Source organism: Micromonospora sp. DT48 (assembly GCF_049844495.1).
GTDB lineage: Bacteria > Actinomycetota > Actinomycetes > Mycobacteriales > Micromonosporaceae > Micromonospora.
The window spans coordinates 1-57,671 of sequence record NZ_JBNCLE010000008.1 but is presented as its reverse complement, the minus strand read 5'-3'; the positions used below and the strand labels follow the sequence as shown (position 1 = coordinate 57,671).

Below are 57,671 nucleotides of genomic sequence, written 5' to 3'. Positions count from 1 at the left end.
ACGACCAGCTCTTCGGGGCCCTGGAGGCCGGTGCCAGCGCCTTCGTGCCGAAGACCGCGCCGGCCGACGAGGTCGTCGCGGCCGCCCGGCACGCCGCCTCGTCCCCCAGCGCGTTCACCGCCGCCGACCTGGCCGAGGCGATGAAGCGTCGCCTCGCGCCGTCCGGCCCGCAGCTGTCCCCGCGGGAGGGTCAGGTGCTGCGGCTGCTGGCCGACGGAATGAGCGTCGCGGGCATCGCCAAGCAACTGTTCGTCAGCGAGTCGACCGCCAAGACCCACATTTCGAAGCTCTACGAGAAGCTCGGCGCGGCCAACCGGGCGCAGGCCCTGATGACCGCGCTGCGACTCGGCCTACTCGAAGCACCGGACGCGCCGAAGTTCTGACAGTGCCGACGCGGATCCGCGTCCCGCCACGGCGGGGCGCGGATCCGCTCATTGATCGCTCTTCCACCCGGACCGGCTATGGCCTCCCATGTGAAAGCGGGGCAGAATACCCGCCGGGGCGCTGCGCCGCCCCGAGGGCGCGCGAAGGGGTTGGTGTCATGCAGCGGCCGGACTGGGCACCCGAAACGATCGACGTCGAACGTCCCAGCGTCGCCCGCATGTACGACTACTATCTCGGCGGCTCGCACAATTTCGCGGTGGATCGGGCCGCGGCCGGCGCGATGATGGCGGCGGTGCCGCAGGCCCCGCTGATGGCCCAGGCCAACCGCGCCTTCCTGCGCCGGGCCGTGCAGTTCCTCACCGACGCCGGCATCCGGCAGTTCCTGGACATCGGCTCCGGCATCCCCACCGTGGGCAACGTGCACGAGATCGCACAGCGGCACGCCCCCGAGTCGCGGGTGGTCTACGTCGACATCGACCCGGTCGCCGTGGCACACAGCCGGGAGATCCTCGCCGGTGACGACCGCACCGCGGTGGTCCAGGAGGACCTGCGCAACCCCGACCGGATCCTGGCCAACCCGGACGTACGTGCGCTGCTCGACTTCGATCAGCCGATCGCCGTGCTGGTGGTGGCGGTGCTGCACTTCGTCGCCGACGACGACCGACCGGACGAGGTGCTGCGCACCCTGCGCTCGGCCCTCGCCCCCGGCAGCTACCTGGTCCTGTCGCAGGCCAGCGACGACGGCCGGGACGAGACCGAGCGAGCCGAGGCCGAGGAGGTCTACCGGCGCACCGACAGCCCCCTGTGGGTACGCAGCCGGGCCGAGCTGACCGGCTTCTTCGACGGCTTCGAGCTGGTCGAACCCGGCGTGGTGTGGGTGCCGCAGTGGCGTCCGGAGACTCCGGAGAGCGCTGAGGACGCCGAACAGGCGGTGTTCCTCGGCGGGGTCGGACGCCTCGGTGGGTGAGCCGCCGAACGGCCAGCCCTACATCGGCGTCTTCGCCCGCGCCTGGGCGAAGGCGGTGGCGGGCACCAGCTACCTGCCGATGACCCACGCCCAGTTGGAGGCGTTGCTCCAGCGGCTCACCGACCTGCTGGCCAAGGCGCTGCGGGCGGAGCCACTCGACCTGCGGGTGGGGCACCGGGTCGCCCAGGAACTGGTCGCCGCGCACATCGCCTCCGCCGAGGCGCTGGGGCGGACCGTGGAGGTGATCCAGCTTCGGCTGGTCCGCGACCTCGACCTGGTCGCCGACGACATCGAGGACCGGATGGCCCGCCTGCTGGGCGCGGTGGCCACCGGCTACGCCCGGGCACTGCGCGACCGGACCCTCGACGAGCAGGAGTCCATCCGGCGGGCCGCGATGACCGCCCGCGCCGAGGCGGAGCAGGCCCTGCGGGCCAGCGAGGCGCGTTTCCGGCACCAGGCCACCCACGACCCGTTGACCGACCTGCCGAACCGTACGCTCTTCGCCGAGCGGCTCGCCGCCGCCGTCGACGCCGGTAACGGTCGCCGGGTCGGGCTGTGTTTCGTGGACCTGGACCGGTTCAAGCGGATCAACGACTCGTTCGGGCACCAGATCGGCGACCGGGCGCTGGTCGAGGCGGCGCGGCGACTGCGGCGGTCGGTGGAGCCCCATCTGGTCGCGCGGCTCGGCGGGGACGCCTTCGTCGTCCTCGTCGAACGTTCCACCGGCACCGGAGACGTGGTGGCCGTCGCCGAGGCGGCGCTGGCCGCGCTCTCCGAGCCGGTGGTGGTCGACGGGCATGACGTGACGGTCACGGCGAGCGTGGGCATCGTGGAACGGCGGACCGCCGGGACCTCACCGGACGACCTGATGCGGGCCGCAGGCAGCACCCTGAACTGGGCCAAGACCGCCGGTGGTGCGCGCTGGGCGCTGTACGACGCGGAGCGCGACGGCCAGGAACAGGCTCGCCAGGAACTGAGCGCGGCGATCCCGGTGGGCCTGGAACGGGGTGAGTTCTTCCTCGACTACCAGCCGTTGACCTCGCTGCACGACGGCTCACTGCTGGGTGTCGAGGCGCTGGTCCGGTGGCGGCACCCCCAGCTGGGTGTGCTGCGTCCGGACAGCTTCATCGGCCTGGCCGAGGAGACCGGGCTGATCGTGCCGCTCGGTGGCTGGGTGCTCGCCGAGGCGTGCCGTGAGGCGGTCGGCTGGGCGTCCGCCTCGGGCCGACCCCCGTACGTCAGTGTCAACCTGGCGGTCCGTCAGGTCCGTCGGCCCGGTCTGGTGCAGGAGGTGCGGGCCCTGCTGCGCCGTACCGGGCTGCCGCCGGACCGGCTCCAGCTGGAGATCACCGAGAGCACGATGATGAGCAGCTCCGAGGAGCCGGTACGCGCCCTCCGCGCGCTCGCCGAGCTGGGCATCCGGATCGCCATCGACGACTTCGGCACCGGCTACAGCAACCTGGCCTACCTGCGCGACCTGCCGGTGACCGAGTTGAAGGTGGCCGGGGAGTTCGTCCGTGGTCTGCGCACCCCCGAGGCCCGTGCCGACGAGCGGATCCTCGCCTCGTTGGTCTCCCTGGCCCACGCGTTGGACCTGACCGTGACCGCCGAGGGGGTGGAGACCGGCGGGCAGGCCGAACGGCTACGGGCGATCGGGTGCGACGCCGGTCAGGGCTGGCACTTCGGCCGCCCCGCTCCCCCCGACCACATCCTCGCCCGCATCCGCTGAGCGGTAAGGAAGGGCACCTTGTTAACGCCTGGTGTATAGGAAGGGACCCTTCCTTACATCCAACGGCAGGCGGCGCGGGCGCGCGACGGGCCGTGGCTCAGCCGGTGAGCAGGGTGGTCAGGCGTTGCGCCTGGGTCTCCCAACGCCACTCCCGCTCCACCCATGCCCGGCCGGCGGCGCCGAACTGCCGGGCGAGGTCCCGGTCGGCCAGCAGGGTGGCCACCCGGTCGGCGAGGTCCGCGAGGTCCCGACCGTCCACCACGTAGCCGGTCTCGCCGTGACGCACCGCGTCCGGGGCCCCACCGGAGTCACCGGCCACCACCGGCAGGCCGGTCGCCGACGCCTCCAGGTAGACGATGCCGAGCCCTTCGACGTCCAGCCCGCCGTTGCGGGTGCGGCAGGGCATCGCGTACACGTCACCCGCCGCGTAGTGGGCGGGCAGTTCGGCCGACGGCACCGAGCCGGTGAAGACCACGTCCCGCTCCACCCCGGACTGGCGGGCCAGCCGGGCCAGCGTGGTCCGGTACGGTCCACCACCGACCACCAGCAGCGCGGCGTCGGGCACCCGACGCCGGATCAGCGGCAGCGCCCGGATCAGCATGTCCTGCCCCTTGCGGGGGACCAACCGGGACACGCAGACCACCACCGGCCGGTCGGACAGGCCGAGCCGGTGCCGCACCGCGCCACCGTCGACGGACGGGTGGTAGACGTCGGTGTCCACGCCCGGCGCGAGCCGTCGCAACTCGGTCAGCCCGTCCAACGCCCGAGCCAGCCGGGTGCGGGTGTACTCCCCCAGGTAGGTGACCACGTCGGTGTCCCGGCCGATGCGCCGCAACGCGGTCCGGGCCAGCGGCAGCGCCGCCCAACCGACCTCGTGGCCGTGGGTCAGGGCGACCACCCGGCGGATGTCGGCCCGCCGACGCAGCCCGGCGGCGAGCAGGCCGAGTGGAGCCGCCGCGCCGAACCACACCGAGTCGCAGTCGTACGACTTGGCCAGCCGGGCGGCCCGGCGGGCCACCAGCGGGGTGGGCAGCAGCACCTCGGTGCGCTCCCGCACCACCTCGAACGGCTGGTCGGCGTCGAACTTGTCCGCCCCGGCCCAGCGTGACGCGTACACCACCACCGATCCGGCCGGTTGACGCACCGCGAGGTTGTGCACGAACGACTGGATACCGCCGGGGCGGGGCGGGAAATCATTCGTGATCAGCAGCGTGCGGCTCACCGGCCGACCTCTCTGGCGTACGCGCGAGCGGCAGCGATCCGCTCCACGGTTGACGGGTGGGACGCCGAGTACAGGTACTCCCAGCGGGGCGGATCGGGGTCGGAGAGGTTGATCGCGGACAGGCGTCGCTGCATCGACTCGAACGCGACCGGGTCGGCGGTCAACGCCAACGCGTGTGCGTCGGCGCGGGCCTCGACCCGCCGTGACATCAGTGCCTGCACCGGGGCGAAGACCAGACCGGCCACCGTGACCAGGGCCAGCAGCAACGGGAACGCCCGGGGTTGCGCCACTGAGTCGACGCCGGCCAGGCGCAACAGCGGCGGCCAGGAGCCGATCAGGTAGAGCGCCACCACGGCGACGGCCGCGCCGAGCGCGCCGGTGAGCGTGGCGACCGGTACGTCCCGATCCCGGGCGTGACCCAACTCGTGCGCCACCACCGCGGTCACCTCGGCCGGTGTCGCCTCCCGCAGCAGGTTGTCGTAGACCACCACCCGACGGGTCGGCCCGAACCCCGAGACGTACGCGTTGACCGCCCGGGTACGCCGGGACGCGTCGGCCACGAGCACGTCGCGCACCGGCACCCCGTCGCGTTCGGCCAACTGGATGAGTTCACTGCGCAGCGGTGACGGCTCCATCGGGCTGAACCGGTTGAAGACCGGCTCGACCAGCACCGGCAGCACGAAGGAGAGCAGCACCACCAGGGTGGCGGCACCGGCCGCGGCGAACGCCCACCACCAGCGGGGGGCGAGTCGCACCACGGTGTAGAAGCCGAGCAGCGCCACCGCGCCGATGACGGCGCTGATCGCGTACGACTTGAGCAGGTCGACCGCCCAGCCACCCCAGCCGTTGGTGGCCAGCCCGTAGCGGCTGAGCACGCTGTGCCGCCAGGCCGAGAACGGCAGCGTCACCAGGTCGGCGACGAACACCACGGCCAGCCCACCGAGGACGGCCTGGGCGGTCCAGTGGCCGCCGAAGGGACGCCCGGCCAGCTCGACCAGGCGGCTGCCCAGCGGGGTCAGACCGAGTGCCAGCGCCACCAGCAGCCCGACCCCGAGCGCGGCCCAGCCGCCGGGGCGCAACGCGGACCGGAACTGTCGGGCCCGCTCCACCTGCTCGCCCGGCAGGTCCCGCAGCGCGGCGAGCTGGTCGGCCCGAGGGGCCGGCGGGCGCTGCCACGGGATCAGCACCAGCGCCGCCACGAGCAGGGCGACGCCCAGTCCGGCCAGGGTCAGCAGCGCCCATCCGCGCGGGCTCACCGGGCCGCTCCGTTCGACGCCGACGAGCCGCCGCGAACCGACCCGTGGTCCGCCGTGCGCCTCATACCGCCGCTCCTGTCGCCATGGGCGCCCATCCTATGTCCCGGGCCTCGTCCGTCCCCCTACCACCAGGCGTGGCCGGGGGCGCGACGACGGCTCAGGACCGCGACAGCCGGCGCAGCAGCGAGTCGGCCCCCAGCGGGTATGCCCCGTGCCGACGCACCCCGTCGGCGACCTCACGATCGGAGGAGACCACCACCACCGGACGCCCCGGGGGTTCGGCCCGGACCAGCCGGCGGATCAGCTCGTCGGCGGTCTCGCCCTTACGGGAGAACAACACCCGCACCCCACGCGGAGTGGGCGGCAGGCCGTGCACCCGCTCGGCCCCGTCGAAGACGACAGTGACCTCGTCACCGGTCTGCGCGGCGATCCCGCCGAGGCCGGTGACCAGTCGCTTGCGCTGCTGTTCCAGGGACATCTCCCCGAAGCCGCGCTTGGTCACGTTGTAGCCGTCGACCACCAGGTGCGCCCGGGGCAGGGCCAGCAGTTGGTCCAGCCGGGCCGGGTCGTCGGTGTCCCGGGCGCGTACGGCGGCCGTGGGGGCGGCGGGAGAGTCGGTGAACGAGTCGGCCACGAAGTCGGCGGGCAGTTTCTCGACCGGGTCCAGCGCCAGTTCCCGGCGCAGCCCGACGGCGGCCTGACTGATCGTCTCCAACAGCAGCCACAGGCGTGCGTCGTCGACCGAGCGGGCTTCCTTGGCGCTGCTGCGGGCCACCCCTGCCGCCGCCTCGGCTTCGGCCAGCCGGGCCCGGGTCCGCCGCAGTTCGGCGTCCGCGTCGGCGGCGGCGCGTGCGGCCCGGCCCCGCTCGGTGGCCAGCATCTCGTTCGCCTTGCGCTCCCGGGCCTGGCTCTCCCGCAGCGAACGGGCCAACTGCCGGGTCTCCTCGCGCAACTGGCCCAGTTCCTCGCGTACCCGGGCCAGTTCGTCGCGGAGCTTGTCGGCCTCGACCCGGGCCACCGCCCGATCGTGCTCGGCCCGGGTGGCCCGCTGCTCCGCCTGTCGGACCAGCTCGGCCACGACCGCGGTGTCCGCCTCGGCGCGGACCGCCGCCCCACTGGCGTCGATCAACTCCCGCCAGCCGCGCGGGCGGGCCAGGTAGGCCAGGGCGGCCACCTCGACCGGGTCGGCGGCGGCGGGGGCGGTGCCCTCCACCACGGCGGCACCCAGGTCACCGACGTCGGCCAGGACCCGGGCGGAGACGCGCTGCCGGAACAGCGGGTCGGCGGCGAGTTGCGCGGCGATCACCGGCGCACCGAGTCGGGCCCGCCGGTTCGGGGCGAACTTGGCGACCCGGCGCAGTGGGACGGGCACCTCGTCGGCCGGCAGGCTGGGCAGCACGGCGGCGGTGAGCGAGACGATCCGCTGCCGTACCGGCTCGGGCAGGCTCGGCTCCGGCTCCGGCTGCCCCGTCTCGGTCGTCTCCGCGTCGGCCACCGAGTCGTCGGCCGGGACGTCACCAGCCGCTGGCACCGCGACGACCTGCTCCTCCTGCGGGAGGTTGTCGTCGTGCGGCTCGGTGAGGGGCATGTGGCAAGTCTCCCACCGCGACCGGGCCCACCGCCCGGTGGTGAGCCGATCTCTCATCCTAGACCGGTGGTGACCCGTGGGGCCGGTGGGGCGCGAGTGTCGGACCGGAACGTTACGGTGCCGCGGATGGCAGCACAGGAGTTCCTCCAACCGGCGCTGGCCGGGCTCGACCCGACCGTCGACGGAGTCGACCCGACGCTGCCGCTCTACGCGACGACCTTCGTGGTGGTCGACCTGGAGACGACCGGCGGGGCCCCCGACGGCGGCGGCATCACCGAGATCGGCGCGGTCAAGGTGCGCGGCGGCGAGGAGCTGGGCGTGCTGGCCACCCTGGTCAATCCGGGGGTGCCGGTCCCACCCTTCATCACCGTGCTGACCGGCATCACCCAGGCGATGCTGCTGCCCGCACCGCCGATCGAACAGGTGCTGCCGAGTTTCCTGGAGTTCGTCTCCGACGCCGTGCTGGTCGCCCACAACGCGCCCTACGACGTCGGTTTCCTCAAGGCGGCCTGTGCGAAGCACGGCTACCGTTGGCCGAACCCACGGGTGCTGGACACGGCGGCCCTGGCCCGGCGGGTGCTGCTGCGGGACGAGGTACCCAACCGCAAGCTCGGCACCCTCGCCGCGTACTTCCGGGCCGCCACGCAGCCGACCCACCGGGCCCTGGACGACGCCCGGGCGACCGTCGACGTCCTGCACGGGCTCATCGGCCGCCTCGGCGGGCACCGGGTCGACACCATCGGCGACGCCATCGAGTTCGCCCGCGCGATCTCCCCGACCCAGCGCCGCAAGCGGCACCTGGCCGACGGGTTGCCCCGTTCCCCCGGCGTCTACATCTTCCGGGCCGCCGACGACCGGCCGCTCTACGTCGGCACCTCCCGGGACATCGCCACCCGGGTACGCAGCTACTTCACCGCCGCCGAGAAACGCGCCCGAATTTCGGAGATGCTGGCCGCCGCCGAACGGGTGGAGGCGGTGGAGTGCGCGCACTCGCTGGAGGCCGAGGTGCGTGAGCTGCGGTTGATCGCGGCGCACGCGCCGCCGTACAACCGACGGTCGAAGTACCCGGAGCGGGTGGTGTGGCTGAAGTTGACCGACGGCCCGTACCCCCGGTTGTCGGTGGTCCGGGAGATCTCCCCGGGTGACCGCGCCTACCTCGGCCCGTTCACCTCGCGGCGGGCCGCCGAGTTGGCCGCCGCCGGTTTCCACGACGCGGTGCCCCTGCGCCAGTGCACCCACCGGTTGTCGCTGCGCACGGTCACGCCGGCCTGCGCGCTGGCCGAGCTGGGTCGCTGCCCGGCCCCCTGCGAGCACCGGATCTCCCCCGAGGAGTACGACGCCCGCGCGGTCACGCCGTTCGCCACCGCCACCACCGGTGATCCACAGCCGGTGGTCGACGCCCTGCTGGCCCGGATCGAGGCGCTCTCGGCGGGCCAGCGTTACGAGGAGGCGGCGACGTTGCGCTCCCGGCTGGCGGCGGTGCTGCGGGCCGCCGTACGCATGCAGCGGCTCGCCGCGTTGACCGGGCTCGCCGAGGTGGCCGCCGCCCACCCGGCGACCGGCGGCGGGTGGGAGCTGGCGCTGGTGCGGCACGGCCGACTCGCCGGGGCCGGGGTGTCCCCACCCGGGGTCCATCCTCGACCGACGCTGGCCGTCATCCGGGCCACCGCCGAGACGGTGTCGCCGGGCCATGGCCCGGTCCCGGCCGCCAGTGCCGAGGAGTCGGAGCGAATCCTGTCCTGGTTGGAGCGACCGGAGACCAGGTTGGTCGAGATGTCGGCCGGCTGGGCCTCCCCGGTGGCCGGCGCGGCACGGTTCCGCGACCTGTTGACGAAGGCGGAGAGCGCGGCGTCCCCACAACTCTGGTCCGAACGCTCATGAGCAACTGTCCGATCGGACGACGTCGACTCACTTACTCTGTTAAGGAAGTGCAGTCCTGCCCGTTTCGAGGGTCTGCTCCCGCTTGCCGGATTCCGGTGGTGGTGGCTCAGCAGGCGTGAGGGGGTGTCCCAGGTGGACGTCAACGCCGGACACGGCGGTGCCCTGGGCGGTGCACTCCCGACACAGCCCGGCGAGTTACCCCTGACCAAGCGACTCCGATCGCTGCTCAGTTGGCCGAGCGCCGAGACCGAACCGGTCGGTCAACTGGTCCGCACCCACCGCAGCATCCACGCCGGCGCCGACCCCAGCGTGCTGCGCCGCGCCTACACCATCGCGGACAACATGCACCGTGGTCAGTTCCGCAAGAGCGGGGAGCCGTACATCACCCACCCGCTCGCGGTGGCCCAGATCTGCGCGGAACTCGGCATGGACACCACCACCCTGGTCGCAGCGCTGCTGCACGACACGGTGGAGGACACCCGCTACACCCTCCAGGCCCTCGCCGAGGACTTCGACCACGAGGTCGCCCACCTGGTCGACGGGGTGACCAAATTCGACAAGGCGTTCTACGGGCAGGCCGCCGAGGCGGAGACCATCCGCAAGATGATCATCGCGGCCGGCAAGGACGTCCGGGTGCTCATCATCAAGCTCGCCGACCGACTGCACAACATGCGCACCCTGGGCGTACGATCGGCCGCCTCCCGCGAACGCATCGCCCGCAAGACCCTTGAGGTGCTCGTTCCGCTCTGCGACCGGCTGGGCATCCAGACGCTCAAGCGGGAGTTGGACGACGTGGTGCTGCTGCACCTCGAACCGGAGGAGCACGCCCGCATCGCGCGGCACGTACACGACCGGCCCGGCTGGGACAGCTACCTCGCCGAGGTCGTCGCGCGCGCCAAGGTGGCGCTGCGGCGCAGCCGGGTCGACGCGGAGGTCGCGCCGCGCCCCCGGCACCTGTACTCGATCTGGAAGGACACCGTGGCCGGCGGCCACACCGTCCCGTTCGACCTGCCCCGCATCACCATCGTGGTCGACGGCCCGGCGACCGACTGCTATGCGGCACTCGGCGCGGTGCACGGGCTGTGGCGGCCGGTGCCGGGCCGGTTCAAGGACTTCATCGCCTCGCCGAAGAACAACCTCTACCGCTCCCTGCACACCACCGTCTGCGGGCCGAGGGACCGCACCGTCGAGGTGCTGATCCGCACGGAGGAGATGCACCGTGCGGCCGAGTACGGGGTGGCCGCCGACTTCCGCTTCCCCCGCTCGGGCGGCGGCAAGACCAACTCCGGGCAACTCGACTGGCTGCGCCGGGTGCTGGACTGGGAGCAGGACGCGGCCGACCCGGCCCAGTTCCTCCACTCGCTGCGCTGCGACCTGGCCGAGGCGCAGATCCAGGTGGTCGCCGAGGGGCGGCAGATCGTGCTGCCGGCCGGTGCCACCCCGGTCGACCTGGCGTACGAGTTGGGCACCGACCGGGGTGAACGATGTCTGGCGGCACGGGTCAACGGACGACTGGTCCCGCTCTCCTCCGAGCTCGAGGAGGGTGACGTGGTGGAGATCTTCACCGAGACCGACGAGGAGTGCAGCCTCGACGCCGAGGTGGCCCCACGCGGGCCGCGGCGGGAGTGGCTGGGCTTCGTCAAGTCGCCGCACGCGCAGATGCAGATCAACCGGTGGTTCGCCGAGCACAGCGAGCCGGGCATCACGATCAGCGACAAGGTACGCCTGGGCCGGGCCACCATCGGGCTGGCCCTGCGTCAGCACAACCGAGGGCTGGCCAGCGACCTGCCGCTGCTGCGCCTGTCGGAGGAACTCGGCTACCCGGATCTGGAGACGCTGCTGGTCGCGGTCTTCGACCGGGTCATCGAGCCGGACGCCGTGGTGCGCCAACTCATCGACCTGGTCGACCACCGCCAGTGACAGCGGTGACCCGCGCCCTACCCGGCGTGGTCCTCATGGCGCGAACGTGCCTCGCGGCCACTAGCCTGTAGCCATGATCCCCCGTAGCCGCCGCACCGGGCGCGCCGTCGCGTACCAGGTCTTCTATCGGCTCCCCCTGCCGGTACGACGTCGGCTGGTGCGGTTGGCGGTGCCCAAGTACATCGTCGGCGCCGTCACCCTGCTGCGGGACAGCGAGGCGACCGGGGCGGGACGGTTGCTGCTGCTGCGGCAGCCACCGGGGCGAGGATGGACCCTGCCTGCGGGGCTGCTGCAACGCCACGAACACCCGGCGGTCGGTGCCGCCCGGGAACTGTTCGAGGAGACCGGTGTCCGGCTCTCCCCCACCCGGCTCACCCCGGCGGTGCCCAACGCCGTCGTCCACGCCAAGGGGTGGGTGGACGTGGTGTTCACCGCCGAGGTACCGGCGTCGAGCACCGAGCTGACCGTCGACGGCGCCGAGGTCTTCGAGGCGGCCTGGCACCCGCTGGACGACCTGCCGAAGCTGACCTGGCCGACCGCCCGCCTGCTCGGCTACTACGACATCGGTCCGCTGGCCGGGCAGTTCCCCCCGCCGCTGCCCGACACGACGCCATGACCCGACCCGAGAGCGTCCGGCCGACCGGCGACCGGCCTGCTGACGCGCCCGAGGCAGCCGTGGCACCCGTCGACGGCATCTGCGCGGTGGTGCTCGCCGCCGGTGAGGGCACCCGGCTGCGCCCGCTGACCGAGCGGGTGCCCAAGGCGCTCTGCCCGGTGGGCAACGTGCCGCTGCTGGACCGGGCGCTGGCCCGGCTCGACGGCCTCGGCCTGAGCGGCCCGACGAGGGTCGCGGTCAACGCCTGCTATCTGGGCGACCAGGTGGTGGAGCGGGTGGGTTCCCGCGCGCACCTCTCGGTGGAGCCGGGCAGCCCGCTCGGCACCGCGGGTGGTGTGGGACGGCTGCGGGACTGGATCGACGGCCGGGGCGTCCTGGTGGGCAACGCCGACGCCTACCTGTCCGACCCGGCGGCACCGCCCGGCCCGGACATCGCCGCGCTGCTGGACGGCTGGGACGGCGACTCGGTACGCCTGCTCGGCCAGCCGGCCAGCGACCCGACGGCACCGGGCACCTTCGACGGGCACGTCTTCACCGGCTTCTCCCTGTTGCCGTGGCGGCTGGTCCGGGAGCTGCCCGCCACCTTCGGCGACCTGGTCCGCGCGGTGTGGCGTCCGGCCGAGGCCGCCGGCAGGCTCGACGTGGTGCCGTTCCGGGGAACCTTCATCGACACCGGCACCCCCGCCGACTACCTCACCGCGAACCTGCACGCCGCCGGTGGTGACAGCCTGATCGACCCGACCGCCAGGGTCACCGGCCGCTGTCACCGGTCCGTCGTCGGCGCGGGTGCCACCGTCCGGGGCACGGTCAGCCGCAGCGTGATCTGGCCGAACGCCACCGTCGACACCGGAGAGAATCTGCGGGACGTGATCCGGGTCGACGCCGACCTGACCGTCCCAGCCGCCTGACCCACCGCTGCGACCTCGCCGTCCGGACCCGCCGCTGGCACCGCGTCGTCACCGTCGGAGGCCGGAGCATCGCCGCCGCCGCGGCCATCACCCCGTCTCCCCATTGAGGACCCGCCGTCACTCTTCGTGCCGCCGGATCCACCACCACCTTGACCACACACCCCCTTTGCTCTGCTTCACCATACGCAACAGTTACTCTCCGCATCACCAACGACAGCGACCGCAACAGAGACCGTCGTGACATCTCCGCAGCTCATCCGCCAGTTGCGTGGGTTGAAGCAGAGCAAAGCGTGTCAGTGGGCAACTGGTCGTGGGCGAGGGACGCGGCTCAACCGTCACCCTCCGTATCGGATACGGAGAGTTTCCTTCTCTGCTAGGGGGCGGCGGTTCTCACAGCGCACCGCAGCGGCGGTGCGGTCGGCATGTTCGGTCGGGCGTCGCCCGGGGCGGGGCGAGACGAGGTGCGGCATTCAGGGAACCGGTCGTCAGCCGGGCCGGGCCGGGCCCGGCTGACGACCGGCGGTGCTCCTGGTGCGGCACTAGCATGGGCTGCGACGCCGAACGAACGGAGAACCCTTCAGTGATCACCGCGATCGTGCTGATCGACTGCGCCACCGACTCGATTCCCGAGGTGGCCGAGGCGCTTGCGAACCTGCCCGGAGTGAGCGAGGTGTACTCGGTGGCCGGGCACGTGGACCTGATCGCCATGGTCCGGGTCCGCGAGTTCGACGAGATCGCGCAGATCATCGCGGGCAGCATCTCGAAGGTGCCGGGGGTGCTCAACACCGAGTCGCACATCGCCTTCCGCGCGTACTCCCGGCATGACCTGGAGGAAGCCTTCGCCATCGGGCTGGGCAACGCCGACTGACCGCGAGCCGGCCCACCCAGGCTGGGTGGGCCGGCTCGTCACGTACCGCCGGATCAGCTCTCCTGCGGCACCGGGACCTCCTCGGTGCCACCCGGAACCGGGGCCTCCTCGGTGACGGTGCCGCCCGGGGCCGGCTCGGTGGTGATACCCGGAGTCGGCGTGGTCACCCCCGGAGCCGGGGCGGTGCCACCCGGGCTGGGCGTGCCGCTCGGGCTGGTCTCCGGGACCGGGATGCCGAGTTCCTCGGCCAGCGCGACCAGGGCGTCGTAGTGCGCCTGCAGGACCGGCAGCGCGGTCTGGGCCAGCTGGACCACCTGCTGTTCGGTGCCCTGCGAGATCTCGGTCTGGGTCGCCTGGATGGCCTGGGTGTGGCCGGCCAGCCCCTGGGTCACCCAGAGCCGGTCGAACTCTTCACCACTGGCGTTGTTCAGCTGGTCGAGCGCCGTCTGCTGGTCGGTGGTGGGCTCGCCGGGCAATTCCACGTCGAGTTGTCCGGCCAGGTCCTGCACCGACTGGTCCAGCTCGGTGTGATCCGTGACGAACTGCTGCCCCAGCTCCTTGACCTGCTGGTTCTGGCCCTTCTCCTGAGCCAGCTCACCGGCGGCGATCTCGTACAGGTTGGTCTGGTGGATCGCCTGCAGGTACTGGGTGTCCTGTTCCGACGGCTGCGCCGCCGCCTGTGCCGCTGCGGCGGGTGCGACACCCACCAGCACCAGCGCGGCCAGCAGGCCGAGGCGTTTGATACCCAACATGCTTCCTCCCCGTTGAGACGTTGGACCGCACGGATACCCGGCTGACCGGGGTTATTCCTGCGATCCGGCGTCGACGGATCGCGGCGGCGACGTCCGGAAGAGGCGAAACGAGCGTGGCGCCCGCCGGAAGACCCCGGCGGGCGCCACGTCACGTTGCGGCGGATCTCAGCTGCGGGTCTCCCCGCTGGTGATCTCCTCCCGGTCCTCGCGCGACTCGACCGGGGGGTGCCCCGGTGAGACCGGCGCTTCAACCGGTCGCTCGATCGGGTAGAAGAAGCCCCGGATGGCCGGGCCGAGGGCACCGAGCCGGTTCATCTTCTTCGGCACCACCCAACCGACGTAGTCCAGCTCACCGTGCTCGCCCGCGCTGAGCGGCTGGTGCACCTCGACGAACCGGCCGTCCGGCAGACGCCGGATGATGCCGGTCTCCACGCCGTGGGCGAGGACCTCCCGGTCGTGCTGCTGCAAGCCGAGGCAGATCCGGTACGTGACGTAGTACGCCAACGGCGGAAGGAGCAGCAGACCGATCCGACCGGCCCAGGTCATCGCGTTCAGGCTGATGTGGAACTTGTCGGCGATGACGTCGTTCGCGCCGGAGAGGGTCAGGATCACGTAGAACGTGATGGCCATGACGCCCAGGCCGGTGCGGAACGGAACGTCGCGGGGACGCTGGAGCAGGTTGTGGCTGCGGTAGTCCTTCAGGTGGCGCGCTTCCATGAACGGATAGAGCAGGGAGATCCCCACCAGGATGCCGGGTAGCACCACCGTCGGCCAGAACAGCGGTGGAATCACGTACCCGTCACCGATGGGAATCGTGATCTCCCAGTCCGGCATCAACCGCGTCGAGCCGTCGAGGAACATCACGTACCAGTCAGGCTGGCTGGCAGCCGACACCACCCACGCCTCGTACGGGCCGAACAACCAGACCGGGTTGATCTGGAACAGACCGCCCATCAGCGCGATCACGCCGAAGACGACCATGAAGAAGCCGCCCTGCTTGATCGCGTAACGGGGGAACATCCGCTCGCCGACCACGTTGCCGTTCGTCCGGCCGGGCCCGGGCCACTGGGTGTGCTTCTGCTTGAACACCAGCCCCAGGTGCACGGTGATCAACGCGACCAGCAGTGCCGGGATGAGCAGCACGTGGGCGATGAAGAACCGGCTGATGATGATCGTGCCGGGGAACTCGCCGTTGAAGACCGCCGCGGTCACCCAGGACCCGATCACCGGGATGGACAGCATGATCGCCGAGGCGATCCGCAGACCGGTGCCGGAGAGGCCGTCGTCCGGCAGCGAGTAGCCGGTGAAGCCGGCGAGGAAGCCGACCCAGAACAGCAGCGAACCGATGATCCAGTTGGCCTCACGCGGCTTGCGGAACGCGCCGGTGAAGAAGATCCGCAGCATGTGCACCACGATCGCGGCCATGAACAGCAGCGCCGACCAGTGGTGCATCTGGCGCATGATCAGGCCGCCGCGGACGTCGAAGGAGATGTCCAGCGTCGAGGCGTACGCGGCCGACATCGGCGTGCCCCGCAGCGGGGCGTAACTGCCGTTGTAGATGACCTCGGTCATCGTCGGCTCGAAGAAGAAGGTCAGGAAGACACCGGTCAGCAGCAGGACGATGAACGAGAAGAGCGCGATCTCGCCGAGCAGGAAGGACCAGTGGTCCGGGAAGACCTTGTTGAGCAGTCGGCGCAGCGGAGTCGCCACCTGGAAACGGTCGTCGACCGCCCGGGCGGTGTTGCCGGGCACGGCTGCTACGTCAAACTTTCGCCGCTTCACGGCCGCTCCCAGAAGTCGGGCCCGACGGGTTCGGTGTAGTCGGACGAAGCCACGAAGTAGCCCTCGGCGTCCACCTCGATCGGCAGCTGCGGCAGCCGCCGGCTGGCCGGACCGAATACGGGCTTGGCATTGTCGGTGATGAGGAACTGCGACTGGTGGCACGGGCAGAGCAACCGGTTGGTCTGCTGCTCGTACAGGCTCGCCGGGCAGCCGGCGTGGGTGCAGATCTTCGAGTACGCGGCGTAGTTGCCCCACATGAAGCCGCCGTGACCCTCGCGCTCGTTGTTGCGTCGCGACGCCTCGGCGTCGGCGTCCCGCAGGTGGATCAGCAGGGTGGGCGAGTCGGCGTACCCGGTTGCTCACCCCGTGCTCCACGCCCGGGAAGACGGTGATCTGACCACCGGCGCTGATGTCAGCCGGCCGGATGGGCCGCCCGTCCTCGCGTACCAGCCGGATCTTCCGGCCGTCGCGGGGGGCGAACCCGGTGGTCATCATCTGGTTGTCCTTGTGCGGGTTGGAGATCAGCCCGCCGACCAGCGGCGCCGCGGCGACAGCGCCGACCGGCAGCAGACCGGCCAGCAGCGAGACGCCGAGCAGCGGCCGGCGCTTGACCCCCAACTCGTCGGCCATGTACGCCATGGTCTCGCCGGTGATCCGCTGGTCCTCCGCGGGCACGGCGCCCTCGTGCCGATCCTGGATCGACACCTCCTTGGGCAGCAGCTTCTTGCCCCAGGTGAGGATGCCGAAACCGACGGCGAGCAGAGCGATGCCGAGGGTCGTGCCGAGCAGCGGGGTGTAGAGCTTGTCTCCGCCGCGACCCGGCTCGTACTCCCAGGGCCACCAGATGTAGATCACCAGGAAGGCGGTCGCCGCCAGGCCGGTCAGCAGGAAGAACGCCGCCACGGTGCGGACCAGCCGGCGCTCGGCCTTACTACCCGAGACCACCTGCGGCTCGTAGTGGACGATCTCGATGTCGTCCCGCCGGGCACCCTCCCGGACGATGTCGAACCGACTCAGCCGGGGGTCGTTCACATCGAGCGGCTCCCCGCCCGACAGGGTCGGCTGCCCGGTCTGGCTGCTCATGGTCCCCCCGCTCACGACTTACCCGCGATCCACAGGCTGGCGAAGACCAGCGCGACGATGCCGACGAGGAAGATCGCAATCCCCTCGGTGGAGGGTCCGTACCGGCCGAGGTTGAAGAAGCCGCCCGGGTCGGCGTCGTCCCTCAGCGTCTGCTGGATGTAGGCGATGATGTCGGCCTTCTGCTCCGGCGTGATCTGGTTGTCGCCGAAGACCGGCATGTTCTGCGGGCCGCTGAGCATCGCCGCGTAGATCTGCCGGTCGGTGGCCGGCCGCAGGCTCGGCGCGTACTTGCCGGAGGAGAGGGCGCCGCCGCCACCGCTGAACGCGTGGCACTGCGAGCAGTTGATCCGGTACAGCTCGCCACCGATCGCGACGTTGCCGTCGGCGTGCAGGTTGTCGCCGGCCGGCACGACCGGGCCGCCGCCGAGTTCCTGGACGTACGCGGCCAGCTGGTCGATCTCGTCACGGGTGAACACCGCCGGCTTGCGGGCCGCCTGCGCCTCCTGCCGGGCCATCGGCATCCGGCCGGTGCTCACCTGGAACTCCACGGAGGCGGCACCGACGCCGATGAGGCTCGGCCCGCGCCCCTCGACCCCCTGCGCGTTGCGACCGTGACAGGTCACACAGCTCACGTCGAACAGCGCCTTGCCGTCGGCGGCAGCGCTGCTCAGCGGCGGATTCTCCTGCGCGGCGGCGCCAGGGGCGAGGACGGTGTAGGCGCCGCCGGCCAGCATCAGCGCGGCGACCAGCCGGACCGCAGCACCCAGCCGGCGGCGGCCCCTGCTGGGTGCCCCGGGCCGCCCGCGCAGCCGCGCGAGCAGACCGCGTCGGCGGTCGTTGTCAGAAGTCATGACCTGTGTCCTTAACCGGTTGGACCTTGTCTTGCGGGGGTGGAGCAGCGGCAAGGCGTCGGGCGCCGCGCCAAGATCACTGAAGCCAGTAGATCATGGCGTACAGCGCGATCCACACGACGTCGACGAAGTGCCAGTAGTACGACACCACGATCGCCGCGGTGGCCTGAGCCGGCGTGAACCGACCCATGGTGGTGCGGATCATGAAGATCACGAAGGCGATCAGACCGCCGGTGACGTGCAGGCCGTGGAAGCCGGTGGTCAGGTAGAACATCGACCCGTAGCCGTCACCGTTGATCTTGATGCCGTGGGAGACCAGCTCGCGGTACTCGTTGAGCTGGCCGAGCACGAAGATCAGGCCCATCACGAAGGTGATCGTGAACCAGCGCCGCAGCGCGTGGACGTCACCACGCTCGGCAGCGAACACGCCGATCTGGCAGGTCACCGAGGACAGCACCAGGATCGTCGTGAACGCCGTCGCGTACGGGATGTTGAGCACCGGAGTGTGCTCCGCCCACTGCTCCGGCGCCGCCGCGCGGATGGAGAAGTACATCGCGAACAGCGCCGCGAAGAACATGAGCTCGCTGGAGAGCCAGACGATCGTCCCGACGCTGACCATGTTGGGCCGCGTCAGAGAGTGGATCCGGCTCTTGTCAATGGCTGGGGCCGCAGTCACGCGGTCATTATGGCCGCTCACCATGGCCGCCGATCAGCGGGGGGTGAAACCCGTGCCCAGCATGGCCCGATCGGTACCGTCCGGTTCGCCTGACCTAGGCTGATTGGCGTGCTGCACGTCGATCCGATCTCCATGACCGCACCGGGCGCGTCGCTGCTCAACGCGGCTGCGACCGGCTCGGCGGCGACCGAGGTGACGGCCAACGTCGCGACGTTGGCGGCCGAGGTCACTCCACCGCCGTTCTCCGTCACCGCCGTGGTCACCGAGGCCCGGCTGGACAGCTGGCTCGCCCTCGGTCTGGTCCTCGCCGCCGGCCTCTACCTCTACGGGGTGTACCGGCTGCGGCTGCGCGGCGACCGCTGGCCCGTCGCCCGGACGGTCTTCTTCCTCGGCCCCGGACTCGGCGGCATCGCCGCGGTGACGGTCAGCGGGCTGCACGCGTACGACACCACGCTGCTGTCGGTGCACATGGTGCAGCACATGGTGCTGTCCATGGTTTCGCCGATCTTCCTGGCGTTGGGCGCGCCGGTGACACTCGCCCTGCGTACGCTGCCGATCGGTCCGCGCAAGCGGCTGCTGGCGGTGGTGCACAGTCGGATCGCCCGGGTCTACACCTTCCCGTTGGTGGCGTTCGCCATCTTCGTGGTGAACCCGTTCGCGCTGTACTTCACCGACCTGTACCGCTACACGCTGGAACACGCCTGGGCGCACGAGGTGGTGCACGCGCACTTCATCATGACCGGCTGCGTCTTCTTCTGGCCGCTGCTCGGGCTGGATCCGCTGCCGGGGCGCTGGCCGTACCCGGGGCGGGCGCTGCTGATGCTGCTGTCGGTGCCGTTCCACACCGTGCTCGGGCTGACCATCATGCAGAGCACCACCCTCTTCGGCGGCGACTGGTACCCCTCGCTCGGCCTGACCTGGGCCGACCCCTGGGACGACCAGGTGCTCGCCGGGGGCATCCTGTGGGCCGGCGGCGAGTTCGTCAGCGTGACGATGCTCGCAGTTCTGGTGGTGCAGTGGATGCGCCAGGCCGAGCGCGAGGCCCGCCGGATCGACCGCGAACTGGACCGCCAGGAAGCCCGGCAACGAGCGGCGGAATCCACCGCCTGAGATACCTCGGAGATCGGGCGGGGCGGCGTGTCACGCTCGCCACACCGACCGGTACGATCAGCCACGCAGCTACGAAGTGGGAGCCGTTGGAAGCCATGAGCGATCGTCAGTGCACCGTCCTGCTCTACAGCGACGACCCGCAGGTGCGGGACCGGATGCGGCTCGCCGTCGGCACCCGACCCGCGCCCGACCTGCGAATCGAGTTCGTCGAGGCGTCCACCTACGACGAGTGCATCCGGCTGGTCGACGACTACGAGATCGACCTGATGCTGCTCGACGGGGAGGCCAGCCCCGGTGGCGGCATCGGCATCGCGCGGCAGATCAAGGACGATCGCCACGACGCTCCCCCGACCTGTGTGGTGATCGCCCGCGCCGCCGACCGCTGGTTGGCGTCCTTCGCCGAGGTCGACGCCACTCTGGTACACCCGCTCGACCCGGTGACCACGGCCGCCACCGTGACCGACCTGCTGCGCGCTGACGCACCCGCCTGACGTTCCACACCGGCACCGCCACGGCGCCGGGCGAGCCGGCGCCGGTCCCGTCCCACCCGTAACCGTCTGCTCGGGAGGCCCACGATGGGCGAACGGACCTGGCCGCACCTGCTCACCGCGCTGCTGCGGGGCGAGGAACTCTCCGCCTCCGACACCGCCTGGGCGATGGGCGAAATCATCAGCGGGTCGGCCGAGCCGACCCAGATCGCCGGCTTCGCCGTGGCGCTGAGAGCCAAGGGCGAGACACCGGCCGAGGTGGGCGGGATGGTGGAGGCGATGCTCCGCCAGGCCGTGCCGGTCGAGCTGCCCGAGGAGGTACGCGCCGAGGCGCTCGACGTGGTGGGCACCGGTGGCGACCTCGCTCACACGGTCAACATCTCCACGATGACCGCGCTGGTGGTGGCCGGAGCCGGCGTACGCGTGGTCAAGCACGGCAACCGGGCCGCCTCGTCCTCCTGCGGCACCGCCGACCTGCTGGAGTTCCTCGGCGTACCGCTGGACCTCGGGCCCGACCAGGTGGCCCGGTGCGTGGCCGAGGCCGGCATCGGCTTCTGCTTCGCCGCTCGGTTCCACCCCGGGATGCGCCACGCCGGGCCGGTCCGCCGGGCGCTGGGGGTGCCGACCACGTTCAACTTCCTCGGCCCGTTGACCAACCCGGCCCGCCCCCGCGCGGGTGCCGTCGGCTGTTTCGACCGGACGATGGCGCCGGTGATGGCGGCCGTCTTCGCGGCACGGGGCGACTCGGTGCTGGTGATGCGCGGCGAGGACGGGCTGGACGAGTTCACCACCGCCGCACCGACCCGGTGCTGGATCGCCCAGAACGGCACCGTCAGGGAGACCGTGGTGGACGCGATCGACCTCGGCGTACCCCGGGCCACCCTCGCCGACCTGCGCGGCGGCGACGCCGCCCACAACGCCGACGTGGCCCGACGCCTGCTCGCCGGTGAGCCGGGGCCGGTGCGTGACGCCGTCCTGGTCAACGCCGCGGCGGCGCTGGCCACCCAGGGGCCGCTGGACGGCGACCTGACCGAGGCGCTCCGCGCCGGTCTGGACCGGGCCGCCGAGTCGATCGACTCCGGGGCCGCCGCCCGCGCCCTCGACAGCTGGATCAAGGTCGCCGGGGCCGTCTGAGCGACCCCACTACCACCGCGTGGTGGCTGACCGACGACGACACGACAGGGCCCGCCCCATCCGGGGCGGGCCCTGTCGTCGTGATGCTCAGTGTTCGGCGGTACGCCGGGTGCCGCTGTAGTACTCGAACAGCAGGCCGCAGGCGGCCATGATGACTGCCACCGCACCCAGGCCGAGCAGCCAGAACTGCCAGAACGCCAGGCCCAGACCGGCGAGCGCGGCGGCCAGCGCCAGCCCGAACGGCCAGTAGCTGCCCGGGCTGAAGAAGCCGATCTCGCCCGCGCCGTCGGAGATCTCGGCGTCCGGCCGGTCCTCGGGGCGCAGGTCGATCCGGCGGGAGACGAACCAGAAGAAGCCGCCGCACATCGCGCAGAGCAGGAACGACAGCAGCAGGGCCACGGTGCCGATCCACTCGATCCGACCGTCCGACTCGGCCCACGTCCAGCCGCCGTACAGGAAGGTCGCGAAGAGCAGGAACCCAGCGATGATCAGGAAGATACGCCACTCGGTCTTCATGCCGGTTGCCTCAGCTTCCCGTGCCGGCCGGAGCGGTGTCCGGGTTGAAGTTGCTCTCGGTACGCCGCGTCTCGAACGGCTTCGTGGTGATCGCGTACGGCTCCTCACCGATGGAGGTCAACGCGTCCTGCGTGGAGGCGCCGCCCTGCTTGGCCGCGAGGAAGCGGTCGAAGTTCTCCGGCGAGACGACCCGCAGCTCGAAGTTCATGAAGGCGTGGTAGCTGCCGCACAGCTCGGCGCAGCGGCCCACGTACGCTCCCTCGCTCTCCAGCGAGGAGACCTCGAAGACGTTGCGGATGCTGCCGGGCATGACGTCGCGCTTGAACAGCATCTCCGGCACCCAGAACGAGTGGATGACGTCGCGGCTGGTCTCCTCGAACCGGATGGACCGGCCGGTCGGCAGCACCAGGATCGGGATGACCTCGCTGGTGCCGAGCACCGATGCGACGGTGTCGGCCTCGACGCCCTGGCCGTCGCGGTAGTTGAACTGCCAGTTCCACTTGAAGGCGACGACCTCGACGGTGACGTCGGGGTTGTTGGTGGTCTTCACCACGTCGGTCTGCACCACCGCGGTGTAGTAGAAGAGCACCGAGACGACCAGCACCGGGGCGATGGTGTAGAGGAACTCCATCGGCAGGTTGTAACGGGTCTGCACCGGCAGCTCGTTGCCGCGCTTGCGGTAACGCACCACGCACCAGAAGATCAGGCCCCAGACGAATACGCCGACCGCGAGCGCCGCGACACACGAGGCGATCCACAGGTCGTACATCCGCCGCGACTCCGGGGTGATGCCGCCCTGCGGCCAACCGAAGCCGCCGAACGCCGCACCGACGTCACAGCCCGTGAGCAGGACCAGCAGAGCCGCCCCACCGAATCCGAGCCCGGCGAGACGCCCGGCACGACGCCCCCGCCGCCCACCGGCTCGCGAGGATGCGCTGCGCCGTACGGCCGTCGGCCGTACCTCCGAACTCCTTGCGACCACCTGGTCCTGCCTCCCTAGCGCGCCGCGGTGCCTCGTTTCGGCCGGCTCCGCCGAGCGGAGCCGCCACACCGGCGGCAAAGGCGTCACCGACGGTCGCAGATTACTCGACCATGCCAGGCTGGACCCGGTTGGGGTCGTTGTCCCCACCGACGGGGGATCTTGTGCCGACCGAGGCGATAGCGTGGACAGACGTGACGTCTTCCCCCGTCTACCTGGACGCGGCCACCGCCGCGCCGCTGCATCCGGTCGCCCGGCAGGCGCTCCTCGCCGCGCTCGACGACGGTTGGGCCGACCCCGACCGGCTCTACTCCCAGGCCAGGCGCGCCCGCCAGTTGCTCGACGCCGCCCGCGAGGCCACGGCCGAAACCCTCGGCGTACGCCCCGACGAGCTGTCCTTCACCCCGAGCGGCACCAGCGCCGCGCACACCGCCGTCCTCGGTGGCCTGCGCGGACGCCGACGGGTCGGCCGGGTCCTGGTGCACTCGACGATCGAGCACTCGGCCGTGCTGTACGCCGCCGAACAGCACGTCGCCGGGGGCGGCACGGCCGTCGAGGTGCCGGTCGACCGCCTCGGCCGGCTGGATCTGGACGCCTGGTCGGCGGCGGTCGCCGGGGATCAGGTGGCCTCGGCGGCGTTGATCGCCGCCAGTCACGAGGTGGGCACCGTCCAACCGGTCGAGGAGGCTGCGGCGGCCTGCGCCGACGCGGGCGTGCCGCTCTACGTCGACGCCGCCCAGATGGTCGGCCGGGTGCCGGTGCCCGACGGGTGGTCGGTGTTGACCGCCAGCGCCCGCAAGTGGGGCGGCCCGCCCGGCGTCGGGCTGCTCGTGGTCCGCAAGGGCACCCGCTGGGAGTCGCCGTGGCCGACCGACGAGCGCGAGTCGGGGCGTACCCCCGGCACGCTGAACCTGCCGGCGGTGGTGGCGGCGGCGGCGAGCCTGCGCGCGGTGGCGGCCGACGCGGCGGCCCAGGCGGCGCGGCTGTCACCGTTGGTGGACCGGATCCGGGCCCGGGTGGCGGCGGAGGTGCCGGACGTCGAGGTGGTCGGTGATCCCGAGCACCGGCTGCCGCACCTGGTCACCTTCTCCTGCCTGTACGTCGACGGCGAGGCGCTGCTGCACGCCCTGGACCGGCGGGGTTTCGCGGTCTCGTCGGGTTCGTCGTGCACCTCCGCCACCCTGCGCCCGTCGCACGTGTTGGAGGCGATGGGGGTGCTCTCGCACGGCAACGTCCGGGTCTCCCTGCACTCCGGCAGCACCGAGGCCGACGTGGAACGCTTCCTCGCCGAACTGCCGGAGATCGTCGCCGAGCTACGGCAGCAGGCGGGGGTGGTGGGGCTGTGACCGTCCGCGAGCCCGCCGGCGACGTGCCGGAGACCCCCGCCGGTCCGCGCGGTCAGCGGCCCGACGAGGTGCTCGACTGCCTCGGCCAGCGGTGCCCACTGCCGGTGATCGCCCTGGCCCGCCGGCTACCGGAGCTGCCGGTCGGCGCGGTGGTCCGGGTGCTGGCCGACGACCCGGCCGCCGCGGTCGACATCCCGGCCTGGTGTCGGATGCGCGGCCAGGAGTTCCTCGGCGCCCACCCGGGCCCCGCCTACCACGTCCGCCGGGCCCACTGAGCCGGGCTCGGCCCCCTGCCGACGGCGTCGGTCAGGGCAGTAGGTGGGGGCGGATGTCGTTGGCGGCCTCGTCGCCGTAGGACTCGGCGAGGCGCTTGACGAACACGTCGTGGCGCACCTGGTACTCCTGGGTGCCGACGGTCTCCAGCACCAGGGTGGCGAGCAGGGAGCCGACCTGGGCGGCCCGTTCCAGCCCGAGCCCCCAGGACAGGGCGGTGAAGAACCCGGCGCGGAAGCCGTCGCCGACGCCGGTGGGGTCGACCGCCCGGGTCTCCCGGGCGATCGGCACGTGAATCGTCTCGATCTCCCGGCCCGCGATCTCCACCCCGTGCTTGCCCAGCGTGGTGACCCGGATCTTCACCCGGTCCAGCAACTGCTCGTCGGAGAGGCCGGCCTTGCTCTGCAGCAGCGACTTCTCGTAGTCGTTGGTCATCAGGTAGTCGGCACCGTCGATCAGCGCCACCACGTCCTCGCCGGGCATCCGGGCGAGTTGCTGGGACGGGTCGGCGGCGAAGGGGTAACCGCGCTCGCGGCACTCGGCCGAGTGGCGCAGCATCGCCTCCGGGTCGTTGGCGCCGACCAGGACCAGGTCGAGCCCGCCGAGGCGCTGGGCCACCGGGTGCAGCTCGATGTTGCGGGCCTCGCTCATCGCCCCCGCGTAGAAGGAGGCGATCTGGCACATGTCGGTGTCGGTGGTGCAGACGAAGCGGGCGGTGTGGGCGATCTCGCTGACGTGCACCGAGGCGCAGTCCACCCCGTGCCGCTCCAGCCAGGAGCGGTAGTCGGCGAAGTCGGCGCCGACGGCGCCGAGCAGCACCGGCTGGAGCCCGAGCTGCCCCATGCCGAACGCGATGTTGGCCGCCACCCCGCCTCGGCGCAGTACCAGATCGTCCACCAGGAAGGAGAGCGACACCTTGTGCAGCTGGTCGGCGATGAGCTGGTCGGCGAACCGACCCGGGAAGCTCATCAGGTGGTCGGTGGCGATCGAGCCGGTCACGGCGATCTTCATGGCAACCCTCGGGATCGGCGGCAGAGCCTGATCAGCCTACCGGCCCCGAAACCACCGACCCACCCCCCACCATCGCGTTGATCAAGAGGTTTTGGTCGCCGACCAGGGCGTGGCGCGACCAAAACCTCTTGATCACCGGACGAAGCGGTGGGGGGTGGGTGGGGTGGGTGGGTTTGGGGTGGGGGGTTAGCTGAAGGAGTCGCCGCAGGCGCAGGAGTTGCCTGCGTTGGGGTTGTCGATCGTGAAGCCCTGGGCGTCGATCCGGTCGGCGAAGTCGATGGTGGCGCCGGCCAGGTAGGGGGCGCTCATCCGGTCGACGACGACCTCGACACCGTCGTAGTCGGTGACGATGTCACCGTCGAGCGAACGCTCGTCGAAGAACAGCTGGTACCGCAGGCCGGAGCAGCCGCCCGGCTGCACGGCGACCCGAAGCCGCAGGTCGTCGCGGCCCTCCTGCTCGATCAGGGCCTTGACCTTCTGCGCCGCGACGTCGGTGAGGACGACGGACGTGGGGGCCTTGGCCTCGGTCGACTCGGTCTGCGCTGGCGTGGTCACGTGGAATTCTCCCTGCGGCGCGTCGGTGTGGTCCTCCCCTGGCCAACGTCAGCCGCCGGTCAGCGATTCCCACAGTGGTCCAGTTCTTGATTGTAGGCCGCCGGTGGCCGCGCGACCCGGCGGCGTGACCAGGCACTCGACGGGGACGACTCAGCGGCTCCACTGCCGCGCCAGCCGGGTGCCCAGTTCCCGCAGCCCCTGCGCCGGCCGTTCCAGGGCGGCGGCCAGCCCGCCCCGCTCCTCGCCGCCGAAATGCTCCACCAGGCTGTACGCGTCGGTCACCCCGACCGACGCCGCCTCCCGCCGCCCGGTGCTGACCTGACCGGCGAGCACCACGCAGGGTACGCCCCGGTCACGTGCCGCACCGGCCACTCCGGCCACCACCTTGCCGCGCAGCGACTGGTGGTCGAAGCGGCCCTCCCCGGTGATCACCAGATCGACCTCGTCGAGCACGGCGTCCAGCCCGACGGCCCGGTTGACCAGCCCGATGCCGGACTCGCACCGCCCGCCGAGCGCGAGCAACGCGGCACCGACACCGCCGGCCGCGCCGCCACCCGGCAACGCCCCGAGCCCGCTGGGACAGCCGGGTAGATCCCGTTCCAGCACCTCGGCCCAGCGACCGAGCGCGGCGTCGAGCAGCAGCACGTCGGCCCGGTCGGCGCCCTTCTGCGGGCCGAAGACGTTGCTCGCGCCGTGCAGCCCGAGCAGCGGGTTGTCGACGTCGGTGGCCGCGATCAGCCGGGTGTCCCGCAGCCGGGGCAGCCCGTCGAGCGTCGCCGCCGCGCTCAGCGCCGCGCCGCCGTACGGCAGGGCGGTGCCGCTGTCGTCCAGCGCCACCACGCCGAGGGCGGCGAGCATGCCCGCGCCGCCGTCGTTGGTCGCCGAGCCACCGAGCCCGACCACCACCGTGCGCGCACCGACCTCGACCGCGGCGGCGATCAGCAGACCCAGGCCGTACGAGGTGGTGGTCAGCGGGTTCCGCTCGGTGGTGTCGAGCAGGTGCAGGCCGCAGGCCTGGGCGCTCTCCAGCCAGGCGACCTCGCCACCATCGGTGAGCAGCATCTCACCGTCGGCCGGGCGACCCAGCGGATCGGTGGTACGCACCGGCACCCGCCGGCCGGGCAGCGCCTCGGCGAGCACGTCGAGGAAGCCCGGTCCACCGTCGGCCAACGGCTTGACCAGCAGTTCGTCGCCGGGTGCCACCTCCCGCCAGCCGTCGGCCACGGCGGCGGCGACCTGCGGGGCCGGCAACGTACCGGCGAACTTGTCCGGGCAGAGCAGTACGCGCATGCCTGGCAGTGTGGCAGCCCACACCCGCACGGCCGGCAGGACGGTCGCGCTGTGGGACCATGGGAGGCGTGACGACCTGGGTTGAGCCCTCCAACACCGCGACCGCGCTGCTGCTTCTCGGCCGTGGCAGCGACCCCGCCACCGAACGTGGCGTGGAGTGTCCGGGTGACCTGCCCGCGCCGAGCGACCCCGACCTGGTGGCCCGCGCGACGGCGGCCAAGGCCGCCCTCGGCGACCGGGTCTTCGTGCTGGGTCACCACTACCAGCGCGACGAGGTGATCCAGTTCGCCGACGTGACCGGCGACTCGTTCAAGCTGGCCCGCGAGGCCGCCGCCCGACCGCAGGCCGAGTACATCGTCTTCTGCGGTGTGCACTTCATGGCCGAGAGCGCGGACATCCTCACCTCCGCCGACCAGCAGGTCGTGCTGCCCGACCTGGCCGCCGGTTGCTCGATGGCGGACATGGCCGCGCTGCCGCAGGTCGAGAACGCCTGGGACGTGCTCACCGAGCTGGGCCTGGCGGAGCGGACCGTCCCGGTCACCTACATGAACTCCTCGGCCGACATCAAGGGCTTCGTGGGGCGCAACGGCGGAGTGGTCTGCACCTCGTCGAACGCGAAGCGGGCCCTGGAGTGGGCGTACCAGCAGGGCGAGAAGGTGCTCTTCCTGCCCGACCAGCACCTCGGCCGCAACACCGCCGTGCTGGAGATGGGCTTCTCCCTGGACGACTGCGTCCTCTACGACCCGCACAAGCCGAACGGCGGGCTCACCGCCGCGCAGCTGCGCGACGCGAAGATGATCCTCTGGCGCGGGCACTGCTCGGTGCACGGCCGGTTCACGCTGGACAGCGTCAACGACGTTCGGGACCGGGTGCCGGGCGTGAACGTGCTGGTCCACCCGGAGTGCCGGCACGAGGTGGTGCGGGCCGCCGACCTGGTCGGGTCCACGGAGTACATCATCAGGACCATCGAGGCCGCCCCGGCCGGTTCCGCGTGGGCGGTGGGCACCGAGCTGAACCTGGTCCGCCGGCTCGCGCTGGCCCATCCGGACAAGCAGATCATGTTCCTGGACCGGGCCGTGTGCTACTGCTCGACGATGAACCGGATCGATCTGCCGCACCTGGTCTGGGCGCTGGAGGAGCTGGTCGCCGGGCGGGTGGTCAACCAGATCACGGTCGACGCCGACACCGCGCACCACGCCCGGGTCGCGCTGGATCAGATGCTCGCGCTGCCGGGCGCCTGACCACACCCGACGTCACCGTCTGTGACGTCGGGTGTACGCGAAAGTGCCGGATCACCGATAAATACCCTCCGAAGCGGTGTGACCGGATCCATTCTCATCACGGAGGGCTATGCTGCCGGGCGACGACACACGCGGGCGCGGGCGTTTGGGCGCGACCGCACCCCGGGTAGCGACCGGTGGTGTCCATTCATCGAAACGGCAGCACGCACGCGCTGGAGGTTGCGTTGACCGACGACGTCCTGGTCGTACACGGAGGCACGCCGCTGCAAGGGCGGATCCGGGTACGCGGCGCGAAGAACCTGGTGTCCAAGGCGATGGTCGCCGCACTGCTGGGCGACAGCCCCAGCCGACTGTTCGACGTGCCGAAGATCCGGGATGTCGAGGTGGTCCGGGGCCTGCTCGGGCTGCACGGCGTCAAGGTCACCGACGGCGACGAGGACGGCGAGCTGGTCTTCGACCCGGCGAACGTGGAGAGCGCCAGCACCGACCAGATCAACGTGCACGCCGGTTCCAGCCGGATCCCGATCCTGTTCTGCGGGCCGCTGCTGCACCGTCTCGGGCACGCCTTCATTCCGGACCTCGGCGGCTGCCACATCGGGCCCCGGCCGATCGACTTCCACCTCCAGGCGCTCCGGGAGTTCGGCGCGACCGTCGAGAAGACCCCCGAGGGTCTGCACCTGTCCGCGCCGAACGGGCTGCACGGCACGAAGTTCGCGCTGCCCTACCCCAGCGTCGGCGCGACCGAGCAGGTGCTGCTGGCCGCGGTGATGGCCGAGGGCGTCACCGAGCTGCGCAACGCGGCCGTGGAGCCGGAGATCATCGACCTGATCTGTGTCCTGCAGAAGATGGGCGCGATCATCAAGGTGCACACCGACCGGGTGATCGAGATCCAGGGCGTACCGAAGCTGCACGGTTACACCCACCGGCCCATCCCGGACCGGATCGAGGCGGCGAGTTGGGCCGCGGCGGCACTGGCCACGCGGGGCCACGTCGAGGTGCTCGGCGCGGAGCAGGCCGACATGATGACCTTCCTGAACGTCTTCCGCTCGGTCGGCGGCGAGTACGAGGTGACCGACACCCGGCCGCCGCGCCGCGGACACCCGGGGCAGGAGGGCGGCATCCGCTTCTGGCACCCGGGCGGTGAACTCCAGGCCACCGCGCTGGAGACCGACGTGCACCCGGGCTTCATGACCGACTGGCAGCAGCCGCTGGTGGTGGCCCTGACCCAGGCTCGCGGCCTGTCCATCGTCCACGAGACGGTCTACGAGCAGCGGCTCGGCTACACCGAGGCGCTGAACTCGATGGGCGCGAACATCCAGGTCTACCGGGACTGCCTGGGCGGCACCCCGTGCCGATTCGGCCGGCGCAACTTCAAGCACTCCGCGGTGATCGCCGGGCCGAGCAAGCTACACGCCGCCGACCTGGTCATTCCCGACCTGCGGGCGGGCTTCAGCCACCTGATCGCCGCGTTGGCGGCCGAGGGCACCTCCCGGGTCTACGGCGTGGATCTGATCAACCGTGGCTACGAGGACTTCGAGGCCAAGCTCGCCGACCTGGGCGCGCACGTCGAACGACCCTGATCGACCCGCGACGCTGGGCGCCGCGCGTTCGCCGCACCGCGATGTGCATCGGGCGCGCGGCGTTGGCTACCCTTGCCGCGTGCCGTCGCTGTTTCGCCGCAAGTCCGCCGACCTCGCCGAACCCGCCACCGAGCCGCTGACCCCGGCTGAGGAGGAGGCGGCCGAGGCGGCCCGGTCCCGTGCCTACACCCCGGCCAAGGGACGGGAGACGCCGAAGCGCCCCTCCCACGGTCGTCGCCCCGCCGTGGCCAGGAAGCCGCTGAGCAAGGAAGAGGCGAAGGCGCAGCGCCGACAACGCCGTGCCGAGGCCGCCGCGGAGTTCCGCCGTGAGGGCGGGCCCCGCGACCGGGGCCCGGAGCGGCTGTTGGCCCGCAACGTGGTCGACTCCCGGCGTACCGTCGGCACCTGGTTCTTCGGCGGCGCCCTGGTGGTGCTGATCGGTTCGAACCAGGCGATGCCGCCGGTGATCCGGTTGGCCTCCAACCTGCTCTGGGGTGCACTGGCCCTGGGCGTGGTGGTCGACTCGGTGCTCATCTCACGCCGGATCAAGAAGCTGGTCCGCGAGCGCTTCCCGAAGTCCACCCAGCGGATGGGGTCGCTGTACGTCTACGCGATCATGCGGTCGATCACGTTCCGCAAGCTGCGTACGCCGGAGCCCCGGGTCGCCCTCGGCGACCCGGTCTGACCGCCCGCCGGGCACGCGCCATGCGGCGTGCCTGCCCGGATCGGCACCTCGTACGCGCCGGTCTCGGCTGCGCCGACAGGTGAACGGACAGGCCCCCGGCGACGGCGACGAGCGGTTGACGGTGAGTACGGCAGCGCCGGAAGTCCGATACCGGCATAGGGATAAATGTCCGGATCAATAGGATAACGTTTGGGTTGACGAGGGTGCCGTAGTGGCGGTGACCGAGCCCGCGCCGCTACCCTCCATGCGCAGCCATTCGGTGCCCGGACGAGCGAATTCGCCGGTCTCCGGGGTGCCCAGCGCGACCATTTCCGACGAGGTGACATCGCCGTGAGCGAGCGGACGCGAGCCGACCACCGGGGCGCGACCGTGAGCGAGCGGGCGTCGGTCCCGGGTCTCGGCACGGGTCGGACCGGTCGTGGCCCGTTCGCCGGGCATGTTCACCCTCCCCGTGTCGCGGTCCGCCCCGCCTCCCGGCGACGTCCCGGCCGCAGCGACAGGTCCGGCGGATGAGTCGCGGCTACGCCGACCGGTGGCACGATCCCACCGAGCCATCCTGGGTCGCCGAGCCGACGAGCGAGTGGCAGCCGCAATTCCCGGGCCAGCGTTATCCGGGTGACAACGGGGCCGAGCACCAGCCACGGGGTCGCGCGAGCGCCGTCGGCCGGGCCGAGGTGCCGCCACTCGCGCCGACCCGGCCCGACGGCACGTACACCGGACGATCCTGGAACGAGGAACCGGACGGCCTTCCGGGCCGACACGAGGCATTCGAGAATCGGCCCGTCAGCGGCCCGAACGGCGCCCGGCCGTACGACCGGTCGATGCCGCCCGGCTCGCGGCCGGAGCAGGGGCGACGCTCGTCGTACGGTGAACCCGCACGGGGCCGCGACGCGGTCGTCTGGTCGGACTTCGGGCCACCGGCCGCCGCCGGACCGGGTGCGCCGCCACGCCGCGACCAGCGCGAGGCGTACGTCGAGCGCCCGCGCGACGGCGACCGTTACCCCGAACGCCGCGACCCGCACCGCCCCCGTGACCAGCGCGAACCCGACCGGTACGCGCGCCGCGACCCGGAGCGGTACGCCCGGCGGGAACCCGAACGGCGTGACCCGGACCGCCGTTATCCGCCAGCCGAGCCCGGACGCCGGGGTCAGCGCGAACCCGACCCGTACGCGGACCGGCCCCGTCACGTCGAGTCGGGTGGGCGCGACGAGTACCGGCGCGGAGCACCGGTGTCTCCGGCCCCTCGCCGGGAACCCGGCTGGGCGGCGGAGGCCGACGAGGAGATTCGTCGTCCCGCCGCCACCCGACGCCCGGTCGACGGTGTCGACCGCCGCCCGCCCGGAGAGGCCGCCGCGCGCCCGCGCTACCAGTGGAGTCACCACCCCGGGCAGCCGCCCCGCACCGACGGTCCCGTGGTCGACGGCTACCGCAATGACTTCGTCGGCGGCGGAGACCCGGACGCCGCGCCGTACCCGGACGGTTTCATCGACGACGAGCCGGTCCGCCCGCCCGACGAGTGGGCTCGCCCGGACCGGGCGCCCCGGCGGGGCCGTCCGGAACCGCCACCGGACCAGCAGGGTTACGACGCACCGTCGCGCGGCGACCTGCCGTGGCCCGCGCCCGGACCGCTACGGCCGAGCAGTGGACGCGACCACCGCGAGTACCAGCGACCGGCTCCTCGGGAGCCGGAGTTCGACCGGCGTCCGGGCGGGATGCCGGACGGTCCCGGCCCGCAGCGTTTCGACGACCGGCCAGCCGCCGCGCTGCCCGACCGCGACCGGCCCGTTTCCGCAGCACCCGACCAGGATCCGCGTCGCCGTCACCTGTCGGTGGTACCGGATCGTCCCGTGTCTCCCGCTCCGGAGTCGGACCGGCCGGTCTCCCCCGCCGCCGGACGGGCCCGACCCGTCTCCCCCGCCCCGCAGCACCAACCCGAGGTCGGCCACCCGCCACGGCTTCGTCCCTCGGCCACCGCCGGGGACCGGAGCGACCCCCGCCAACTGGTTCAGGACCGTGGCCCGACCGGTCCCGACCGGCCGCGTACCGACCGTCCCGGCCAGGACCGACCCTCCGTCGCCGCCGGGGCCGATCCGGCACCGACCGGGGACACGGTCCGCCCTGCGCCGCTGCACCAGCACGAGGTACGGCCCGCACCGCTGCACGAACACCAGGTCCGTCCGGCTCCCCTGCACGACCAGCCGGTCGTCGCCTCGCCGCCTCCCACACCGGTGCCCTCGGTGGCCGCCGCACCCCCCGTCACCCCGCCACCGGCCCGACCGGTCTCCGCGCCACCGGACCAGCCACCGCCCACCCGACCGGTCTCCGCGCCACCGGACCAGCCACCGCCCACCCGACCGGTCTCCGCACCGCCGGACCAGCCACCGTTCGCCCGCCAGCCCACCCGGCCGGTCTCCGCACCGCCGGACCAGCCGTCGGTGGCCGCCGCGTCGGGGCGGATGCCCGAGCCGCCCGTGGCCGACCGGACACCGCTCGGCCCGCCGCCGGTGGCACGGCCCGACCAGGATGCTCCGGCGGCACCGGCCGCCCGTCAGCCCACCCGGTACGTCCCGCCGCCACCCGCACCGTCCCCGCCGCCCGCGCCCGCCCGGCCGGCGTCCGACGGTGCGCTGGGTTGGTTCGGTCCGGTCACCAAGCCACCGGCCCCGGAACAGGACGCGCCCGCCTCCATGCCACCACCGGAGCGGCCCGGACCAGCCGGGCCGGAGCGGACCGTCGCCCCGCCGCCGGAGCCCACGCCGCAGGCGACGGCCGATGTGCCCGCTCCCCCGGTCTCGGCGTCTCCGGTGTCGGCACCGCCCGCACCGCTGCCGCCCGAACGGCCGGTCGGGACACCACCGGCACCGCCGACCTCGGCGGCTCCCGTCTCCGCGCCGCCCGACCCGACGCCGGTCTCCGCACCGCCGTCGCCCGTCTCCGGGCCCCCCACGGCACCCGTGTCCGGCCCGCCGTTGGCACCCGTGTCCGGCCCACCCACGGCACCCGTGTCCGGCCCACCGGTCTCCGGCCCACCCACGGCACCCGTGTCCGGCCCTCCCGTGGCACCCGTGTCCGGGCCACCGTTGGCACCCGTCTCCGGCCTGCCCCTGTCGACGCCGGTCTCCGGGCCGCCGATGCCCGTACCGCCCGGTGAGCCCGACCTCGACGCGCCGGTCTCCACGCCGCCCGACCACACCACGCCGCCGGACGACACCACGTCGCCGGACGGCCCGGCTCGCAACACCGAGCCCGACGGCGGCACCAAGCGTCCGGACACCGGACCCGGTGACGTCGACGCGCCGCCCGGCTCAGCCGACACCGCCGCACCGGCCGACCCGGCGGACGACGAGAAGCCGGCGAGCGACGACCCGGACGACAGCGAGCCGGTGGCCGAATCACCGGCCGATCCCGAACAGGTGTTGGCGAACTTCCGCTGGCGTCTCGACCCGGTGACCCTGCGGGAGGTGGTGGACGACCCGGAGGAGTTGCGGGAGGTCCGGGAACGGCTCACCGAGAAGCTCGCCACGGCCCTGGACAACAGGTCCCGGGCCCGGCTGCTGAGCCTGCGCGCGGTGGCCTCACGGGTCCTCGGCGACCTGGACGACGCACTGGACGACGGTCGGATGGCGCTGACCTACGCCGAGGCGACGGGCGAACTGCGCCGCGCCGCGCTCGCCCAGGCCCGGTTGGCCCACGTGTTGCGCTGGCGCGGCGAGTTCACCGAGGCGGACCGGCGGTTCGCGGAGGCCAACTCCATCGAGCTACCCGACCGGCTCCGCGCCGCGCTGCACGAGCACTCCGCCCGCTGCTGCTACGACCAGGGCCGGCTGATGGAGGCCTGCCATCACTTCGAGCGGGCCCTCGACCTGCGCGGTGAGCAGGACACCGAGCTGCTGGCCCGGGTCCGGACCGGCCTCGACGCGGTCGCCGCCCGCGCCAAGGAGAGCGGCTTCGGGCCGTACCCGCGCGGGTGGGAGGAGGTGCTGGAGCGGGACCGGCCTCCGGTGCCGGCCCGCGACGGCGGCCAGGGCCTGTGGGGTTACGCGGACGCCGAGGGTGACATGGTGGTGCCCGCCCGGTACGCCGAGGCACAGCCGTTCCGGGAGGGCCTGGCCTGGGTACGCGAACCGCAGACCGACCGGTGGTCGTTGATCGACCTGGCCGGTGCGACGGTGGTCGAGCCGACCTACCTGGCGGCTCGCCCGTTCTCCGACGGGCTGGCCTGGGTGGTGCGGGACGAGAGCGGCTGGCACGCCGTCGACACCAGCGGCGAGGTGGCGGTACCGCCGGGTTTCGCCGACGTGCGGCCCTTCCACAAGGGCGTGGCGGTGGTACGCCGGGAGGGCTGGGGTGCCGTCGACCGCACCGGCCGCATCGTGGTACCCACCCGCTACCACGGTTTCCACACCACCCTGGCCGACGGCCACTACGTCGACGGCTTCACCGAGGAAGGGCTGGCCGTGGTGGACCTGGCCGGTCGCAAGGGTGTGGTGGACCGCAACGGGCAGGTGATCGTCGCGCCCGCGCACCCGGCGTTGCTGATCCACCCGGTCGCCTTTTTGGCCACCAACAGCGCCGGGAACTGGGGTGCCCTGGACCGACGCGGCGAGCCGTTGATCGACCCGATGTTCCACCACCCGAGCGCGGTGGTCGCCGAGATCGACGGATTGCTCGCCGACGCCAACCCGGTGCTCTGAGACCAGCGGTTCCACCGAGGTCCGGGCTAGGGTCGAGGCATGGAATTCCGACACCTGGGCCGCTCCGGCCTCATGGTCAGTGAGATCTCGTACGGCAACTGGATCACCCACGGTTCGCAGGTCGAGGAGGAAGCGGCGTTCGCCTGTGTGCGGGCCGCCCTCGACGCCGGCATCACCACCTTCGACACCGCCGACGTGTACGCCGGCACCCGTGCCGAGGACGTCCTCGGGCGGGCGCTCCAGCAGGAGCGGCGCGAGGGTCTGGAGATCTTCACCAAGGTGTACTGGCCGACCGGGCCGGGCCGCAACGACCGGGGCCTGTCCCGCAAGCACATCATGGAGTCGATCAACGGATCACTGCGCCGGCTGCGTACCGACTATGTGGACCTCTACCAGGCCCACCGGTACGACTACAGCACCCCGCTGGAGGAGACGATGGAGGCGTTCGCCGACGTCGTGCACTCCGGCAAGGCGCACTACATCGGCGTGTCCGAGTGGAAGGCGTCGCAGATCCGCGAGGCCCACGCTCTCGCCCGGGAGCTGCGCATCCCGCTGGTCTCCAGCCAGCCGCAGTACTCCATGCTGTGGCGGGTCATCGAGAGCGAGGTCATCCCGACCAGCGAGGAGCTGGGCATCGGTCAGATCGTCTGGTCGCCGATGGCGCAGGGGGTGCTCTCCGGCAAGTACCTGCCCGGCCAGCCGCCGCCGTCCGGTTCCCGGGCCACCGACGAGAAGTCCGGCGCTGGTTTCATCGCCAAGTGGCTCACCGACGACGTGCTGACCCGGGTGCAGCAGCTCAAGCCGCTGGCCGACCAGGCCGGGCTGACCATGGCCCAGCTGGCCATCGCCTGGGTGCTGCAGAACCCCAACGTGTCGTCGGCCATCGTCGGGGCGTCGCGCCCCGAGCAGGTGCACGACAACGTCAAGGCGGCCGGGGTGAAGCTCGACGCCGGTCTGCTCAAGGCGATCGACGAGATCGTCGAGCCGGTGACCGAGCGGGATCCCGCGCGTACCGAGTCGCCGGCCGAGCGGCCCTGATCCGGCCCCGCCCGGCCGGTGGGCCATCCCGCCGGCCGGGCGGCGCGGTCAACTCCGCCAGAACCGGATCAGCTCCAGACCGGTCGCGTACAACCACGGTGGCAGGCCGAGCAGGTCGCCGATGGCGAAGACGGCGGTGAAGAACCAGCCGCCGATCGTCGGGTTCCACAGCAACGCGAAGAGCAGGATGAACCCGTACGGCGCGAACAGGTCGTACATCCGCCGGTACGGCGGCGTCAGCCACGGCTGGAGCATGTTCCCGCCGTCCAGCCCCGGCACCGGCAGCAGGTTGAGCAGGCTGGCGGTGATCTGGAGGAAGGCCAGCAGGGCCACCGCCGCCCAGAACTGCACCGGCCCGCCGCCGTCCACGCCGAGGCGCAGCACCACCACCAACACCAGGGCGAACAGCACGTTGGTGGCCGGCCCGGCGAGGCTGACCAGGGTGTGCCGCAGCCGCCCGGGAATGACGTGCCGGTCCACCCAGACCGCGCCGCCGGGCAGGCCGATGCCGCCGAGCAGGACCACCACCACCGGCAGCGCGATGGACAGCAGCGGGTGGCTGTACTTCAACGGGTTCAGCGTGAGGTAACCCCGGTGGGCCACCCCCCGGTCACCGCTGCGGTACGCCACCACGGCGTGGGCGTACTCGTGCAGGCACAGCGAGACCAGCCAGCCGGAGACCACGAAGCAGAACACGGTGAGCCGGACGTTGCCGATCCCGTGCCAGGTCAACACGGCGCTGGTCACCAAGAGGGCGACCAGCGCCAGGAAGACCGGGCTGGGCCGGAAGGCCGCCCGGGGCACCCCGAGCACCAGCGGCTCGGAGTCCCTGGGCGTCATCACTCCGCCGGAGGCAGCAGGCTCATCCGGTACTCCACCCGATCGTCTTCGAGGAGCGTGACCGAGGTGACGCCGGACGCCGCGAGTTCCCGCCAGGTCTGACCGATCCAGGATTCGGCATCGGCCTGGCTACCGAACGACTCGGCCGGCCCCTCGACCGACTCGCCGTTCGCGCCCTCGTACCGCCAGCTCCACGCCATGTGCGCGTCTCCCCTCGCCGCTGATGTCCCGTGGGACGGACCTCCGTCAGCGTAGTCGCACCGCCGCCCGGCGACCGGGCCACGGCCGTCGATACCGGCCGGGTGGGGGTTGCGCGCGGCACGGCGACTGACACCGCCGTCGCCGGGTATGTGTCGTCGAAGCCCAACGCACCGGAGGCGACAAATGACGACACCGATCCCGCAGATGGACACGGCGGAACTGCGCGACATCGCGGTACGGGGCGGCATCGAAGGAGCCCGGGAGATGGACCGGGAGGAACTGATCACGGCCCTCCAGGCCCGCCCCGGTGAGGGCGCCTGGCAGGAGGATCCGAAGCAGGCGGACGTCAACCCCAACGACTTCCGATACCAGGCCCCGGAACAGCACTGAACCGTACCGTGGGTCGGCGCGCGGTGCGGCGCACCTGCGGTGCCCCGGCCCGCTGGCTGGACGTAAGGTACCCAGCATGTCCCTAGACGGGTGGAACATGCTTCTGGTCCTCGGTGGAATCCGGTCCGGTAAGTCGGAGTTCGCCGAGTCCCTGGTCGCCGACGCGCCCACGGTCCGCTACCTGGCCACCGCCGCCGACGCGGGCGACGACCCGCAGTGGGCCGAGCGGATCGCCGCGCATCGCGCCCGTCGGCCCGCGAATTGGAGCACCGAGGAGGTCACGGACGATCCGCGCCGCCTCGCCGACGTGATCGCCACCGCTCGGCCGGAGGAGACGCTGCTCGTCGACGACCTCGGCGGCTGGGTGACCGTGCTGCTCGACCCGACGCACCAGCCGGCCGACGACACCGTCACCGTCGCCGAACTGGCCGCCGCCGTGCGGTCCTGCCCCGCGCGACTGGTGCTGGTCAGCCCCGAGGTCGGGCTCTCCCTGGTGCCCACCACCCCGCTGGGCCGGGCGTTCACCGACGCCCTCGGCGCGGTCAACCGCGCCGTCGCGGACGCCTGCGACACGGTGGTCCTGGTGGTAGCCGGTCAGCCGTGCCGGTTGAAGCCCCCCGTCGGCCTTCCCGCGTCGCCCGCCGAGGTCGTTGCGGCGTCCGACGACCGGCCGGCCGTCGACGGCGGTACCGGTGCCACGGTGCCCACCCAGGCGGGCCCGACCGGTGGAGTGTCGACCGCCCCCGGCGAAGCCCTCACGACGGCCACGACGAGCCCGGCCATCCAACCCGGCATGACGCTGCCCATGCCCGACGAGTCCACCGGCCCGCAGGCCGTCGACCGGTTGGCGAGCCTGGACGTGCCGGGCGCCGGGTTCGGCGCGCTGAAGCAGGTGGTTTCCTTCGCCGCCGCCACCCAGGGCACCCCCACCCCGACGCCGTGGCGCTCGGTGCGGGTGCTGCTGGTGCACGGCGACCACGCCGGTGGGGTCGCCGCCGGCACGGTGGTCGGTGAGTCGGCCCGGCGGGCCGAGCAGGCCCGCGCCGGTCAGGGCGTCCTCGCCCGGCTGGCCGCCGAGAGCGGAGCGAGTCTCCAGGTGGTGGAGGCCCCCGCCGCCGCCCCCATCGAACACGGTCCGGCGCTCGACACCGAGCAGGTGGAGATGGCGCTGCGCCACGGCCAGCGGCTCGCCGAGGAGGCGGCCGATGCGGGCGTACAGCTGCTGGTGCTGGCGGCGTGCGGTGTCGGCACCGAGGCCACCGCCGCGGCAGTGCTGGCCGCTACCGCCGGTGCCGAACCGCCCGCGGTGCTCCCCCGGGTGGTCACCGCGGCAGGCCAGGTCGACGACGTGGCCTGGATGGCCCGCTGCGCCGCGGTCCGCGACGCCCTGCACCGCACCCGTCGCTTCTCCCGGGACGCCGTCGAGGTGCTCGCCGAACTGGGCGGCGGAGACGTCGCCGTGGCCACCGGCATCCTGCTGGGCGCGGCCGGTCGCCGGCTGCCGGTGCTGCTCGACGGCCCGGTCGGGGTGGCCGCCGGGCTGGTCAGCCGGGACCTGGCCGGGCAGGCCCGACACTGGTGTCTGCTGGCCGACGACGGCGGCAACCCGGGCGTCCGACTCGCCGCCGACGTGCTCGGCCTGGAGCCGTTGACCCAGCTGAGACTCGACCTCGGCGAGGGGGCGAACGCCCTCACCGTCCTGCCGCTGCTGCGCTCGGCGCTGGCGTTGGCCGCCGGGCTGCCGACCCGCCCGGAAGGCGACGACCGCGACGACGACGGCAGCGAACCGGAGCCTGCCGAGGAGGCGGAGCCCGACTTCCGCGAGCCGGAACCCGAGGGCCCCGGCCCGACCAGCACCGAACCGGCGGAGACCTCCGCCGCACGTGCCGGCTGAGCACCGGCTCGGCGACGCGGCGCGGCTGGCCCTGACCACCCTCACCATCCTGCCGCTGCGCGTCGGCCGGGTCGACCGGGCCACCGCCGGTACGGCGATGACGCTCGCCCCGGTGGTCGGTGCGCTGCTCGGGGTGCCGCTGGCGGGCGTACTGCTGCTGGTGGCCGCCGGCACCGCGCCGCTGGTCGCCGCCGGGGTGACCGTCGCGGTGGCCGCCCTGCTCACCCGAGGACTGCACCTGGACGGGCTGGCGGACACCGTCGACGCGCTGGGTTCCTACCGGCGTGGACCGGCGGCGCTGGAGATCATGAAGAAGCCGGACGTCGGGCCGTTCGGGGTGGCCGCCCTGGTGCTCGTCCTGCTGGTGCAGGCGGCGGCGCTGGCGGAGCTGGTCGGCCGCCCCCGACCGGCGGTGTTCGCGGCCGTGCTGACCGCCACCGCGGCGGGACGGCTCGGGGTGACGCTGGCCTGCCGACGCGGTGTGCCGGCGGCACGGCCGGAGGGGCTCGGTGCGCTGGTCGCCGGCAGCGTCGGGCCGGTCGCGCTGACCACCGGCACCGTCGCCGTCGCGCTCCTGGCGGTCGCGGCGGTGCCGGACCGGGCATGGCAGGGCCCGCTGGTCGTCCTGGCGGCGCTCGCCGTCGCGGCCGGGCTGCTGCGGCACGTGGTACGCCGGTTCGGCGGGATCACCGGGGACGTGCTCGGCGCCTGCGTCGAGCTGGTCACCACGCTGGTCTACCTGGGACTGGTGCTGTCCGGCTGAGCCGGGCCGACGGCGGCGGGTAGCGTACCTGCGACGACAGCACCGGCGCGGCCACCCGGGGGACGACATGCTCATCACCGACGACTTCCTGCCCGTTCCGGTCCCGGAGTCGCTCAGCGCGACCTATCTGGTGCCGACGGCGGGGCTGCCGTCGGTGACGGCCCGCACGGCCGTGCAGGCGCTGGCCGGTCGGCTCGCCGAACCGGTGTACGGGTTGGCTCGGCAGATGCTGGACAGTCCGCTGATGAGCGTCGACGTCCGGACCGTCGCCGAGTTTCCCGAGCTGCCCCCGGATCTGCTCACCGCGTTCGGGGCCAGCGAGGCGCAGCTGGACCGGCTGGCCGCGGCGACCCACCTGGTGGTGGTGCAGGCCGAGTACCGCCCGGGTTGGCCGCCCGCCCACGAGTGGGCGGCCCGTGCGGTGGCCGCGGCGGTCGCCGAGGCGGTCGACGGCGACGTGGTGGACGTCTTCGGCCTCCAGTTCCTGGACCCGGCCACGGCGCTGCGTTCGCTGCCCGACGCCGAAGGCCGGGTCCGGCTGGTCGACTGGGTGCTGGTGCCCTACTCGTCGGACTCCGAAGGGCTCTGGTTCACCACCAAGGGCCTGCGCCGGTTCGGTCTGCTGGAGTTGCAGACCCAGGGGGTGCCCGACCATCTCACCCGGGCCTGGGGCGCGGTGATGACCGGCGCGGCCCGGCGGCTGCTGCGGGACTGGACCGACGGGCTGGCCGGCGAGGAGGTCCCGGCGTTCGTGCAGCTACCGGTGCTGGCCACGGTGACCGGGCACGACATCGCGGTGGCGTACGGCAACCCGGAGCAGCACGGGGCGACCGCGCCGGTGCTGCTGCGCCTGGAGCTGGACCCGGCCACCGACCCAGAGGCCGACTCCTTCCTGAGCCTGCGTCCGCCGGCCGGGCATCCCGGCCCGGCCGGGCGGTATTTCGCCAACGCCTGCGCGACGCTCTTCTCCGGCATCCAGCCCGACGTGCGCTACGCCCGCTCCGGTGACGCGATGAGCCGGGCGATCGCCACCGCCCGCGCCGGGCTCGACGACATCCGGGCCCGGTTCCGCGACGAACAGCTGCCGCCGGAGACGCAACTGGTGGTCAAGTACGGGCTGCCGGGCGACGACGGGCCGGAGTACGTCTGGGCCGGGGTGACGACCTGGGACTCCCCGGACCGGATCGTCGGTGTCAGCGCGAGCGACGCCAACACCGACCCCACGGTGCGGATCGGCTCGCCCGTCGTGGTGGCGGTGGCCGACGTCGTGGACTGGGCCGTCCTCGGCACCGGTGGCGTCATCGAGGGTGGCTGGACCCAGGCCGTTCTCGACGCCGGTCAACCCCCGACCCCCTGACGTCACCGATCGCGGCGTCGTCCGCTCTGGATCTCCTGGTCGACGCCGGTCACGACCCGACGGAGGGCTGGTGGAAGGGGGGACGGGTCAGCTGCACGGGGGTGCGTCGATTGCGGATGTCGACGTGCAGTTCCGCCCCGTCGGGCAGCGCGGGAGCGGTGTCGATCAACGCTAGGGCGATGCCGTGCTTCAGGGTCGGGCTGAAGGTGCCGCTGGTGACCGTGCCGACCCGGGTGTCACCGTGGAACACCGCCATGCCGGGGCGGGGAATGGCCCGACCGGCGGCGACCAGGCCGCGCAGCGTACGCGTCGGACCGGCGGCCTTCTCCGCGAGCAACGCGTCCCGGCCCCAGAAGGCCGGCTTGTCCCAGCCGACCGCCCAACCCGAACGGCCCTGCAACGGCGTGATCTCCAGCGACAGGTCCTGCCCGTGCAGCGGGTAGCCCATCTCGGTGCGCAGCGTGTCCCGGGCGGCCAGGCCGCAGGGCTGCGGGGTCGGCTCGGCGGCGAACAACGCGTCCCAGACGGCGACCGCGTCGTCGACCGGCACCACGAGTTCGTAGCCCAGCTCGCCGGTGTAGCCGGTACGGCACACGGTCAGCTCGACCGCGCCGAGTCGCGCCGAGGTGAAGCTCATGTACCCGTGCGCGGTGGGCAGGCCGAGCCCGTCCAGCAGCTCCGCCGAGCGGGGCCCCTGCACCGCCAGTACGGCGTACGCCTCGTGTTCGTCGGCGACCGTGACCTGCGGCGGCGCGGCGGCGCGCAGCCGGCGCACCACCTCGGCGCTGTTCGCCGCGTTCGGCACGAGGAAGACGTGGTCGTCGGCGTGCAGGTAGGCGATGATGTCGTCCACCACGCCCCCGGTCGCCTCGTCGCAGCAGAGGGTGTACTGCGCCCGCCCCGGCTCGATGCGGCCCAGGTCGTTGCTGAGGCAGGCGTTGACGAACTCCGCCGCCCCCGGCCCGGTCACCCGCACCTTGCCCAGGTGTGACACGTCGAACACGCCCACCCCGGTACGCACCGCGGTGTGCTCCCGCAGCACTCCGCCACCGGCGTACTCCAGGGGCATCTCCCAGCCACCGAACGGAGCGAATTTCGGGCCGAGCGCGGTGTGCCGGTCGCTCAGCGGGGAACGACGCAGCCGGGTCGCGGCTGCGTCGGTGGTCACCTCGGTCATGGGTGGCAACTTACCCGCAGGCACCGGGCTGGTTAGCATCGGCGGGACCGCCGGATGACCTGGCGGCAGCAATGACGTCCGGCGGGTAAATCATCCGCTGGGGAACTCCACCGCCGGTACGCCACCACGCGACCGGCCCGGCCCGCCCGGGAGCAGCCTCCGTGACATCGCCCAGCACCACCCTGAGCCTGGTCGACACCGACCCCGCCGAGCTCGCCGTCGACGCGATCGTGATCGGCGTGCACAGTACGACCGGCGAGCAGGACGCCACCAGCGGCCTCGCCGGCACCCTGTTGCTCGCCAGCGGCGCCGAGAGTATCGCCGCCGCCTTCGACGGCAAGCTGACCGAGACGCTGGCGCTGCTCGGCGCGACCGGCGGCCCCGGTGAGGTGATCAAGTTGGCGACGCTCGGCACGGTCGCCGCGCCGGTGCTCGCCGCCGTCGGCCTCGGCCCGGAGCCCAGTGGTGCGGCACCCGCTCCGGAGACGCTGCGCCGTGCGGCGGGAGCCGCGGTGCGCGCCCTGGCCGGCGCGTCCCGGGTGGCGATGACGCTGCCGCTGCCCGACGACGCCGACGCCGCCGACGCGCTGCGCGCGGTCGCCGAGGGCGCGCTGCTGGGCGGTTACCGCTTCGCCGGGTACAAGACCCGGCCGCAGCCGGCCCGCCGGGAGCCGGTCGCCGAGGTGCTGGTGGCCGTGCCGGACGCGGCGGACGCGGCCACGCAGGCGGAGGTGACCCGGGCCCAGACGGTGGCCGGTGCGGTCCGGCTCACCCGCGACTGGGTCAACACCGCGCCGAACGAGCTGCGTCCGCCGGCCTTCGCCGACGCGGTGGCCGAGGCCGGTCGGGCGGCGGGCCTCGACGTCGAGGTGCTCGACGAGGTCGCCCTGCGCGAGGGCGGCTACGGCGGCATCACCGCAGTCGGTCAGGGTTCCGAGGCCCCGCCGCGCCTGGTGAAGCTGACCTACACCCCGCAGGGTGGCGGCACCGGCAAGCGGGTCGCCCTGGTCGGCAAGGGCATCACCTTCGACACCGGCGGCATCTCGATCAAGCCGCCGCAGGGCATGTGGGAGATGAAGTCCGACATGGCGGGCGCGGCGGCGGTGGCGGCCACCATGTTGGCGGTGGCCGAGTTGAAGCCGTCGGTGCCGGTGACCGCGTACGTGCCGATGGCCGAGAACATGCCGTCGGGGACCTCGTACCGGCCGGGCGACGTGATCACGATGTTCAACGGCAAGAAGGTGGAGGTGCTCAACACCGACGCCGAGGGCCGGATGATCCTCGGTGACGCGATGGCCCGAGCCTGCGCGGACGGTTGCGACTACCTGTTCGAGACCTCCACCCTCACCGGCGGTCAGGTCGTCTCGCTGGGCAAGCGGATCTCCGGCGTGATGGGCTCGACGGAGCTGTGCGAGCGGGTCCGCGATGCCGGTGACGCCGTCGGTGAGCCGGTCTGGCCGATGCCGCTGCCGGACGACGTGCGCAAGGGCATGGACTCCGACGTCGCCGACATCTCGCAGGTCAACGCGGGCATGGACCGCGCCGGGCACATGCTCCAGGGCGGGGTCTTCCTGCGCGAGTTCGTCACCGACGACGTCGCCTGGGCCCACATCGACATCGCCGGCCCTTCCTACCACTCGGGCGAGCCGACGGGCTACTGGACCAAGGGCGGCACCGGCGTGCCGGTACGCACCCTGCTGCGCCTGATCGACGACGTCGCCGCCAACGGCTGAGGTGCAAGGAAGGGCCCCCTGCTAACGCCTGGCGTATAGCAGGGGGCCCTTCCTAACCGAAACAGGCGGCAGCGACGCGGCCGAACGGTGTCGGGCGGGTCGGGCGGGTCGGGCGGGTCAGAACTGCTCGGGGCGACGTTTGCGGCGCTCGTTGTAGTCGCGCATGCGCTGCGGATAGCCCATCAGCGCCACGTCGTAGATGGGAATGCTCAGCCGGTGCGCGAACCGCCGCGCGCCTTCGGGCCCGTTGATCCGTCGACGGGTCCACTCGCCGTCGTCAGCGATCAAGATCACTGTCGTCTCGGTGACAGTGGTACGGGGCTCGATGTACGCCTCGACACCCTTGCGGGTGCGGACGAAGTTCTCAAGGTGCTCCAGATCGGCGCGATTGGCCGTACGGTCAGGGTCAGCCGCGCGTGATCGCTTGCTTCGCCGGAACAGTCCCACCGTGCCGTCTCCCCAGTTGTGGCGTATCGAGGCAGAGCCAAGGGTACGTGGCGGCAACGTGTCGTTGGGCACCTCGGTACGCGGGTGCGACGCGGTGGTGACAAGATGGCCGAGGTGGGGTGTGCCCGTGGTTACCCCGCCGTGACCCCCGATGCAGCGAAGCGACCTGGGAGTTGGACGTGAGCGAGCCGAACGACGCAACCTTCGACATCGTCATCCTCGGAGGTGGTAGCGGCGGTTACGCGACCGCGCTGCGCGCCACCCAGTTGGGCCTGTCCGTGGCGCTGGTGGAGAAGGGCAAGCTCGGTGGCACCTGCCTGCACAACGGCTGCATCCCCACCAAGGCGCTGCTGCACGCCGCCGAGATCGCCGACCAGACCCGCGAGTCGGAGCAGTTCGGCGTGAAGGCCGAGCTGGTCGGCATCGACATGGCGGGGGTCAACGCGTACAAGGACGGCGTGATCTCGCGGCTCTACAAGGGCCTGCAGGGCATGCTCAAGGGCAACAAGTCGATCACGATTGTGGAGGGGCACGGCCGGTTGGTCGCCCCGAACGCGGTCGAGGTGGACGGCAAGCGGTACACCGGCCGCAACGTGGTGCTGGCCTCCGGTTCGTACGCCAAGAGCCTGCCCGGCCTGGAGATCGACGGCGAGCGGGTGATCACCAGCGACCACGCCCTGACCCTGGACCGGGTGCCCACCTCGGCGATCGTGCTCGGCGGCGGCGTGATCGGCGTCGAGTTCGCCAGCGTCTGGAAGTCCTTCGGCGTGGATGTGACGATCATCGAGGCGCTGCCCCGGCTGGTCGCCGCGGAGGACGAGGAGTCGTCGAAGGCGCTGGAGCGGGCCTTCCGCAAGCGGAAGATCAACTTCAAGGTCGGCAAGCCGTTCGAGAAGGTCGAGAAGACCGACAACGGCGTGAAGGTGACCATCGCCGGGGGCGACACCGTCGAGGCCGAGCTGCTGCTGGTCGCGGTCGGGCGTGGCCCGAACACCGCCGACCTCGGCTACGAGGAGCAGGGCGTCAAGCTCGACCGCGGTTACGTGCTGACCGACGAGCGGCTGCGCACCAACGTGCCGAACGTCTACGCCGTCGGCGACATCGTGCCCGGCCTCCAGCTCGCCCACCGCGGTTTCCAGCAGGGCATCTTCGTCGCCGAGGAGATCGCCGGTCAGAACCCGGCCGTGATCGACGAGGCGGGCATCCCCCGGGTCACCTACAGCGAGCCGGAGCTGGCCTCGGTCGGCCTCACCGAGGCGAAGGCCAAGGAACAGTACGGCTCGGACAAGATCAAGACCTACAACTACAACCTCGGCGGCAACGGCAAGAGCCAGATCCTCAAGACGGCCGGCTTCGTCAAGCTGGTGCGGGTCGAGGACGGTCCGGTGGTCGGCGTGCACATGGTCGGCGCGCGGGTCGGCGAACTGGTCGGCGAGGCGCAGTTGATTTACAACTGGGAGGCGTACCCGGGCGAGGTCGCGCAGCTCGTGCACGCCCACCCGACGCAGAACGAGGCGCTGGGCGAGGCGCACCTCGCGCTCGCCGGAAAGCCGCTGCACGCGCACGCCTGATCACGACGTACCCGCGGCGTCCGGCGACGGGCGACGCTCCCCCCACCAGGGAAATGAAGGAGTCTGGAGAACATGCCGGTATCGGTCACCATGCCCCGGCTCGGCGAGAGCGTCACCGAGGGCACCGTCACGCGCTGGCTCAAGCAGGAGGGTGACACCGTCGAGGTCGACGAGCCACTGCTCGAGGTGTCCACCGACAAGGTCGACACCGAGATCCCGTCCCCGGCGGCCGGGGTGCTGACCCGGATCGTGGTGGGCGAGGACGAGACGGCCGAGGTCGGCAGCGAGCTGGCGGTCATCTCCGGCGAGGGCGAGTCGGCCGGGTCCGGCGGCGACGCTGCCGGGCAGGAGCAGGAAACCCCCGCCGAGCAGGCCGCCGAGGCGGCGCAGGAGCCGCAGGCCGAGGCGGAGCAGTCGGCCGTCGAGGAACCGGCCGAGCAGGCGGCCCCGGCGGCCTCGGGTGAGGGCACCCCGGTGAAGATGCCGGCCCTGGGCGAGAGCGTCACCGAGGGTACGGTCACCCGCTGGCTCAAGCAGGTCGGTGAGACCGTCGAGGTCGACGAGCCACTGCTGGAGGTCTCCACCGACAAGGTCGACACGGAGATCCCCTCGCCCGTCGCCGGTACCGTCCTGGAGATCAAGGTCCCCGAGGACGAGACCGCCGAGGTCGGCGCGACCCTGGCCGTGGTGGGTGCCGCCGGTGGCGCACCGGCCGAGGCGAAGCCGGAGCCGAAGCCCGAGCCCGAGGCGAAGCCCGAACCGAAGCCGGAGCCCGAACCGAAGCCGGAGCCGAAGGTCTCCGAGCCGACGCCCGGCACGTCGTACAACGAGCCGGCGGCCGAGGCCGAGACGGCGCAGGAGCCGGTCAAGGCCGAGCAGGCGGCACAGCCGGCCACCGCGACTCCCCCGCGCCAGGCGGCGCCGTCCAACGGTGGCGGGCAGGCCGCCGGTTACGTGACCCCGCTGGTCCGCAAGCTGGCCAGCGAGCACAACGTGGATCTCGCCTCGATCAACGGCACCGGGGTCGGCGGCCGGATCCGCAAGCAGGACGTGCTCGACGCGGCGGAGAAGGCGCGTGCCGCCAAGGCCGCCCCGGCGACGACGGCCCAGCCGACCGCCGCCGCCGCGACCCGCCCCGCCGAGAAGCCGCAGCCCAGCGCCAAGCGGGGCACCACCGAGAAGCTGCCGCGCATCCGTGCGGCCATCGCCAAGCGGATGCTGTCGTCGCTGCACGAGATGGCGCAGCTGACCACCGTGGTCGAGGTGGACGTCACCAAGGTCGCCAAGCTGCGGGCGCAGGCCAAGGAGTCGTTCCAGCAGCGGCACGGCGTCAAGCTGTCGTTCCTGCCGTTCTTCGCGCTGGCGGCCATCGAGGCGCTTCAGGCGTACCCGATCGTCAACGCCAGCATGGACCTCGACGCCGGGACGATCACCTACCCGGAGGCCGAGAACCTCGGCATCGCGGTGGACACCGAGCGGGGCCTGCTGGTTCCGGTCATCCACAACGCCGGTGACCTCAACCTGGGCGGCATCGCCAAGCGGGTCGCCGACCTGGCCGAGCGGACCCGGACCAACAAGATCAGCCCGGACGAGATCGCCGGTGCGACCTTCACCCTGACCAACACCGGCAGCCGGGGCGCGCTCTTCGACACCCCGATCGTCCCGTCGCCCCAGTCGGCGATGCTGGGTACGGGTGCCGTGGTCAAGCGTCCGGTCGTGGTGAACGACCCGGAGCTGGGCGAGGTCATCGCGGTACGCCAGATGGTCTACCTGGCCCTGTCCTACGACCACCGGCTGATCGACGGCGCCGACGCGGCCCGCTTCCTGACCGCGGTCAAGCAGCGCCTGGAGGCCGGCAACTTCGAAGCCGAACTGGGCCTCTAGCCTTCCGCGAAGGGCGCCCCGGTCACCCTGACCGGGGCGCCCTCGGCGTTTCCGGCAAACTGATGACGAAACAGGCATCTATCCGCCTCAGCGCTGCCAGACTCAGGCCGTGGGGGACGGAGGTTGGCGCGGACGGCTGGGTCCGTCAATCGGCATCGCCCCAGGTGCCCGGGTCGACAAGTTCGAGATCTTCTTCGATCTGGTCTTCGTCTTCTCGTTCTTCAACATCGCCCGCAGCACCGCCGCCAACCTGAACGGCGCTGGCATGTTGCACGCCCTGCTCGTGCTGGCGGTGCTCTGGTGGTGCTGGGTGGTACACACCGTGGTGGCGACCCGGATCCGCATCGGTGAGGGTTTCGTGCCGGTGCTGATGGTCGCCGGAATGGCCGCGCTGTTCAGCTTCGCCGTCGCGATGCCGCAGGCGTTCGTCAACTCACGCGAGAACGAGACCGGCCCGATCGTGGTGGCGGTGAGCTATGTCGTCATCCGGGCCGTGCACCTGGCGTTGTTCCTGCATATCGTCCGGGACAACCCGACCGAGCGTCGGCAGTTGCGCCGGTACGCTCCCGAACTCACCCTGAGCACGGTGCTGCTGCTGGTCGCCGCGCTGCTCCCCGCCCACCTGCACGATATGGGCACCGCCCATCTGGTCCGTGACGCGCTCTGGATGACCGTGGTGCTGCTCCAGTACGGCACCGGGCTGTTCGCCCGCACCTGGGGTTGGGGGGTGACCTCGGCGGAGCACTGGACCGAACGCTACGACCTCATCCTGATCATCGCGCTCGGCGAGTCGGTGATCTCCGTCGGCCTCGGCAGCGACCTGCTCAACCAGCCCGCAACCTGGCCCGGGGTGACCGCCGGCGTGCTCGGCATCGTCTTGACCGCCGCCCTCTGGTGGGTGCACTACGACATGATCGGCCCGGCCGCCCGCATCGCGCTGCACGCCACCCTCGGTCGCGCCCGGATGCTGATGGCCCGCGACGCCTACGCCTACCTCTACCTGCTGATGATCACCGGGATCATCACCTTCGCCCTCGGCGCCGAGGGCATCGTCCACGACGTCGCCGAGCCCGGCGTACCGCTCGGCGAGCCGGCCCACGGCCCGGACGTGCCGATGATGTTCGGCGGGGTGTTGCTGTACCTGCTCGGGAGCATGCTCTTCCAGCTCCGTACCCTCGGCACCCTGACCTGGCTGCGGGTCGGCACCCTGATCGCGCTCGCCGTCGGCATCCCGGTCGCCCGACAGATGCCCGCGCTCGCCGCCCTCGGGCTGGTCACCGCGATCTGCGTCGGCCTGGTTTTCGCCGAGGTCGTCCTGATGTCCGAAGCTCGGCAGGCGCTGCGTACGGCGGTCTTCGAGGAGCGCACCGCCCACGAGGCCCACGAGGCCGCCTACCGCGCCCGCTGGCACGGCCAACCCCCCGGCACCACCTGACCGCCGCCTGCCGGACCCCGACGAGTTGCCCGACGAGATGGTGATCGCCTCGGTCGCGCACGCCAACGGCCTGCCGCTCTACACGACCGACCCGAACGACTTCACCGGCCTGGAGGATCTGGTCCGGGTCCAACCCGTCCAGCGGCCCTGATCGCCCGGATCAGCACCACCTTTCCATCGATCGATTCTCATGCAACGATATGGCCACCCAGTTCAGGGGTAGTGCACCTCATCGGGAGGCCGGAATGCGTAGGCGATGGTGGAGTTTGGCGGCGGCCTCGCTGCTCGCGGCCGGGGTGTTGGTGGCTCCGGCAACCCCCGCGATGGCAGCGCCGACATTCCGGGTTCCGTTCCCGTGTGGCCAGTCCTGGTCCGGGCAGACCCGCACCAACCACAGCCCGCAGAACGCCATCGACTTCAACCGCACAGACGACCTCGGCGACCCGGTGGTGGCCAGCGCACCGGGCACCGTCGACGTGGTGACCAATCTGGGCAACACCAGCTACGGCAAGTACATCCGGATCAACCACGGCGGCGGCTACACCACCTACTACGCCCACCTCAACGGCTTCAACGTCTCCGTCGGCCAGCAGGTGGGCTACGGCAAGGTGATCGGCTGGGTCGGCAGCACCGGCGGCTCGACCGGCCCGCACCTGCACTACGAACAGCGGCTCAACGGCAGCGCCATCAAGATCAAATTCAACGGGACGCAGGCGTTGTACTGGGGCACGAAGACCTACACCAGCGGCAACGGCTGCGGCAGTAGCACCGCGACCGGCACCGTCCGCACCAGCGGCACCCCGCTGACGGTCCGCTCCGGCCCCGGCACGAACTACAGCTCCGTCGGTACGCTCGCCACCGGCACCAACGTCACCATCCACTGCCAGACCAACGGCACCACGGTCACCGGCACGTACGGCACCAGCTCGATCTGGAACCGGATCGGCTCCGGCCGCTTCATCGCCGACGCCTACACCTACACCGGCTACTCCGGCTTCATCCCGAACGTCCCACGCTGCTGACCCGACTGTTCGCGGATCACTGACGGGCTGTCACCGCTTGCTCGCTCAGTTCCGCATCCGGTACAGGGCGACTCGACCCATCGCCCTGTACCGGATGTCCCGCCCACCGGACTACCCTGCGATGGTCAACTGAACACGGCCGACGCTTTGGGGACCGAGCTACGTGATCACTGGTGAGCTGAAGAGCAGGATCGACCGCATCTGGGACGCCTTCTGGTCGGGCGGCATCTCCAACCCGCTGGAAGTGATCGAGCAGATCACCTACCTGCTCTTCATCAAGCGCCTGGACGACCTGCACACCCTTGAGGAGAACAAGGCCAACCGCACCGGCCGGTGGGAGCGGCGGATCTTCCCGGAGGGCTGCGACGACCAGTGGCGTAAGTACGACGACCTACGCTGGTCGCGCTTCAAGAGCGCCGCGCCGACCGAGATGTTCGAGACGGTACGCGACCGGGTGTTCCCGTTCCTGCGTACGCTCGGCGGCGACGGCTCGACGTACTCGCAGCACATGCGCGACGCCCGGTTCACCATCCCCAACCCGGCGCTGTTGGACCGAGTGGTCGAGATGCTCGACACCATTCCGATGGAGGACCGGGACACCAAGGGCGACCTGTACGAGTACATGCTCGGAAAGATCGCTACTGCTGGCCACAACGGACAGTTCCGCACCTCACGGCACATCATCCAGCTCATGGTGGAGATGACCCGGCCGACGCCGACCGACGAGATCTGCGACCCGGCCTGCGGCACCGCGGGCTTCCTGGTCGAAGCCGGAGAGTACGTCCGCAAGCACCACCCGGACGCCCTGCACGACGCGAAACTGCGCAAGCACTTCCACGAAGAGATGTTCCACGGCTTCGACTTCGACGGCACCATGCTGCGCATCGGCAGCATGAACATGCTGCTGCACGGCGTCGAGAACCCCGACATCCGCTACCGCGACTCCCTCGCCGAGAGCGTCAGCGACGAGTCGGAGAAGTACTCCCTGATCCTCGCCAACCCGCCGTTCGCTGGCAGCCTCGACTACGAGAGCACGTCGAAGGACCTGCAACGGGTCGTCAAGACCAAGAAAACCGAACTGCTCTTCCTCGCGCTGTTCCTGCGGCTGCTCAAACCGGGCGGCCGGGCGGCGGTCATCGTGCCGGACGGGGTGCTCTTCGGCTCCTCCAAGGCGCACAAGGAGCTACGCCGCATCCTGGTCGAGGAGCAGAAGCTCGACGGCGTGGTCAAGCTCCCCAGCGGCACCTTCAAGCCGTACTCCGGGGTGTCGACGGCGATCCTGCTGTTCACCAAGACCGACAGCGGCGGCACCGACAACGTCTGGTTCTACGAGGTGACGGCCGACGGCTGGAGCCTGGACGACAAGCGCACTCCCCTACTGCCCGATGACAAGCTCGGCCCGGCCCCCGAGGTCACCCTCACCGAAGACGAACACACCAAGAACAACCTGCCGGACGCCCTGGCCCGCTGGCTCCGCCGCGACAGCGACGAGGTGCAACGGGCACGCACCGAGCAGAGCTTCTGCGTCCCCAAGGCCGAGATCGCCGAGCAGGGGTACGACCTCAGCCTCAACCGCTACAAAGAAGTCGTCCACGAAGAAGTCGAACACCGCCCACCCCTGGAAATCCTCGCCGACCTCGAACGCCTAGAATCCGAAATCCAGCGGGGCATGTCCGACCTAAAGGCGCTGCTGGGATGAACAAGTGGCAAAAGATCCGCCTCAGTGATTGCTGCGAGATTGTATCGGGCGCCACCCCAAAAACCGGCGTGGGCGAGTATTGGGACGGGAACATTAGTTGGGCAACCCCGAAGGACCTGAGCGATCTTCACGGCGCCGCCTTCATCCACGATACGCCCCGAAAGATCACCGAGGCGGGACTGAAGAGTTGCGCAGCATCCGTACTTCCGCCCGGTTCGGTTCTACTTAGCTCCCGCGCACCCATCGGACATGTGGCTATCAATACTGTTCCGATGGCTACAAACCAGGGCTTCAAGAGCCTTGTCCCCGACGCAGCCATTCTGGAACCGAAGTACCTCTACTGGTGGCTGAAGACGAACAGCGCCTACCTGGAATCCCTAGGAAATGGGGCAACTTTTAAAGAGATCTCTAAGGCCGTTGTTTCGCGGGTTGAGGTACCGGTTCCGCCATTACCCGAGCAGCGAAGGATTGCGGAGGTTCTGGATCGGGCAGACGATCTGCGCGCCAAGCGCCGCGAATCCCTCGCCCACCTCGACGATCTCACCCAGTCCATCTTTCGCGACATGTTCGGTGACCCTGTAGAGAACCCAAAAAACTTTGAAGTCCGTCCACTGATCGAATGGATAGACCCGGGAAGGCCCATCACGTACGGCATCTTGAAGCCCGGGGAAGGAACATCGGACGGGCCAAAATATGTTCGCGTTGTCGACATGAAGAACGGCCGGATTGACCCGACGAATATTCGGCGGACAACTCAGACGATCTCCGATCAGTACCGACGGTCGCTACTGCGCGGCGGCGATCTATTGATGTCTATTCGCGGTCATGTTGGCAGGTTAGCGGTCGTTCCGGAATCTTTGAACGGAGCTAACATAACCCAGGATTCCGCGAGGCTCGCGGTCGACCTCCGCTCCGCCTATTACGTTATGGAGTGCATCCGCACGCCGGCACTGCAGAACTGGATGGCGAGACGAACGAAAGGGGCAGCTGTCCAAGGGATCAACCTGGCCGACGTGAAGAACATCCCCATACCGGCACCCCCACTCGCCGAGCAGCTTGAGTTCAGAGACAGGGCTACATCGATCGGCGCTCTGAAGGCCGCCCACAGCAAGAGCCTCGCCGAGTTGGACGAACTGTTCGCGTCGTTGCAGGATCGCGCTTTTCAGGGTGGGCTATGCAGTTAGATACCCGAGCGCTGCGATCAGTGTGCGCAACCCTGACGTAAAGAAGCGTCCGCCCCGGTATCGGGGCGGACGCCGTCGTGTGCTCAAGGGCTCTCAGCCTTGTTTGCTGACGCACGCGACGAACTCGCGCCAAGACTTCCGGGAGAATGCCAGAACCGGCCCGGTGCCGTGGTCTTTCGTGTCGCGTACGTAGACCGCTGCCGCGAGGTTGTCGGCGACCTCCACGCAGGCCCCCTGGTTCGTGCCGCTGCGAGTGCTCTTGTGCCAATGTGCGCCCGTCAGATCCATGACTTTGCCACTTCCAACATCAACTCGGTGGATTGGTGCAAGGTCAGCGCCTCGGCGAGTGTGGCTTCCCACTGCTCTCGCAGCGCCGCAAGATCGACGATCCTCTCTATCACCTGCCCTTGAAGCCTGTTGTCGAGGTAGCCCACATCGACCTGGCCCGGCAGGGTCGCGATGATGAACGGCCCGTCGAGGCCAGCGTACGCGCCGACTCCCTGCGGCACGACATGGATTCTCACCCGCCGACTGTCCTGGTTGAGCCGCGCCAGATGAAAGAGTTGTTCCCGCATCACGGCTGCGCCGCCGACCGGCCGACGAAGAACCGCATCATCCACGACCGCGACGAGCTGTGGTGGATCGTCGCTGGCAAGGATCTGTTGCCGGGTAAGACGCGCCGCTACTCGCGTCTCCACCTCCTCGGCAGTGAGCCGCCCATCGGTGTCGAAGACAGCGCGGGCGTACTCCTCGGTCTGGAGCAGGCCCGGCACCCACGCCATCTCATACCAACGCATTGCCCGCGCCTGCTGCTCCAAGGTAATCCACTCCCGCAGCCAGAGTGGTGCGACGTCGAGTTCTGAGAGCCGTTCAAGCAGGCGGGCAAACAAGCCGCCGGTCTTCAGGGCGCGGTCGATAGCCGCGACGTAGTCGCCCGTTGGCGGGCGCGTGCCGGTCTCCACGGCGCTGACGTGCGTACCCGAATAGCTGATGAGCTTGCCGAAGTCATCTTGACTCAGCCCGTGCGAGGTGCGTGCCTGACGAAGCTCGTCCAGCAAGATTTCGGCCCCCGTCATGCCCATCTCCTCAAACCTCCCCCAACACGGACCCTCGTATCCCCATAGCTCCCCAGCAGGGAAAACAGAGGACGTCAGAGCGTCTCCAACGCGGCCGAACACCTTCCGACACTATGCGGTTACTGAGCAGAGTGGAACAGACGGCGCGAGTCGGTGGCGGCCCCCAAGCTGCCGGTCGTGCTGTCGGGGCCGCCCCTGGGCGAGCAACCGGGGCGGCCCCTCCCCAGACTGCGAAGGAGGTCCCCGCCGTGCGTCTTCGGTTCTGGCGTCGCAAGCCCGCCCCGGCCCCGGTGCCCCAGCGTGTCCGGGGTACGAATCTGCCAGCCGTCCTGTTCGCGCCGACCCGGCCGATCCCGACCGTCCAACCTGGTCGTGCCGGGACGCTGACGCCGGGGCAGCGGTTCCGTGCGAACGGGGGCCGGTGGTGAGCGTGATGCTGCTCGGTGCCGTACTGCTGGGGTTTCTGGCGGGGTTGTTCGCGTTCCGGGTGAAGTCGCGGTGGTGTCCGCGCTGCGGCGCGTCGACCCACGCCGGGCCGCCGGGGGTTCGGCGGTGACCGCCCCCCGGAGGCAGGAGCGTCGCGAGGTGCCGATCGGGCGGCGGGTCGCGCAGCTACGGGCCCGCCGGGGCATGAGCCAGCAGGTCTTCGCCGACCGGATCGGCAAGTCGAAGAGCTGGGTCGACAAGGTCGAACGCGGGGTACGCAACCTCGATCGGCTGTCCGTGATCCACACGATCTCCGGGGTGCTCGGGGTGGCCCCTGACCTCTTGGTCGGCGGTCGTACCCGGCAGGCGACCGTCACCGAGATCGCCGCCGCTGTGGAGCGGGTACGCGAAGCCCTGGTCCGCTACGACACCCCCGCTGACCGCGTCACGGACCTGGACCGGCAGCTCGACTACGCGTACACCGCCTATCGGCACGCCCAGCATCCGCAGGTGTTGCGGATGCTGCCGGACCTGCTCACCGCCGCCCGCCACGCCGCCGCCGTCGACCTGCTGGTCGGGGCGTACCGGCTCGCCGCCCACCTGATGGTCAAGCTCGGCGAGGCCGACCTGGCGTGGCTCGCCGCCGACCGGGCCATGACCACCGCCAGCGGCGACCCACGGCAAACCGGCACGGCCGTGATCCCGCTCGCCCAGGCCCTACGCGCCCAGCGTCGGGGCCGCCTGGCGTTGACCGTCACCACGACGGCGCTACGCCACCTCGACCCGGCGGCTTGCCCCGACGCGCCACCGGAGCAGGCCGCTCTCGCCGGAACCCTGCTGGTCGAAGCCGCCCTCGCCGCCGCCAGTCACGGCGACGCCAGCACCGCCGACGACCTCGCCAACCAGGCCGCCGGCCGCGCCAGGCGATGCCCCGACAGCGACGGGTTCGGGCCGACCACAGTGGAACTCGCCCGAGCCCTGGCCGCCACCACCCTCGGCGATCATGCACTCGCCATCGCCATTCACCAGGCGGCCACCCGCACCGACGGTTGGCGTCGGCTCCCCGTCGAACACCGCGCCGCCCACCTCATCGACATGAGCCGCGCGTACCTGCCGATCGGCGACCGCCGCGCCGCCGCCCGCGCCCTCGTCACCGCCGACCAGATCGCCCCCGCCGAAACCCGCATCCGACCCGCCGCCCGCGCCGCGCTGACCGCCGTCCTACGCGCCGGCCCCACCCCCGCCGACCTCACCCGCCTCGCCACCACCATCGGCCTGACCTCGGGCAGTACATGAGGAAGGCGACGAGGTTTACCAGCGCAGCGATCAGGCGGACATCGTTACGACAGGTGCTCGGCGGCGAGATCCTCGGCCTCGGCGACGAACTCGTCGAGCTCCGCTGCGCTCATGTTCGCTACCGAGTGTCACGCCCCAGGCACAGGATTAAGGAGCTTGAGGATCTTCTCCGGCAAGCCGAGCGACAAGGATGGAGGGTTACCGGCGGCGGTGACAGGTACTTCAAGATGTTGTGCCCCTGCCCTGATAAACACCTCAAGACCGTTAAATGCACACCCTCGAACCCCAACTACCTACGAGATCTGACCGGCCAACTCAAGCGGGTCACGTGCTGGAAGGACGACTGATCGTGCGACAGCATCGGATCGCTATCCAGATGACGTTCGAGAGCAACCCGCACGGCACCGACGAGCAGTTCGAAGAGTTCCTCGACGCGGTACAGCAGCAACTCGATGACCTTGACCGCGAGGTGCAGATAGCCGCAAGCCTCGCCCGTCGCACCGCCGAGTTCGCCACCACCCTCGAGGCTGCCACCTTCGAGGAAGCGGTCAACACCCTGCTTGTCGACGTGCGCACCGCGCTTCATGCCGCCGAGTGCCACACCGGCAACTGGCCACAGTACGTGGCGACAGACCGGAACCTCCAGGAACTGCAAGACGTCTGATCTAAGAGGACGTCTGATTCACGTATTTTGCGTGTGTTGTGGTTTAGTCGTCTCGCCAGGTTGGGGTGGTTTCGGTGGTGAGGCGTTTGGCGAGGTTGTCGATCATGGCGATGGTGATCATGCTGGCGGAGTTGTCGGGTCGGGTTTCGTAGTCGCGGACGAGTCGGCGGTGGTGCATGAGCCAGCCGA

The 57,671-nt window shown here is 71.4% G+C and carries 51 protein-coding genes and 2 pseudogenes (1 of these 53 running past the window's edge); 33 read left to right on the top strand and 20 right to left on the bottom strand.

The genetic code is table 11. From position 1 onward, the window contains the following. The 3 genes from ACLQ2S_RS10370 to ACLQ2S_RS10360 all read left to right on the top strand — a co-directional run. Positions 1–383 carry the 3' portion of a response regulator transcription factor gene (locus ACLQ2S_RS10370; RefSeq protein WP_007072219.1) on the top strand. It extends 286 nt beyond the left edge of the window, so 383 of the gene's 669 nt are visible here — the last part of the coding sequence; its start codon lies beyond the left edge, outside the window; it ends in the stop codon at positions 381–383. Positions 384–541: 158 nt separating this feature from the next. Continuing rightward, on the top strand, positions 542–1,351 hold the full coding sequence (locus tag ACLQ2S_RS10365) for an SAM-dependent methyltransferase (RefSeq protein ID WP_155219290.1): 810 nt from the start codon (positions 542–544) through the stop codon (positions 1,349–1,351). 79 nt (positions 1,352–1,430) lie between these two features. Further along, entirely contained in the window at positions 1,431–3,080 is a 1,650-nt protein-coding gene (locus ACLQ2S_RS10360; RefSeq protein WP_155219501.1) for a putative bifunctional diguanylate cyclase/phosphodiesterase, read from the top strand. A 97-nt stretch (positions 3,081–3,177) separates the two neighbouring features. On the opposite strand, the gene ACLQ2S_RS10355 is transcribed toward ACLQ2S_RS10360, so the two are convergent. The 3 genes from ACLQ2S_RS10355 to ACLQ2S_RS10345 form a co-directional block, all read right to left on the bottom strand. Next, entirely contained in the window at positions 3,178–4,302 is a 1,125-nt protein-coding gene (locus tag ACLQ2S_RS10355; RefSeq protein WP_425701599.1) for a glycosyltransferase family 4 protein, read from the bottom strand. Then, the gene (locus ACLQ2S_RS10350; protein ID WP_309223452.1) at positions 4,299–5,558 is read right to left on the bottom strand and encodes a M48 family metallopeptidase; all 1,260 of its coding nucleotides are present in this window, start codon (positions 5,556–5,558) and stop codon (positions 4,299–4,301) included. Before ACLQ2S_RS10350 ends, ACLQ2S_RS10355 begins: the two co-directional genes overlap by 4 nt. 157 nt (positions 5,559–5,715) lie before the next feature. Then, on the bottom strand, positions 5,716–7,146 hold the full coding sequence (locus ACLQ2S_RS10345) for an NYN domain-containing protein (protein ID WP_155219293.1): 1,431 nt from the start codon (positions 7,144–7,146) through the stop codon (positions 5,716–5,718). Positions 7,147–7,272: 126 nt separating this feature from the next. Between ACLQ2S_RS10345 and ACLQ2S_RS10340 the strand changes: the two genes are divergently transcribed. From ACLQ2S_RS10340 to ACLQ2S_RS10320, 5 genes are all read left to right on the top strand, one after another. Beyond that, a complete protein-coding gene (locus ACLQ2S_RS10340; protein ID WP_425701598.1) occupies positions 7,273–9,027 on the top strand; it encodes a DEDD exonuclease domain-containing protein in 1,755 nt (584 codons plus the stop codon). 132 nt (positions 9,028–9,159) lie between these two features. Next, positions 9,160–10,947, top strand: a complete 1,788-nt coding sequence (locus ACLQ2S_RS10335) for a RelA/SpoT family protein (RefSeq protein ID WP_309223473.1) — start codon at positions 9,160–9,162, stop codon at positions 10,945–10,947. Positions 10,948–11,020: 73 nt separating this feature from the next. After that, complete coding sequence (locus tag ACLQ2S_RS10330) at positions 11,021–11,563, top strand: NUDIX hydrolase (RefSeq protein WP_155219302.1); 543 nt, start codon at positions 11,021–11,023, stop codon at positions 11,561–11,563. A 59-nt stretch (positions 11,564–11,622) separates the two neighbouring features. Continuing rightward, a complete protein-coding gene (locus ACLQ2S_RS10325) occupies positions 11,623–12,471 on the top strand; it encodes a sugar phosphate nucleotidyltransferase (RefSeq protein WP_425701691.1) in 849 nt (282 codons plus the stop codon). Positions 12,472–13,051: 580 nt separating this feature from the next. Beyond that, complete coding sequence (locus ACLQ2S_RS10320; protein WP_309223453.1) at positions 13,052–13,339, top strand: Lrp/AsnC family transcriptional regulator; 288 nt, start codon at positions 13,052–13,054, stop codon at positions 13,337–13,339. A 53-nt stretch (positions 13,340–13,392) separates the two neighbouring features. Here ACLQ2S_RS10320 and ACLQ2S_RS10315 read toward each other — a convergent pair whose 3' ends face one another. The 5 genes and pseudogenes from ACLQ2S_RS10315 to ACLQ2S_RS10295 all read right to left on the bottom strand — a co-directional run bounded on the left by ACLQ2S_RS10315 (position 13,393) and on the right by ACLQ2S_RS10295 (position 18,483). Then, positions 13,393–14,091 carry a DUF4142 domain-containing protein gene (locus ACLQ2S_RS10315; protein ID WP_425701597.1) on the bottom strand — a complete coding sequence of 233 codons (699 nt, stop codon included), beginning with the start codon at positions 14,089–14,091 and terminating at the stop codon, positions 13,393–13,395. A 165-nt stretch (positions 14,092–14,256) separates the two neighbouring features. Beyond that, entirely contained in the window at positions 14,257–15,873 is a 1,617-nt protein-coding gene (locus ACLQ2S_RS10310; protein ID WP_309223454.1) for a cytochrome bc1 complex cytochrome b subunit, read from the bottom strand. A 492-nt stretch (positions 15,874–16,365) separates the two neighbouring features. Next, positions 16,366–16,956, bottom strand: a pseudogene (locus ACLQ2S_RS10305) ((2Fe-2S)-binding protein); the annotation flags it as partial. A gap of 11 nt (positions 16,957–16,967) precedes the next feature. Next, positions 16,968–17,807: a cytochrome c gene (locus ACLQ2S_RS10300; RefSeq protein ID WP_425701596.1), complete on the bottom strand. Its 840-nt coding sequence runs from the start codon at positions 17,805–17,807 to the stop codon at positions 16,968–16,970. A 76-nt stretch (positions 17,808–17,883) separates the two neighbouring features. Next, a complete protein-coding gene (locus ACLQ2S_RS10295; protein ID WP_309223455.1) occupies positions 17,884–18,483 on the bottom strand; it encodes an aa3-type cytochrome oxidase subunit III in 600 nt (199 codons plus the stop codon). Positions 18,484–18,591: 108 nt separating this feature from the next. Here ACLQ2S_RS10295 and ACLQ2S_RS10290 point away from each other — a divergent pair, with 108 nt between their 5' ends. From ACLQ2S_RS10290 to trpD, 3 genes are all read left to right on the top strand, one after another. Then, positions 18,592–19,593, top strand: coding sequence for a cytochrome c oxidase assembly protein (locus ACLQ2S_RS10290; RefSeq protein WP_309223456.1), 1,002 nt, complete (start codon positions 18,592–18,594; stop codon positions 19,591–19,593). A gap of 95 nt (positions 19,594–19,688) precedes the next feature. Further along, complete coding sequence (locus ACLQ2S_RS10285; protein WP_155219318.1) at positions 19,689–20,084, top strand: hypothetical protein; 396 nt, start codon at positions 19,689–19,691, stop codon at positions 20,082–20,084. 84 nt (positions 20,085–20,168) lie between these two features. Next, the gene (trpD, locus tag ACLQ2S_RS10280) at positions 20,169–21,215 is read left to right on the top strand and encodes an anthranilate phosphoribosyltransferase (protein WP_425701595.1); all 1,047 of its coding nucleotides are present in this window, start codon (positions 20,169–20,171) and stop codon (positions 21,213–21,215) included. Between the two features lie 87 nt (positions 21,216–21,302). Here trpD and ACLQ2S_RS10275 read toward each other — a convergent pair whose 3' ends face one another. After that, the gene (locus tag ACLQ2S_RS10275; RefSeq protein WP_155219324.1) at positions 21,303–21,731 is read right to left on the bottom strand and encodes a cytochrome c oxidase subunit 4; all 429 of its coding nucleotides are present in this window, start codon (positions 21,729–21,731) and stop codon (positions 21,303–21,305) included. Positions 21,732–21,741: 10 nt separating this feature from the next. Then, entirely contained in the window at positions 21,742–22,713 is a 972-nt protein-coding gene (gene coxB, locus ACLQ2S_RS10270; protein WP_309223457.1) for an aa3-type cytochrome oxidase subunit II, read from the bottom strand. 191 nt (positions 22,714–22,904) lie between these two features. Here coxB and ACLQ2S_RS10265 point away from each other — a divergent pair, with 191 nt between their 5' ends. Continuing rightward, complete coding sequence (locus ACLQ2S_RS10265) at positions 22,905–24,056, top strand: cysteine desulfurase family protein (RefSeq protein ID WP_425701594.1); 1,152 nt, start codon at positions 22,905–22,907, stop codon at positions 24,054–24,056. Positions 24,057–24,079: 23 nt separating this feature from the next. Then, positions 24,080–24,331, top strand: a complete 252-nt coding sequence (locus ACLQ2S_RS10260; protein WP_425701690.1) for a sulfurtransferase TusA family protein — start codon at positions 24,080–24,082, stop codon at positions 24,329–24,331. A 31-nt stretch (positions 24,332–24,362) separates the two neighbouring features. Here ACLQ2S_RS10260 and ACLQ2S_RS10255 read toward each other — a convergent pair whose 3' ends face one another. From ACLQ2S_RS10255 to ACLQ2S_RS10245, 3 genes are all read right to left on the bottom strand, one after another. Next, positions 24,363–25,340, bottom strand: coding sequence for a carbohydrate kinase family protein (locus ACLQ2S_RS10255; protein ID WP_425701593.1), 978 nt, complete (start codon positions 25,338–25,340; stop codon positions 24,363–24,365). A 186-nt stretch (positions 25,341–25,526) separates the two neighbouring features. Further along, entirely contained in the window at positions 25,527–25,895 is a 369-nt protein-coding gene (erpA, locus tag ACLQ2S_RS10250; protein ID WP_093401225.1) for an iron-sulfur cluster insertion protein ErpA, read from the bottom strand. Positions 25,896–26,045: 150 nt separating this feature from the next. Next, positions 26,046–27,185 carry a glycerate kinase gene (locus ACLQ2S_RS10245; RefSeq protein ID WP_425701592.1) on the bottom strand — a complete coding sequence of 380 codons (1,140 nt, stop codon included), beginning with the start codon at positions 27,183–27,185 and terminating at the stop codon, positions 26,046–26,048. Positions 27,186–27,244: 59 nt separating this feature from the next. Between ACLQ2S_RS10245 and nadA the strand changes: the two genes are divergently transcribed. From nadA to ACLQ2S_RS10220, 5 genes are all read left to right on the top strand, one after another. After that, complete coding sequence (nadA, locus tag ACLQ2S_RS10240; RefSeq protein ID WP_155219335.1) at positions 27,245–28,426, top strand: quinolinate synthase NadA; 1,182 nt, start codon at positions 27,245–27,247, stop codon at positions 28,424–28,426. Between the two features lie 179 nt (positions 28,427–28,605). Beyond that, on the top strand, positions 28,606–30,006 hold the full coding sequence (gene murA / locus ACLQ2S_RS10235) for a UDP-N-acetylglucosamine 1-carboxyvinyltransferase (protein WP_425701591.1): 1,401 nt from the start codon (positions 28,606–28,608) through the stop codon (positions 30,004–30,006). Between the two features lie 79 nt (positions 30,007–30,085). Beyond that, the gene (locus ACLQ2S_RS10230; protein ID WP_425701590.1) at positions 30,086–30,691 is read left to right on the top strand and encodes a DUF3043 domain-containing protein; all 606 of its coding nucleotides are present in this window, start codon (positions 30,086–30,088) and stop codon (positions 30,689–30,691) included. A gap of 509 nt (positions 30,692–31,200) precedes the next feature. Then, complete coding sequence (locus ACLQ2S_RS10225) at positions 31,201–35,385, top strand: WG repeat-containing protein (RefSeq protein ID WP_425701589.1); 4,185 nt, start codon at positions 31,201–31,203, stop codon at positions 35,383–35,385. 39 nt (positions 35,386–35,424) lie between these two features. Then, positions 35,425–36,423 carry an aldo/keto reductase family protein gene (locus ACLQ2S_RS10220; RefSeq protein WP_155219339.1) on the top strand — a complete coding sequence of 333 codons (999 nt, stop codon included), beginning with the start codon at positions 35,425–35,427 and terminating at the stop codon, positions 36,421–36,423. A 48-nt stretch (positions 36,424–36,471) separates the two neighbouring features. Here the strand turns inward: ACLQ2S_RS10220 and ACLQ2S_RS10215 are convergent, their stop codons facing one another. Beyond that, positions 36,472–37,263, bottom strand: a complete 792-nt coding sequence (locus ACLQ2S_RS10215) for a site-2 protease family protein (protein WP_155219341.1) — start codon at positions 37,261–37,263, stop codon at positions 36,472–36,474. Further along, a complete protein-coding gene (locus ACLQ2S_RS10210) occupies positions 37,263–37,463 on the bottom strand; it encodes a hypothetical protein (protein WP_155219344.1) in 201 nt (66 codons plus the stop codon). Before ACLQ2S_RS10210 ends, ACLQ2S_RS10215 begins: the two co-directional genes overlap by 1 nt. A 184-nt stretch (positions 37,464–37,647) precedes the next feature. Between ACLQ2S_RS10210 and ACLQ2S_RS10205 the strand changes: the two genes are divergently transcribed. The 4 genes from ACLQ2S_RS10205 to ACLQ2S_RS10190 all read left to right on the top strand — a co-directional run bounded on the left by ACLQ2S_RS10205 (position 37,648) and on the right by ACLQ2S_RS10190 (position 41,868). After that, positions 37,648–37,854 (top strand): hypothetical protein, encoded by a 207-nt coding sequence (locus ACLQ2S_RS10205; RefSeq protein WP_155219347.1) that lies wholly within the window; start codon positions 37,648–37,650, stop codon positions 37,852–37,854. A gap of 76 nt (positions 37,855–37,930) precedes the next feature. Then, positions 37,931–39,748 carry a bifunctional adenosylcobinamide kinase/adenosylcobinamide-phosphate guanylyltransferase gene (gene cobU / locus ACLQ2S_RS10200; protein WP_425701588.1) on the top strand — a complete coding sequence of 606 codons (1,818 nt, stop codon included), beginning with the start codon at positions 37,931–37,933 and terminating at the stop codon, positions 39,746–39,748. Next, positions 39,738–40,511, top strand: coding sequence for an adenosylcobinamide-GDP ribazoletransferase (locus ACLQ2S_RS10195; RefSeq protein WP_309223460.1), 774 nt, complete (start codon positions 39,738–39,740; stop codon positions 40,509–40,511). The genes cobU and ACLQ2S_RS10195 overlap by 11 nt, the downstream gene beginning before the upstream one ends. Positions 40,512–40,578: 67 nt before the next feature. After that, on the top strand, positions 40,579–41,868 hold the full coding sequence (locus tag ACLQ2S_RS10190) for a DUF2314 domain-containing protein (protein WP_155219356.1): 1,290 nt from the start codon (positions 40,579–40,581) through the stop codon (positions 41,866–41,868). Positions 41,869–41,917: 49 nt separating this feature from the next. Here the strand turns inward: ACLQ2S_RS10190 and gcvT are convergent, their stop codons facing one another. Next, complete coding sequence (gcvT, locus tag ACLQ2S_RS10185) at positions 41,918–43,045, bottom strand: glycine cleavage system aminomethyltransferase GcvT (protein WP_425701587.1); 1,128 nt, start codon at positions 43,043–43,045, stop codon at positions 41,918–41,920. A 161-nt stretch (positions 43,046–43,206) separates the two neighbouring features. Here gcvT and ACLQ2S_RS10180 point away from each other — a divergent pair, with 161 nt between their 5' ends. After that, positions 43,207–44,778, top strand: coding sequence for a leucyl aminopeptidase (locus ACLQ2S_RS10180; RefSeq protein WP_425701586.1), 1,572 nt, complete (start codon positions 43,207–43,209; stop codon positions 44,776–44,778). A gap of 117 nt (positions 44,779–44,895) precedes the next feature. On the opposite strand, the gene ACLQ2S_RS10175 is transcribed toward ACLQ2S_RS10180, so the two are convergent. Next, complete coding sequence (locus tag ACLQ2S_RS10175) at positions 44,896–45,225, bottom strand: hypothetical protein (protein ID WP_309223462.1); 330 nt, start codon at positions 45,223–45,225, stop codon at positions 44,896–44,898. 179 nt (positions 45,226–45,404) lie between these two features. Here ACLQ2S_RS10175 and lpdA point away from each other — a divergent pair, with 179 nt between their 5' ends. The 7 genes from lpdA to ACLQ2S_RS10140 all read left to right on the top strand — a co-directional run bounded on the left by lpdA (position 45,405) and on the right by ACLQ2S_RS10140 (position 54,020). Further along, positions 45,405–46,796 carry a dihydrolipoyl dehydrogenase gene (lpdA, locus tag ACLQ2S_RS10170; RefSeq protein WP_425701585.1) on the top strand — a complete coding sequence of 464 codons (1,392 nt, stop codon included), beginning with the start codon at positions 45,405–45,407 and terminating at the stop codon, positions 46,794–46,796. A gap of 72 nt (positions 46,797–46,868) precedes the next feature. After that, on the top strand, positions 46,869–48,680 hold the full coding sequence (sucB, locus tag ACLQ2S_RS10165; protein WP_425701584.1) for a 2-oxoglutarate dehydrogenase, E2 component, dihydrolipoamide succinyltransferase: 1,812 nt from the start codon (positions 46,869–46,871) through the stop codon (positions 48,678–48,680). A gap of 109 nt (positions 48,681–48,789) precedes the next feature. Continuing rightward, entirely contained in the window at positions 48,790–50,115 is a 1,326-nt protein-coding gene (locus ACLQ2S_RS10160; protein ID WP_309223464.1) for a low temperature requirement protein A, read from the top strand. A 25-nt stretch (positions 50,116–50,140) separates the two neighbouring features. Continuing rightward, a complete protein-coding gene (locus ACLQ2S_RS10155; protein ID WP_255456660.1) occupies positions 50,141–50,266 on the top strand; it encodes a hypothetical protein in 126 nt (41 codons plus the stop codon). Positions 50,267–50,360: 94 nt separating this feature from the next. Beyond that, complete coding sequence (locus tag ACLQ2S_RS10150) at positions 50,361–51,137, top strand: M23 family metallopeptidase (RefSeq protein ID WP_155219368.1); 777 nt, start codon at positions 50,361–50,363, stop codon at positions 51,135–51,137. A gap of 163 nt (positions 51,138–51,300) precedes the next feature. After that, positions 51,301–52,836 (top strand): type I restriction-modification system subunit M, encoded by a 1,536-nt coding sequence (locus ACLQ2S_RS10145; protein ID WP_425701583.1) that lies wholly within the window; start codon positions 51,301–51,303, stop codon positions 52,834–52,836. Continuing rightward, positions 52,833–54,020 carry a restriction endonuclease subunit S gene (locus ACLQ2S_RS10140; protein ID WP_196222631.1) on the top strand — a complete coding sequence of 396 codons (1,188 nt, stop codon included), beginning with the start codon at positions 52,833–52,835 and terminating at the stop codon, positions 54,018–54,020. The genes ACLQ2S_RS10145 and ACLQ2S_RS10140 overlap by 4 nt, the downstream gene beginning before the upstream one ends. A 93-nt stretch (positions 54,021–54,113) precedes the next feature. Here ACLQ2S_RS10140 and ACLQ2S_RS10135 read toward each other — a convergent pair whose 3' ends face one another. Both ACLQ2S_RS10135 and ACLQ2S_RS10130 read right to left on the bottom strand, forming a co-directional pair. Then, entirely contained in the window at positions 54,114–54,308 is a 195-nt protein-coding gene (locus ACLQ2S_RS10135) for a DUF397 domain-containing protein (RefSeq protein ID WP_155221898.1), read from the bottom strand. Further along, positions 54,299–55,102 (bottom strand): helix-turn-helix domain-containing protein, encoded by an 804-nt coding sequence (locus tag ACLQ2S_RS10130; RefSeq protein WP_425701582.1) that lies wholly within the window; start codon positions 55,100–55,102, stop codon positions 54,299–54,301. The genes ACLQ2S_RS10135 and ACLQ2S_RS10130 overlap by 10 nt, the downstream gene beginning before the upstream one ends. A gap of 546 nt (positions 55,103–55,648) precedes the next feature. Between ACLQ2S_RS10130 and ACLQ2S_RS10125 the strand changes: the two genes are divergently transcribed. Genes ACLQ2S_RS10125 through ACLQ2S_RS10115 form a run of 3 tightly spaced genes read left to right on the top strand, consistent with a single transcriptional unit; the run spans position 55,649 to position 57,482 of the window. Next, on the top strand, positions 55,649–56,818 hold the full coding sequence (locus ACLQ2S_RS10125) for a helix-turn-helix domain-containing protein (protein WP_425701581.1): 1,170 nt from the start codon (positions 55,649–55,651) through the stop codon (positions 56,816–56,818). Positions 56,819–56,871: 53 nt separating this feature from the next. After that, entirely contained in the window at positions 56,872–57,165 is a 294-nt protein-coding gene (locus ACLQ2S_RS10120) for a hypothetical protein (protein WP_196222632.1), read from the top strand. Next, positions 57,147–57,482 carry a hypothetical protein gene (locus tag ACLQ2S_RS10115; RefSeq protein ID WP_425701580.1) on the top strand — a complete coding sequence of 112 codons (336 nt, stop codon included), beginning with the start codon at positions 57,147–57,149 and terminating at the stop codon, positions 57,480–57,482. The genes ACLQ2S_RS10120 and ACLQ2S_RS10115 overlap by 19 nt, the downstream gene beginning before the upstream one ends. 43 nt (positions 57,483–57,525) lie before the next feature. Here the strand turns inward: ACLQ2S_RS10115 and ACLQ2S_RS10110 are convergent. Next, a pseudogene (locus ACLQ2S_RS10110) lies at positions 57,526–57,671 on the bottom strand (IS5 family transposase); the annotation flags it as partial.

Bases quoted from the DNA above. Each gene is read 5' to 3' on its own strand.
- ACLQ2S_RS10365 (WP_155219290.1), top strand. From the start codon at position 542: ATGCAGCGGCCGGACTGGGCACCCGAAACGATCGACGTCGAACGTCCC.
- ACLQ2S_RS10360 (WP_155219501.1), top strand. From the start codon at position 1,431: ATGACCCACGCCCAGTTGGAGGCGTTGCTCCAGCGGCTCACCGACCTG.
- ACLQ2S_RS10345 (WP_155219293.1), bottom strand. From the start codon at position 7,146: ATGCCCCTCACCGAGCCGCACGACGACAACCTCCCGCAGGAGGAGCAG.
- ACLQ2S_RS10340 (WP_425701598.1), top strand. From the start codon at position 7,273: ATGGCAGCACAGGAGTTCCTCCAACCGGCGCTGGCCGGGCTCGACCCG.
- ACLQ2S_RS10330 (WP_155219302.1), top strand. From the start codon at position 11,021: ATGATCCCCCGTAGCCGCCGCACCGGGCGCGCCGTCGCGTACCAGGTC.
- ACLQ2S_RS10315 (WP_425701597.1), bottom strand. From the start codon at position 14,091: ATGTTGGGTATCAAACGCCTCGGCCTGCTGGCCGCGCTGGTGCTGGTG.
- ACLQ2S_RS10300 (WP_425701596.1), bottom strand. From the start codon at position 17,807: ATGACTTCTGACAACGACCGCCGACGCGGTCTGCTCGCGCGGCTGCGC.
- ACLQ2S_RS10285 (WP_155219318.1), top strand. From the start codon at position 19,689: ATGAGCGATCGTCAGTGCACCGTCCTGCTCTACAGCGACGACCCGCAG.
- trpD (WP_425701595.1), top strand. From the start codon at position 20,169: ATGGGCGAACGGACCTGGCCGCACCTGCTCACCGCGCTGCTGCGGGGC.
- ACLQ2S_RS10275 (WP_155219324.1), bottom strand. From the start codon at position 21,731: ATGAAGACCGAGTGGCGTATCTTCCTGATCATCGCTGGGTTCCTGCTC.
- ACLQ2S_RS10255 (WP_425701593.1), bottom strand. From the start codon at position 25,340: ATGAAGATCGCCGTGACCGGCTCGATCGCCACCGACCACCTGATGAGC.
- ACLQ2S_RS10245 (WP_425701592.1), bottom strand. From the start codon at position 27,185: ATGCGCGTACTGCTCTGCCCGGACAAGTTCGCCGGTACGTTGCCGGCC.
- nadA (WP_155219335.1), top strand. From the start codon at position 27,245: ATGGGAGGCGTGACGACCTGGGTTGAGCCCTCCAACACCGCGACCGCG.
- ACLQ2S_RS10225 (WP_425701589.1), top strand. From the start codon at position 31,201: ATGAGTCGCGGCTACGCCGACCGGTGGCACGATCCCACCGAGCCATCC.
- ACLQ2S_RS10220 (WP_155219339.1), top strand. From the start codon at position 35,425: ATGGAATTCCGACACCTGGGCCGCTCCGGCCTCATGGTCAGTGAGATC.
- ACLQ2S_RS10215 (WP_155219341.1), bottom strand. From the start codon at position 37,263: ATGACGCCCAGGGACTCCGAGCCGCTGGTGCTCGGGGTGCCCCGGGCG.
- ACLQ2S_RS10210 (WP_155219344.1), bottom strand. From the start codon at position 37,463: ATGGCGTGGAGCTGGCGGTACGAGGGCGCGAACGGCGAGTCGGTCGAG.
- ACLQ2S_RS10205 (WP_155219347.1), top strand. From the start codon at position 37,648: ATGACGACACCGATCCCGCAGATGGACACGGCGGAACTGCGCGACATC.
- cobU (WP_425701588.1), top strand. From the start codon at position 37,931: ATGTCCCTAGACGGGTGGAACATGCTTCTGGTCCTCGGTGGAATCCGG.
- ACLQ2S_RS10190 (WP_155219356.1), top strand. From the start codon at position 40,579: ATGCTCATCACCGACGACTTCCTGCCCGTTCCGGTCCCGGAGTCGCTC.
- gcvT (WP_425701587.1), bottom strand. From the start codon at position 43,045: ATGACCGAGGTGACCACCGACGCAGCCGCGACCCGGCTGCGTCGTTCC.
- sucB (WP_425701584.1), top strand. From the start codon at position 46,869: ATGCCGGTATCGGTCACCATGCCCCGGCTCGGCGAGAGCGTCACCGAG.
- ACLQ2S_RS10150 (WP_155219368.1), top strand. From the start codon at position 50,361: ATGCGTAGGCGATGGTGGAGTTTGGCGGCGGCCTCGCTGCTCGCGGCC.
- ACLQ2S_RS10140 (WP_196222631.1), top strand. From the start codon at position 52,833: ATGAACAAGTGGCAAAAGATCCGCCTCAGTGATTGCTGCGAGATTGTA.
- ACLQ2S_RS10135 (WP_155221898.1), bottom strand. From the start codon at position 54,308: ATGGATCTGACGGGCGCACATTGGCACAAGAGCACTCGCAGCGGCACG.
- ACLQ2S_RS10130 (WP_425701582.1), bottom strand. From the start codon at position 55,102: ATGGGCATGACGGGGGCCGAAATCTTGCTGGACGAGCTTCGTCAGGCA.